The organism is Agrobacterium sp. A3-95, assembly GCF_053521785.1.
On sequence record NZ_JBNWDR010000008.1, the window covers coordinates 1 to 56,124 of the forward strand.

Genomic DNA, 56,124 nt, shown 5'->3' on the forward strand with positions numbered 1-56,124 from the left:
GACGGTGAATTCGAATGCAAACACGGCGATACCGTCTTCATCACACCAGATGATGCCAAAATCCACAGGTTCGATGACAAGGGCATCGCGATATGACGCGAAGACCGGAAGGCAAATCCGCGCTGCGTGCCGGGTATCTGTCATCCGGTCCTGGCACAAACAACGTTTCCCCTTCGAGGATCGTGACATGACATGCAAACTCTCCCTCGCCACGCTTGATGAAGCCAAAAAAACCGCGGCGATTCCGGCCTATTCCCGGGCCGATCTTTCCGCCGGAATCGTGCATTTCGGCGTCGGCAATTTCCACCGCGCCCATCAGGCGGTCTATCTGGACGACCTGTTCAACACCGGCGCGGACCACGACTTCGCCATCATTGGTGCGGGTGTACTGCCATCGGACGCGGTAATGCGCGAAAAACTTGCCGCACAGGATTTCCTGACCACTGTCGTGGAGCAGGACAATAATCGCACCGGTGCGCGCGTCACCGGGCCAATGATCGACATTCTGAAGGTTGGCGATACCCAAGGCATTATCGACACGCTCGCAGATCCGAAAATCCGAATTGTTTCGATGACGATTACCGAAGGCGGTTATTTCATCGATGCTTCCGGCTCCTTCAATCCGCAGCATCCCGCGATTGCCGAGGATGGCAGGAACCCGTCTTTCCCGAAAACCGTGTTCGGCCTTATCGTTGCCGGGCTGAAGGCGCGGCGCGACAAGGGGCTTTCACCCTTCACCGTCATGTCCTGCGACAACATTCCCCATAATGGCAAGGTCACCAAAAACGCGGTGGTCGGTCTCGCCGCCTTGTTCGATCCGGCCTTCGCCAACTGGATCGGCGATAACGTCGCTTTCCCCAATTCGATGGTCGACCGCATCACCCCCGCCACGGGAGAGCGCGAACGCAATATCGCCCGTGACGATTTCGGCATCGAGGACAATTGGCCGGTCTTCTGCGAAGAGTTCAAGCAATGGGTGATGGAGGATAATTTCCCGGCGGGCCGACCGGCGCTCGAAAAGGCGGGCGTTCAGTTCGTCAAGGATGTTGCGCCTTACGAGCACATGAAGATCCGCATCCTCAATGGCGGCCATGCGGCGATCGCCTATCCGGCAGCGCTGCTCGACATTCATTTTGTGCATGAGGCGATGGAGCATCCGCTGATCCGGGCGTTTCTGGCAAAGCTCGAAAAGGAAGAGATCATCCCGGTCATTCCGCCCGTGCCCGATACCGATCTTGGCGAATATTTCGGCCTGATCGAACGGCGTTTCCTCAACCCGAAAATCGGCGATACCATTCCGCGCCTCGCGCAGGATGGCTCCAACCGCCAGCCGAAATTCATCCTGCCCTCCACCGCCGACCGTCTGGCGCGCGGTGAAGATATCGTCGGTCTGTCACTGGTTTCAGCACTGTGGTGCCGTTATTTCTACGGCACCTCCGACAGCGGCAGGCAAATCACCTTCAACGACGCCAGCGCCGAGAGGCTACAGGCGGCAGCCACAAAGGCCAAGGACGACCCGATGGCCTTCCTTTCACTTGACGATATCTTCGGGGAGGTTGCCGAATCGGAGCTTTTCCGTAAACGCTTCTCTCATGCATTGACGACACTGTGGCACGAAGGCACGGCGAAGACCTTGCAGCTTTATCTGGATGACAAGCTGGCTGAAAAGTGACGTGAGATGCGAGACGGAACCGGACCTCTTCTGATTTTCGACTGCGACGGCGTTCTGGTCGACAGCGAGCCGGTCTCCATCTCGGTTCTTCTCGACATGCTCTCCCATCTTGGCGTGGAGATGGGGGAGGAAGAGGCCTACAACCGCTTTCTCGGTCGCAGCGTTGCCAGCATGACGACGACTTTGTTTGAGGAATACGGTATCGAGACCGACATCGATTTTCTCGAGCATATGCGCGCGACGCTGTTTGAGCGTTTCCGCACTGAGTTGCGTCCCATCGACGGCATTGCCGAAACGCTGGACAGGCTGGTGGCCTTCAAACGCTGCGTTGCCTCCTCAAGTCAACCGGAACGCATCCGTTACTCGCTGGGGCTGACCGGCCTCATCGATAAATTTGAGCCGCATGTTTTCAGCGCCACCATGGTGAAGAACGGCAAGCCGGCACCCGACCTTTTCCTGCATGCGGCGAGGCAGATGGGCACTGATCCGCGTCAGTGCATCGTGATCGAGGACAGCCCGGCGGGCATTGCGGCGGCGAAGGCAGCCGGCATGGCGGTTTTTGCCTTCACCGGCGGCTCGCATGCGCGGTTTCCGGCATTTCGCGAAAAGATCGCGGAGCTCGGGGCCAATGCCACGTTTGACGCCATGGAAGATTTGGTTCAACTTGTCGGCGATTATATGGGGAAGGGCGGTTTTGACAGCCAGGTGGAACGTGACGCAGGCTGAAGGAAACCATGCCTGCCACCATCAGGAGGTCGTTACGCAAGGGATGGAACTGAAGTCTTGATGCGTCAAAATCTCGTCGCTGTCGATGTCGGAACGGCGAGCGCCCGCGCCGGGATTTTCGACCCGACCGGCAGGCTTCTCGCCCGCTCAACCCATCCCATCCTGATGCAAAGGCCGCAGGAAAACCACGCCGAACACGATTCCACCGATATATGGAACGCCGTCTGCCTTGCGGTGAGAGCAGCGCTTGCCGACGCGGGTGTGTTAGCGGACAGCATAGCGGCCATTGGTTTTGATGCTACCTGCTCGCTCGTTATCCGTGATGAGCGTGGGGAACCGGTTTCTGTCTCCGTCACGGGCAAAGACCGGTTCGACACCATCGTCTGGCTGGACCATCGGGCAATCGGCGAGGCCGACCGGCTGACGGCATCCGGCCACCGCGTGCTGGATTTCGCCGGCAACAGCGTGTCACCGGAAATGCAGATGCCGAAGCTGATGTGGCTGAAGGCGAATTTGCCGGCAAGCTGGGCGCGCATGTATTTCGCCTTCGATCTGGCGGATTTTCTGACATGGAAGGCAACCGGTTCCACCAAGCGTTCAAATTGCACGCAGACGGCGAAGTGGAATTTTTTGGCGCAGGAAAATCCCGGCTGGCAGGCGGATTATCTCAATCTTGCCGGGCTTGGCGATCTGAAACAGCGGGCAGGCCTGCCCGAAACGACCGTGATGCCGGGCACAGCCATCGGCCCGCTTTCGCCCAAGGCTGCCGCCGAACTCGGCCTCGACACCGGCTGTCAGGTGGCGGCGGGCATGATCGATGCTTACGCCGGCACGCTGGGTGCGCTTGGCGGATGCCTTTCTGATGATGTGGGTAAACATGTGGCGCTGATCGCCGGCACCTCCAGCTGCCTTGTCGCCATGTCCGAGCGGCAGATGCCAGGCCACAGCCTGTGGGGTCCCTATTGGCAGGCGGTGCTGCCCGGCCACTGGCTGGTGGAGGGCGGGCAATCTGCCACCGGCGCGCTGCTTGATCATATCGTACGCATGCACGCGGCGGGCGGAGAGCCGGATACGGCGCTGCACGCCCGCATCGTTGCGCGGGTTACCGAATTGCGCGCGCTCGAGGGCGCGGCCTTTGCCGAACGGCTGCATGTACTGCCGGATTTCCACGGCAACCGCTCACCGCTCGCCGATCCGCATGCGGTGGGCGTCATCAGCGGGCTGACGCTCGATACATCCTTCGACAGTCTCTGCCGGCTCTACTGGCGCACCGCCGTGGCGATTGCGCTTGGCGCGCGCCATGTGCTCGATGCGATGGAGCGTTTCGGTTATGCCATCGAAAGCCTGCACGTTACCGGCGGCCATGTGAAGAACCCGCTGTTGATGGAGCTTTACGCTGATGTGACTGGCAAGCGCATCGTCGTGCCTGCCACAGCCGACGCCGTTCTTCTCGGCACGGCGATGACGGCGGCAGCCGCCGGCGGTGTGCATGCGGGCCTTGCAGCGGCGGGTGCCGCCATGTATCCGGGCAATACGGAAATCCCAGGCAATCCGGCGCTCACACCGCTTTACGAGCGGGATTATCGCCGTTTTCTCGCCATGCACCGCCATCGCCAGGAGCTGGAAAGCCTCTGATCTTTGCCTACAACGGCAGGTAAGGTCGTGGCGGACGGGCGCGATCCGTTTCCTCCCGCCGATGGTCAGATGCCAAGCGAGCGTTTCAGGCCGGTCAGGTTTTTCATGCGTGCCGTGCGCTGCTCGTCGGCTCCGGCAATCAGGCTGCAGAGGGTGAATTCCATCAGCGCAACGAGCTGCAGCAGGCCTTGTCCGCCGGTCTGGGTGTGCGGCATGGCAAGACAGATATCGGCGCTTTCCGGTCCCCATTCATAGAACCGGGTGGTGATCAACAGGGTTCTGTAGCCGCTCTTTCGCGCCGTCGCAGAAAGGCTCTGCAAGGGCGTGATGCTGCCGCCGCAATCCATGAGGATGAGAAGCGCTTCTGCGGGATCGAAGTCCCAAAGGGCGATATAGGCGGCGCTGTCGCTGCCGAGGAAGTGCACGCGTCTGCGATACTCCAGCAACCGCCCGTGAAAGTGCCTTCCTGTGCCAAGGCCTTCCGGTGACGTTGCCAGAAAAACATCTGCCGCCGAAGCGATCTCGCTCATGGCGACGCGCCATATCGGCTGGTCCGTCATTTCGAAAGCAGCCTGAATGGCCTGGATCTGTTGGGAAAGGAGTTGCGAAAACGGATTGGACTTCTGATCGCCGCTTTCAACAATAGCGGGCTGGTCCACGCCCGCGGTCTCTTCGGCGTGGCGCAGATCGATGCGAATATCGCTGAATTGCCTGTATCCGAGAGAGCGCAGAAAACGGCCAACCGTCATCGGACTGAGACTGAGCTTGGCAGCCAGCGTCTGCGCCGTCTCAAACGGCAATTCGTCCAGATGCTCGATCAGATATTTGGCGATCTTGCGCTCTGAAGGCGTACCGGCCTTCATGGCACGGGTCAGATTCAACAGTAGCTGTTCCACCAACGCCTCATTCTTTTATATTTATGAATGATGATGCATCCGCGCGCCCGGGCGAGCGTGCGAACCGCGACTTGTCGGTGGGGGCGAGCTTTTCCGGCCTTGTCCTCCACCGGACCGGAATGCGAATTCTAATAGATAGATTATTATATTTTAGAGACGTCTTTTATTCAAGGGAAATTCCATCAGCGGTTTAATTCCCAACAGCGACGTCTTCATTCCTGTCTTGCGGAGCGGATGGGCGGCGCCTATCTCTCCTGAACGCCAGTTTAAAACGCGAGAGGCGTCACAGGAGTTCCGAATGATTTTTAATGCGGCGAGGCTTGCCTTCAGCAATCTTTTTGCCACCGAGACCCGGTCGGTGTTCTGGAAGGTTCTGGGGCTGACGCTTCTGGTGCTGGCAGCGCTGTGGTTCGCCATCCGCTCTGTCTTCATCTATTTCGCCTTGCCGTGGGTGGATACGCTGATCCCCAGCGTGCCGGACTGGGCGGGATGGCTGACTTTCGTTTTCGCCATTTTCGCCGGAATCGGGCTGGCTTTGGCGTTGGCCTTGCTGATCTCGCCGGTCACTGCCGTTATTGCCGGATTGTTTCTCGACGATGTCGCCGAAGTCGTGGAGAAAAAGACCTATCCCGATGATCCACCGGGCAAGGCGATGCCCATCGGTGAGGCCGTGGTGTCATCGATCAAGTTCTTTGGCGTCGTCATTGCCGGCAACCTGATTGCGCTTTTGTTGCTGCTGGTGCCGGGCGTCAACCTCATCGCCTTTTTTCTGGTGAACGGTTATCTGCTGGGCCGGGAGTTCTTCGAATTTGCAGCCATGCGTTTCCGCTCGCCCGCTGACGCGCGGCTTTTCCGGCTGAAACACCGCACAACCGTGTTCATGGCCGGGCTGGTGATTGCAGCGTTCCTTGCAATCCCCTTCCTCAACCTTCTGACGCCGCTTTTTGCGGCTTCGATGATGGTGCATCTGCACAAGGCCGTCAGCCGGCGCGATCCGTCATTCGCCGCTGGTCACACCGAACAATTGCGCGGGTAGTTCCACCAGCGGAGCTGGAATATCGAAGGTCTTTTCCGGTGACTTGCAGATATCGGCAATCACGCAGCGCTCGCATTCCGGTTTGCGCGCCTTGCAGCAATAACGCCCGTGCAGGATCAGCCAGTGATGGGCATGGAACAGATATTCTTCGGGAATAATGCGGACGAGCCGATCTTCCACTTCATCCGGGGTTTTCCCCGGCGCAAGACAGAGCCGGTTGGCAATACGAAAAACATGGGTGTCCACGGCGAGTGTGGGCACACCGAAGGCCATCGACATCACCACATTGGCCGTCTTGCGGCCCACGCCGGGCAGGGTGACCAGCTCCTCGCGCGTCCTCGGCACCTCACCGCCGAAATTGTCGATCAGCATCTGTGACAAAGCGATAACGTTCTTGGCCTTGTTGCGGTAAAGCCCGATGGTCTTGATATGGCCGATCAGCTCCTCCTCGCCAAGTGCCAGCATTTTTTCCGGCGTATCGGCCACCTTGAACAGCGCCCGCGTCGCCCGGTTTACGCCCACATCGGTCGCCTGCGCCGAAAGCGCCACGGCCACCAGCAGGGTAAAGGGGTTGGTATGTTCCAGCTCGCCTTTCGGCTCCGGCCGCTGAATGGAGAAACGGCGGAAGATCTCGTTCAACTCGTCCTTCGAATAGATCGTCTTCACACGCGCCGGTCTGCGGGCGGATGTCGCATTTGACTTTTTCAATGTTTGGGTGCTGGATCGTTTTTTGGCGACTGTCATGACCTATCTATAGCCAGCCCGCCCTGAGGAAATCAACGTGGATACGCTCAACGATCAGCCGATTTTTGCGGCGGAACTCGTTCCGCACCGTTCGCTCGGAAGAAGGGGTTTCCGGCTGCTTCTCGCCTTGTCCGGGCTTGCCTGCCTCCTCCATGGCGGCTTTTTCCTCACCACTGGCGCATGGCCCGTCGGCCTGTTCCTCGGGCTGGATTTTCTGCTGCTTTATGTCGCATTTCGCGCCAATTACCGGGCAGCGAAGGCGCGGGAAGAGGTGAGCGTCTCGCGCACCAGCCTGTCTATCCGCAAATTCTCCCCGACTGGCCGCGTTGTCGAGCATCGTTTCAACCCCTTCTGGGCCCGCTTCAGGGTTCAGCGGCACGAGGAAATCGGCATCGTCTCCATGCATGTAACGGGTGAAGGCAAGGCAACGGATATCGGCTCGTTTCTCAATCCGGATGACCGGGAAAGCTTCGCCAAGGCTTTCGGCGGTGCGTTGGCGACGGTGCGGCGGATGTGAGCGGATAATTCCGCTTAAAACCCGTCAATAGGCTCGAGGCCGGTATCTCGGCAGAAACTGAGTACGGCGCAAGAAACGGGTGGAGACCGACGCGCTTTGATGGTTTTCTGTGAGGCGTTAGGAGACATGCGATGAACGCCAATATCATGCTGAATGAAGACATCACCCCCATCGGTTCGGATTACGATACGGTGCGCGGGGTTATCGAGCTTTTGACGCTGGATTATCGCGACCAGCCCTCCCTTGAAGCCATTGCCGCAAGGCTCGGCCAGTCGCCGACGCAATTGCAGAAGACCTTCACCCGCTGGGCCGGTCTTTCCCCCAAGGCGTTTTTGCAGGCCGTAACGCTCGATCATGCCAAAAGGCTGTTGCGCGAAGAGGATCTGCCGCTGCTGGAAACCTCGATCGAGGTCGGCATGTCTGGGCCCGGCCGCCTGCACGATCTGTTCGTCACCCACGAGGCCATGTCTCCAGGCGAATGGAAGGCCAAGGGCGGTGGGTTGACGATCCGGCACGGTTTCCATGTTTCACCCTTCGGTCTTGCATTGGTCATGGTGACCGATCGCGGCCTTGCCGGCTGCGCTTTCGCCGATCCCGGCGAGGAAAGAGCCTGTTTCGAGGACATGGCCGGTCGCTGGCCGAATGCGGATTATGTCGAGGATCGTGAAGCCACTGCGCCCTATGCCGCACGTATTTTCGAACCGACGCTGTGGTCGGCGGACCGGCCATTGCGGGTCGTGCTGCTCGGCACGGATTTTCAGGTGCGGGTATGGGAAAGCCTTCTGAAAATTCCCATGGGCCGCGCCGTTACCTATTCGCACATCGCCTGCGATATCGGCCAGCCAACTGCCTCCCGTGCGGTCGGTGCAGCTGTTGGCGCGAACCCGGTCTCCTTCGTCGTTCCTTGCCATCGCGCTGTGGGAAAAAGCGGGGCGCTCACGGGTTATCACTGGGGCCTTACCCGCAAACGGGCGATGTTGGGATGGGAAACGGGGAAGGTGTGAGGCAGCTCTCCCTCATCCCTGTGACAGGCGCAGAAATGAGGAACAGCCTGGGTCGCCTGTCGAGGCCTAAACCAGTTCCATCAACGCTCTTGCCGCCGCCTCGTCTGTAATCAGCGTATTGCACCCGATGCGCTTGATGGTGGCGCGGATGGCGATGGCGCGGTGGGCGCCGCCGGAGGCGAGCACGATGTGTTTGGCCTTGCGCAGCGTGTCTAGATCGATCGCCATGGCGCGCTCGTTGATCGGGTGATCGACGGAGCGGCCTTCCGCGTCGATGAAGTTGAACATGGTGTCGCAGACGCAGCCGGCATCGATGAGTTCCTGAAGCGTTTCCTTCGAAATGAAACCTTCCGAAAGCGAAGTGGAATGCGGGCCGATATCGCCGCAGGATACGATGGCGAGGTCGAGCGTTTCGGCCAGATCATAAAGCGTGGCAAGTCCGCATTTCTCAATCAGCGCCCGTTTGGTCTCGACGGAGTCTACCAGCAGCGGTGCAAGGAACATGTAACATTCCGCCCCAAGCGCGCTTGCCAGCCGCCAGGTGTAATCAAGCGGGTTTGTCTGGTGCACGGCGACGATACCGCCTAGCAGCGAGACGACCTTGCAGTTTTCCCGGCGCGGCGGGCGAAAGCTGGATAGCGAGGCGGTCATGGTGCGCCCCCAGCCGACGCCGATGGTGGCGTCGTTCGGCACCGCTTCGGAGAGGAATTGCCCGAGCGCCAGGCCAACGGCCTTGGCCGTGCCTTCGGCATTCGCCTTGCCGGGGGATGGGCCGGGGGAGGGAATGATCACCGCCTCATCCAGCCCATAAGCTGCCTCCAGCCTGCCGGCCAGTTCGACGAAATCCTCGATGCCCTCGTTGATCCAGATCTGTACTTCGGAGCGCTTCATCGCCTCGTCCAGAAGGCGTATGACGGTGGAGCGGCTGATACCGAGCTTCTCGGCGACATCTTTCTGCGTCAAACCCTGATTATAGTAGAGCCATGCGGCACGCAGCCTCAGCGAAGCCGCTTCCGAATAGGCCGTATGGGTTTCTCTTCTCAGTTTCGCCACGGTTTTTGTCACTCTCTTTATGGGGCGGAGTATCGCAGGCATGAAACTTATGTCAATTGCGATGCGCAAATGTCTTGACTTTCGACCTTGCCGCTTGCGATAGTCGGAGCCGGACAAAACCGTGATTTCGGCCTTGGGCGCACCATGGTGCGGGAACGAAAAGACGGCTGTGCAAGTTTACAAGAGATCATGAAGGATCATTCGCCATGACGTCCAAACTCGAACAACTTCGCGCTATCACCACGGTCGTTGCCGATACCGGCGACATCGAGGCGGTTGCGCGCCTGAAGCCGGTGGATTGCACCACCAACCCCACCATCGTTCTGAAGGCGCTCGGCACCCCTGCTTTCGCGGATGCGGTGAAGGAAGCCGTTGCCTGGGGCAAGAAACAGGGCGGCCAGTCTGACGCTGTCGTTGCGGCCGTTGCCGACCGTCTTGCCATTTCCGTTGGTGCAGCCCTTGCAGGTCTGGTTCCCGGCCGCGTATCGACGGAAGTCGATGCCGACCTGTCCTTCGACACACAGGCCTCCATTACCAAGGCACGCCACATCATCGCCTCCTACAAGGAGCGCGGTATCGAGCGTGAACGCATCCTCATCAAGCTGGCTTCCACATGGGAAGGCATCAAGGCTGCGGAAGTCCTGCAGTCCGAGGGCATCGACTGCAACCTGACTCTGCTGTTCTCGCAGGCACAGGCCATCGCTTGCGCGGAAGCGAAAGCTTTCCTCATCTCGCCCTTCGTCGGCCGCATCCTCGACTGGTACAAGAAGTCGACCGGCGAGACCTACACTGCCGAGACCGATCCGGGCGTCGTTTCGGTGCGCAGCATCTACAATTATTACAAGGCCAATGGCATCGGCACCGTCGTCATGGGCGCATCGTTCCGTAATGTCGGCGAGATCGAAGCGCTTGCCGGTTGCGACCGCCTGACGATCAGCCCGGCGCTGCTGGAAGAGCTGGACAAGGACACCGGCACGCTTGAGCGCAAGCTTTCGCCCGACAATGTGAAGGCCGAGCCGCTGCAGTCGCTTGATGAAAAGGCGTTCCGCTGGGCAATGAACGAAGACGCGATGGCAACCGAGAAGCTCTCGGAAGGGATCCGCCTGTTCGCCAAGGATCTGGTAACGTTGCGCGAAATGGTCCGCAAGGAACTGACGCTGGCTGCCGCCTGATAACAAAAAGGGGAACCATCCCGGTCCCCTTTGCGTTTAAGATACAGAAATCTCCAGTCACTTTAAACGCGATCGGTCCCTGCCGGTCGCGTTTTTTTGTGCGTCTCAGATGGTTCCCTGACCCGTCGCCACTTCGGAAATGCGCCTTGCCGCATCGCGGATCAGTACCTCGCAGGCCTCGCGCGTCGGGGCCTTGCCGCCAAGCGGGGTGATATAGGGGCAGGTGATGACGGCAAGTGCGGTACCATCAAGTGTCAGCACGGGGGCGGAAATATTGCGCACGCCTGCGGTCTGCATGCTGTCCATGGATTCGAAACCATTCCTGCGAACTTCCGCCAGCCGCTCCTCAAGGTCTGAAGGCTCGGTTTCCCCGCCACCGCGCACCTGCTCGGTGATCATGATCTTGCGCTGTACCTCGTTCTGGAAGGCCAGCAGCACATGGCCGGAACCGGTCTGGAAGAGGCTCATCTGCGCGCCCACCCGCATGGACATCGCCCAATAGGTGGAGGACTCCTGTTGGGCGATGACGACAACACTGCCGCGGTCGTAAACGGCCAGATGACAGGCCTGCTCGGCGCTTGCGGAAAAATCGCGCATCACCGGGGCTGCGAAAGAGACCAGCCGGCGCACCGGCGCGTGAAAATGTGCGAGCCCGAACATTTTCAGCGTCAGCGAAAACCGGTCACCCTCCAGCCGCTGTACGTAACCACGGCGCACCAGGCGGTCCAGCATGCGGTAAAGCTCGTTCGGGGTTTTGCCTATGGCCTTGGCAATCTCGATCTGCGTCAGCCCGCCATCCGTACGGGCGAGAAGCTCGAGAATGTCCAGACCCTTGTCGAGGGCGGGGGCGCGATATCTTTCGCTGTCGTCTTCGGTCATCTTGCCTCGGTGGCGTTTTGCAGGATTGCCTGGCGGGAAATGCACTTTTTAAATACCGTTGCCGCACGCTGCCCTTTTGCGCAAGCCTGCTTGACGTTACATGAATACCGCGTTTACATATGAATTGTCGATCCATATTTGAGATCAATGAAATTCACTGGCGAAATTCAGCGGCTCGGCCCCAGCGGGCGGGTGCGCCGTAGCGGGAGGCTATTCATGGTGCAGGATTTTAACGGGCGGACAGTGGTGATCACCGCAGCCGGCCAGGGTATCGGCCGTGCGACGGCGGAGCGATTCATATCGCTCGGTGCGCGCGTCATCGCCACTGATATCAACGAGCAGGCGCTCTCGACCCTGAAAGGTGCGGAAACGCGGGCTCTGAACGTGCTGGATGGCGATGGTGTGAAGGCTTTTGCTGCCGATATCGGCCATGCGGATGTTCTGTTCAACTGTGCGGGTTTCGTTCATTCCGGCACCATTCTCGATTGCGAGGAAAAGGACTGGGATTTCTCCTTCGACCTCAATGCCAAGGCCATGTACCGCACCTGCCGCGCCTTTCTGCCAGGCATGCTGGAAAAGGGTAAGGGCGCAATCGTCAACATGTCCTCCGTCGCATCCAGCGTAAAGGGCGTGCCGAACCGTTTCGCCTACACCGCCTCCAAGGCGGCGGTTGTCGGTCTGACCAAGGCAATTGCTGCTGATTTCGTCACCAAGGGTATTCGCTGCAACGCCATTTGCCCAGGCACAGTGGATAGCCCGTCCTTGCACGACCGCCTGCGCGCCACCGGCAATTACGAACAGGCCCTGGCCGACTTCATTGCCCGCCAGCCTATGGGCCGCATTGCCACGCCGGAAGAAATCGCCGCACTCGTCACCTATCTCGCTTCGGATGAGGCAGGTTTCACCACTGGCCAGATCCATGTGATCGACGGTGGCTGGACAGGCTGATAATTCTATACGGGAGAGAGGAGAAGGCGACCGGCCCAAAAGCCGGTCGCCTTTTTTGTTACGCCACCACGCTTCCAGCGATCAGTGCAAGCACGAGGAAGACCAGGAAGATCACGACGGCGATGAAGAACAGGATACGGGCAATGCCCGACGCCGCTGCCGAAATGCCGGTAAAGCCGAATACGCCCGCGATCAACGAAATAACAAAGAAAATAAGAGCCCATTTCAGCATGGAGCTTCCCCTTTCGCTTAATTTTCATGAGTTTGCCGCTTGAGGGCAAGCTCATGAAAATGACGCGCAAAAGGGGAAAATGTTCCACGCGCCCGCAAAAATCGTTCTTTTACACCACCGTTTCATTGGCGGCGTCGATCCGGCGGGCCTTGAGGCTGGTGCGAATGAATGTCGCGACGAATGCCAGGCTCATGAACAGTACAATGGTCGGGGCTGGCGCGCTGTCGATCAGGAAGCTTAGCCATATTCCTGCAAGCGAAGAGAGAACCGCAACCGAGATGGCGACCAGGAGCATTGCGGAAAAGCGCCGCGCCAGCAGGAAGGCGATGGCGCCGGGGGTGACCAGCATTGCGACGGAGAGGATGATACCCACAGCCTTCAGCGCGCCGACCACGGCAAGCGACAAAACCATCAGCAAACCGTAATGTAGGATGCGAACGGGCAGGCCGATTGCCTTGGCATGCTGCGGATCGAAGGCATTGACCAGCAGGTCTTTGCGCAGCACCCCGAGAAACAGGGTGGCAAAAAGCGCGATCAGCCCGGTCTCCAGCATGTCTGAAGGCGCAATGCCCAGCATGTCGCCGAAGAGGATGTGATCCAGATGCATGTCGCTCTGCACCTTCACGTAAAGCACCAGCCCCAGCCCGAACATGCCGGAAAAGACGATGCCAAGCACCGTGTCTTCCTTGATGCGGCTGTTTTCCTTGATGAAACCGGTTCCGAGAGCGCAGATCATACCGGCGGTGAAGGCGCCGATGGAAAGGGGAATTCCGACAATGTAGGCAATCACCACGCCGGGCAGCACGGCGTGCGAAACCGCGTCCCCCATCAGCGACCAGCCCTTCAGCACCAGAAAACACGAGAGCATGGCCATCGGCACGGCAATCATCAGGGTGATGATGAAGGCATATTGCATGAAGGGCAGCTGAAACGGCAGGATGGCGAGTTCGAGATATTCGCTCATTGCGCTTCTCCCAGTGCCTTGCGCGCTTTGGCGCGCGAAGCGAGCAGCCCGTGTTTGGGTGCAAACACGAAAGCGGAAAGGAAGATCGCTGTTTGCAACACAACGATAACGCCGCCGGTGGCGCCGTCGAGGAAGTAGCTGAGATAAGCGCCGACGAAGCTGGTGGTCGCGCCGATCACAAGGCTCATCAGGATCAACCGCTCGAAACGGTCGGTCAGAAGATAGGCAGTCGCGCCTGGTGTCACCACCATGGCAACGACAAGGAAGGCGCCGACGGTTTGAAGGGCGGCAACCGTGGAGGCGGCAAGCAGGGTGAAGAAGATCACTTTCAGCACTTCCGGTTTCAGCCCCACTGTGCGCGCATGGTTCTCATCGAAGAACACCACCATGAAGTCGCGCCATTTCAGCGCCAGTACGATGAGGCTGATGCCGCCGATCAGGGCAAGCTGTATCGTGTCTTCGGTGGTAATTGCCAGAATATTGCCAAGCACGATGGTCTGGATATTGATCGAGGTGGGCGACAGCGACACCATGAACAGCCCCAGCCCGAAGAACGAGGTGAAGATCAGGCCGATGATTGCGTCTTCCTTGAGCCGGGTTTTCTGATTGAGGAACAGCATCGAGCCAGCCGCAAGCCCGCCGGAAAGAAAGGCGCCGAGCGAAAAGGGCAGCCCCAGCATATAAGCGCCCGCGACGCCGGGAACGATGGCGTGCGAGAGCGCGTCGCCGATCAGCGACCAGCCCTTTAGCATAAGATAAGCGGACAGAAAGCCGCAGACGCCGCCCACAAGTGCGCTGACCCAGATGGCGTTCAGCATGTAGGCATAGGTGAAAGGCTCAAGAAGGCTGTTTATCATCGGCTTTTTCCTTCGGAGCCTGCGGATTTTGTCCATTCTGGCCGTTCTTTCCGTAGATCACGAAAGGCCGCTCATCGTCGGTAATCACCTTCACCCGGCGCGGATCGGCATCATCATGCAGTTCGGCCCCGCCGAGAACGAAGTGGCGCAAGCTGCCGCCAAAGGCTTTTTGCAGGTTCTCTTCGTTAAAGGTGTCCGCTGTTTTGCCCGACGCCAGAACGGTACCCTTGACGAAGACGGCGCGATCGCAGAATTCCGGTACGCTACCGAGATTATGGGTGGAAACCAGCATGACGCGGCCCTCCTCACGCAGTGCCTTCAACAGCGCGACGATCTGTTCTTCCGTCGTCACGTCGACGCCGGTGAAGGGTTCATCCAGCAGGATAACCTGACCTTCCTGCGCCAGCGCGCGGGCCAGAAACACCCGCTTCTTCTGTCCGCCGGAAAGCTCGCCGATCTGCCGCTTGCGATAATCAAGCATATTGACGCGCGTCAGCGCTCTCTCGACCATCTCGTGATCGTGTTTCGACGGAATACGGAAGAAGTTCATGTGGCCGTAACGGCCCATCATCACCACATCCTCAACCAGTACGGGAAAACTCCAGTCCACCTCTTCAGCTTGCGGCACATAGGCGACGAGGTTTTTTCTGAGTGCATCCTTCACGGGTAGGTCGAAAATAGAGACGGAACCGGTGGCCAACGGCACAAAACCCATTATTGCCTTGAAAATCGTGGACTTGCCGGCGCCGTTGACGCCGACAAGTGCAGTGATCGTACCGCGTGGAATGGAAAAGCTGGCATTTCTTAATGCGGTGTGGCCGTTGCGATAGGTCACTGTCGCATTTTGAACCGTCAGGCCGCCGCCGCTTTTTTTGCTGCCCATTCTCATGAAGAGAGTCCTTTGGCGATGGTGCTGCTCGTCACGCGCAGCAGGTCGAGATAGGTCGGAACAGGGCCGTCGGCCTCGCTCAGCGAATCCACGTAGAGTATGCCGCCATAGGCCGCTCCGGTTTCCTTGGCCACCTGCCGGGCGGGATCGGCGGAAACCGTGCTTTCACTGAAGATGACCTGAATATTATGTTCGCGCATGGCGTCGATCACGCCGCGCACCTGTTGCGGCGTACCCTGGCTGTCGGCATTGACCGGCCACAGGAACAGTTCCTTCAGCCCGAAATCCCGGGCGAGATAGGAGAACGCCCCTTCGCTCGTTACCAACCAGCGCTTGTTCTCAGGAAGCGCGGAAAGGTCATCGCGGATGGGCTGCACGGTGGCACGGATCTTGTCGGAATAGGCCTTGGCATTGGCGGCGTAAATCTCGGCGTGGGCGGGATCTATTCCAGCGAGTCCCTTGCGGATATTTTCCACATAGATCAAGGCGTTATCGGGTGACATCCAGGCGTGCGGGTTGGGTTTCCCCTGATACGCCCCGCCATTAATCGCCATCGGTTCGATGCCGTCGCTGACAGTCACATCAGGCACGCCTGAAAGATTGGCCAGAAACTTCTCGAACCACAATTCCAGATTGAGGCCGTTGCGCAGCACCAGATCGGCCTTGCGGGCCTTGAGAATGTCGCGAGGCGTCGGCTGGTAGTTGTGAATTTCAGCGCCTGGCTTGGTGATGCTCTCCACCTCTGCCGCATCGCCCGCCACATTGCGCGCCATATCGGCAATGATCGTGAAGGTGGTCACCACCTTCGGTTTTTCCTGCGCGACAGCTGCAGCAGGCAGGAAAAGCGAAAAAGCAAAAAGGGCATGGCGGATTTTATGGAGATTCACGTCTGTCACCGATTTTTGTTGCGATCAACTCGCAACACCATCCGTCATGGAAACACACTTGTCAACGCTATTGCAAATCATTCGCAATTTAGCGGATTTCAAAAATGTCTGAAAATGGTGCGCTTTTGCCCGCACGGCGCCAGGGGGATTAAACTTTTTTCAATGAGAAAGCGGCACTATCGCAAGGCTCGGACAACGAGGTCCCGAGCTTATCCCGCGTGTGTTCCTCATCCTTCGAGCCACGTTCCGGGGTGAGGGCGATAGGCGGGGTACTGAATGTCAGGATTTTGCGCGTGAAGGCTGTATTCGGACGAATGCGGTTTTCGCGCAAACTCGTTATGATCGGAGGCGGGATCCTGCTTTTGGCGGGTGCGACCGGTTCTGCTGCCGTGTTTATCGGCAGCGAGCGGCTGCTCGGGTCCACCTATGCCTCCGCGAACGGGCTTTCCTGCGACGCAGTCCAGACAGTCAACATCCGCAAGAACGGTTCCCTGTGGGTCCGCAAATTCATTCGTACTGACGGCGGCAACGGCACGGACCGGTTGAAAACGGCGCTGCGTGTCGCCAGGGCAGTTTACGACAAACAGAAGCCCGATCTGGTCCAGGTTTCCGTGCTGGATAAAAACGGCCCGCAATTGCGCTCGGAAATGCGTGGCCGCGCCATCGCGGCCCAAGTGGTCTTCATTGCCGATCCGGCGAAAATTCCCGAAGGCGCCGATGCCCAGCGTTATTCCGCCTTTTATTACGATGGTGCATCAAACGGCAGCGGCCAGTTTTACGGGCTGCGCATCGATCTGCCGCTGGAAGATGCCGAAGCAATGGCCGCAAGCCTGAGCGATGCCACCGACTGCGCAACCCCCGCTTCGGACGCCGCACCCGAAGGGCATGGCGGAAAAGCCGCAAAAGGCGCGGGCGGACACGGCGAAACCAAGGGCGAAGGCGACGGCGGCCACGACGCTGCGCCGGCGCAAACGCATGAGGGCGGACCCGGCGCTGAAGCCCACGGCGAACCCGTAGCCGACGAAGAACTTCTGACCTCGACCCCGGAAGCCGATGGCGGCAGCATCTTCAGCATCAGCTATCTGAAATCACTGATCTTCGGAAAAGGCACTACGACCGCGCAGGCGGCGGAAGAGAAGCTGGCTGAGGGCGAGGCTGCGCCTGCCGAAGCGCCGGGCGCGGCAAAGGCGAAGGCGGGGCATTAGGAGCGTTTGAGCTCTTGCTGACACCTCGGAATTAAAACCATCTGGAAAATTGATACGGCTGTGCCGACGTTTGTAAAATATCGTCGCAGCGCCTTCTTTCGTGATGCCGGACCTGATCCGGCATCCAGCCTTTGCGCGTCTGCGCCATGAGACGATCTAGCAGGAAATTTTGCCACAGGGACCACAATGCTCGGTAGAGGTCGAGCGCATGAGGGCAAGGGCGGCCATGCGGCCGCCTTCGCTTGATAGTCCTTAGTCCGCCTTGTTGCGGCGGGCCGGGAAGAGGATGACGTCGCGGATCGAGGGGGCGTTGGTCAGGAGCATGATCAGACGATCGACGCCGATGCCGAGGCCGCCGGCGGGTGGCATGCCCTGATCGATGGCGTCGAGGAATTCGTCGTCCAGCTGCTTGTCCTTTTCACCGCGGGCATGGGCCTGCTCAAGCTGCTCCACCATGCGGCGGCGCTGCTCTTCGGGATCGTTGAGTTCGGAGAAGGCATTGCCCACTTCCCAGGCATTGCAATAGCTCTCAAAACGCTCAACGAGGCGCGGTTCGCCCGGCACTTCCTTGGCGAAGGGCGAGATATCCTTCGGGAAATGCGTGACGTGGCTCGGCTGGATAAGCGTACCTTCGACCTTCTCTTCGAAGATGAAGGCAAGGCATTCGCCCCAGGTCCAGTCCTTCTCGACGGCAAAACCGGCGGCCTTGGCGGCGGCGCGGGCTTCCTCGTCAGTCTTGATCGCAAGGAAGTCGATGCCGGTCGCTTCCTTCACCGCATCAGGCATGGGCACGCGCTTGAACGGACCCTTGAAGGAAATTGTCTGGCCCTGGAATTCCACCTCGGTCGTGCCGTGCAGGGCAATCGCCAGCGTCTCGAACAGACGCTCTACGAGACCCATGATGTCTTCGTAGTCGGCATAGGCCCAATAGCACTCCATCATGGTGAATTCAGGATTGTGCCTTGTGGAAACGCCTTCGTTGCGGAAGTTGCGGTTGATTTCAAAGACCTTGTCGGAAAGGCCTGATACCAGCGTGCGCTTCAGGAACAGTTCCGGCGCGATGCGCAGATACATGTCCATCTTCAGCGTATTGTGGAAGGTCTTGAACGGATCAGCCGTCGCACCGCCATAAACTGTCTGCAGCATCGGCGTCTCCACTTCGAGGAAGCCTTCGGCCTCCATGAAGCGACGGATGCCGGACAGGATCTTCGAGCGCTGCAGGAAGCGCAGCTTGGAGTCCTCGTTCGCCAGAATATCGAGATGGCGCTTGCGGTAACGCAGCTCAATATCGGAGACACCGTGCCATTTTTCCGGCATCGGCAGCAGCGACTTGGTGAGCATGGTGATTTCTTCGGCGTTGATCGTCAGCTCGCCGCGCTTGGTGCGGCGCACCTTGCCGGTTACGCCGATGATGTCGCCAATGTCGATCATCGGCAGAAGATTGCGCGCCGTTTCCGGCGTCGTATCTTTGTGAGAGAAGATCTGCACCTTGCCCGAGGCGTCATGGATATCCATGAACATGCCGGAATTGCGCGACGAATAAACGCGGCCCGCCACCGTTACCGTGTCGCCGGTTTCCGTGTCCGGTTCGATATCGGCATATTTTTCCGCCAGCTCCGCATTGGTCAGCGTGCGATGGAAATGCGCCGGATAGACATCGCCGATCTGCTCGCGCAGCAGCGCAAGTTTCTGGCGGCGCACTTCGGTGGCGTCGGAGGAAAGGGCGGTGGTTTCGGTTGTCTTGTCGTTCATTGTTCAATCCTGTTGCGGCGTTGCCGCGGCGACAATTGCCTCCCGTATCCCTCATTCCTGTGCTTGTCACAGGAATCCAGTGCGCCCAAGTCCTTGGCGCGGGAGACCTCAATTCATTCTTTCACGGCGCCGACGCGCCGTGGCTGGATTCCTGTGACAAGCGCAGGAATGAGGGGTGGATTTAAAACCCGCCCCGGCAGACATCAAGCACCGCTGCCAACCATCGTGGCCACAACGGCAATAGCGACCTTCAGGCGCTGGCGCACCACGGAGCGGCCGAGCAGCGCCATCGAGTCAAACAGCGGCAGCGAGCGCGAGGAACCGGAGACGGCGACGAAGAGCGGCGGCGTGACGACGCGCAGTTTCTTGCCCGTGCGTTCGGCAATGTCGCGCAGCTCGGCCTCGATGGCTTCAACGTTCCAATCAGGCATTTTTTCCAGATCGGTGGCAACCGTGGTGAGGATTTCGTGGATTTCCTCGGGTTTGCTTTTGAGACCGGCAAAGGAGGCGGGCGTCAGGCCAACGTCGCTCGAAAGCAGGAAGCCGGCAAGGTTTGGCAATTCGCCGAGCTTGGAAATGCGGCTCTGGGCAAGCTTCAGGCCTTCGGTCAGGCGGGAATTTTCCATCGCCCATTCCAGCGTGCGGGCAATGAAGTCCTCAGGCGTGAGCTTTTCGCGCAGCCAGCGGCCGTTCAGCCAGTCCAGCTTCTGGATATCGAAGATGGCGCCGGCCTTGGAAAGTGCTTCCGGATCGAACTTCGCGGCCAGCTCTTCCATGGTCAGCAGCTCTTCGCCTTCGGCGATCTGGATGAAGAACAGGCCGAGGAAGTTCATCAGCGCTTCCGGCAGGTAGCCGAGCGCGGAATAATAGGAGATCGACGTCGGGTTCTTGCGCTTGGAAAGCTTCGATTTGTCGGCGTTGCGCATCAGCGAAAGATGCATGAACGTCGGCTGGTCCCAGCCGAAATAACGGTAAAGCAGGATGTGCTTGGGCACTGAAGCCAGCCACTCTTCGCCGCGCGCCACATGGGTGATCTTCATCAGATGGTCGTCGATGACGTTTGCCATGTGATAGGTCGGCATGCCGTCGGCCTTGATCAACACCTGCATGTCAACCGAATCCCAGGGGATCGAGACATCGCCGTAAACGCCGTCATGGAAATCGCACGAACCTTCGGTCGGGATTTTCATGCGCACGACGTTGGCTTCGCCGGCGGCGACGCGGGTGGTCACTTCTTCAGCCTTCAGGTGGAGGCAGAGACCGTCATATTTTGGCGGCTTGCCAGCGGCGCGCTGCGCTTCGCGCATCTGCTCAAGCCGCTCGGGCGTGCAGAAACAACGGAAGGCATGGCCTTTTTCCAGCAATTCTTCGGCATAGGGCCAGTACATCGGCTTGCGCTCGGACTGGCGGTAGGGACCGTAGGGGCCACCGACGTCAGGGCCTTCCGACCAGGTGAGGCCGGTCCAGCGCAGCGCCTCCAGAACCTTCTGCTCATATTCCAGCGTCGAGCGGGTGGCGTCGGTATCCTCGATGCGCAGGATGAACTCGCCGCCGTGTTTCTTGGCGAAGAGATAGTTGAACAGCGCGATGTAAGCGGTGCCGACATGCGGCTCGCCGGTGGGGGAAGGTGCGATGCGGACGCGAACGCCGGAAGTGGTCATGAAATTCACTCGTCGTGACGGGGTGGTGACATCGGGGCGGCTTCACCCTTCTATCACGAAGTTTTCGTTTGAATGCGGCGGGAAAGGGTGCGGAAAGGCGTGTTGAACGCACTTTTGCATATTTCCGTTCGGCATCGGCTTAGGCCATATTATGCCGCAGGCGTCAAGGAAATATGGCGCTTGCGCTGTCTTCGCCCGGACGTAAACCGCCCCTAATTCACCGGCCAGACATAAAGCAGCATCGGAATGCTGGCAATGACGATCATGATCGACAGCGGCAGTCCAAGGCGCGGATAATCGCTGAACCGATAACCGCCCGGACCCATGACCAGCGTGTTGCACTGGTGGCCGATAGGCGTGAGGAAATCGCAGCCGGCGCCGATCGCCACCGCCATCAGAAAGGCCTCCGGCCGAAAGCCGAGCGTGGTGGCGAAACCGGCGGCGATGGGTGCCATGACCAGCACGGTTGCAGCATTGTTGAGGAAGGGCGTTACCGCCATGGCAGTCAACAGGATCATGCCGAGTGCTGCGAAGGGCGGCAGTCCTTGTGCGGCATGGCCGAGCCAGGCGGCGATCAGCTCGCTGGCGCCGCTGGTGCGCAGACTGTCGCTGACGGGAATGAGGGCGGCGAGCATGACGAGGATCGGCCCGTCGATCGATTTATAGACTTCGGTCAGCGGTATCGCGCCGACGACGATCATCAGGAAGGCAGCGGCGAAAAAGGCGACGGATACCGGCACCAGCCCGCTGCCGGCGGCAATCATGGCCGCGGCAAGCACGATGACGGGCAACAGCGCGCGGCGCTGCACTCCAAGCAGGATTTCCCGCTGCGCCAGGGGCAGCAGCGAAAATTCCTGCAATACCTGTGGCAGGTTCTTGCGGCTGCCCTGCAGGAGAATGACGTCGCCTGCCTGCAAGGTCAGGTCGGAGAGCCGCTGGCTGACGCGCTGGCCGCGACGGCTGACTGCAATCAGATTGACGCCGCGGGTGTAGGATAGCGCCAGTTCGCGCGCGGAAATCCCGTTGAGAACGGATTCGTTGCTGATAACCGCTTCCATGGAAATAAGGTCGGCGGTCTTCTGGCCGTTCTCGGTGAGCGGCTTGCCTGACAGCAGCAGCTTGGCCTGCGAGACGATGCGGTCGAGGCCCTCCGGGTTGCCTTCGAGAAGAATGGTGTCGCCCGGCTTCAGATTGACATCGGGGAAGGGGGAGATACGCCGGGGTCCGCGCAGGATCGTGCTGGCGATTACGTCGCCATCCGCCTGTTTCAACAGCTCCCGCAGCGGCTTGTCGGCGTATGTGCTGTCGGCGGGAAGCGTCGCTTCGGCGGTATAGGCCGACTGGTCCAGAATATCCTCCATCGATGCCTGCTGGCGGTTGCGCACCGGCAGCAACCGGTAACCGAAGGTCAGGAAGATGATGCCGATCACGGTCAGCCCGGCACCGACCGGGGTGAAATCGAACATCGAGAAGCTCTGCCCGGTCATTTCCTCACGCAGCCTGGAAACGACGATGTTGGGCGAGGTGCCGATCTGCGTCATAAGCCCGCCCAGAAGGGCGGCGAAGGCCATGGGCATCAGATAATAGGAAACAGGGCTGCCGGATTTGCGGGCGAACTGGAAAGCAACCGGCATCATGATGGCAAGCGCGCCGATGTTCTTGATGAAGGCCGACATGATGGCGACGACGATCATCAGAAAGGCCAGTTGCAGGGTTTTGGAGTGCATCTCCGGGAAATATTTCTTGATCGTCATATCGACGACCCCTGAACGCGCCACGGCCGAACTGACGATCAGCGCGCTGCCGACGATGATGACGATATCGTCCGAGAAACCGGAGAACGCCTTGTCGAAAGGCACGACCCCAACCGCCACCGCCACCAGCAACGCGCTGCACGCGACCACATCATAGCGGAACCTGTCCCATATGAACGCGACCATCATGCCGGCGATCACGGTAAAGGCGAGGATCTGGTCGGTCGTCATGCTGGCTGTTTGCTTTCGAAGGAGAGGCGGCGGGAATGACTCTATTGATGAGGATGTCGAAGAACGCAAGCCGGGGTGAAGCGGTTCCGGAGTGGGATGGTCATTCATATCTTTCCGTCATACCGACCCCTGAGCCGGTATCCAGCCGACGCGGCTCTCACGCGACGAGGGGAGTCTTTTCAGCCCAAGGACTTGGGCTGGCTGGATGCCGGATCAAGTCCGGCATGACGGAGTGGAGGGATTGTCAGAGAAGAAAATGGGCAATGTCGTCCCAGGCTGGATTGAGATCTTCAATCAACTTGATCTTCCATGCCCGTGGCCAGTTTTTTATCGTCTTTTCTCTCGCAATTGCGTCCGTGACGAGAGCGTATGTTTCGAACCACACAAGCGTCTTAACGCCATAACGGGTTGTGAAGCCGGGCGTCAAATTGTTCTGATGTTCATATAAACGGTGAGAAAGGTCGCTTGTTACGCCAGTATATAGCGTGCCGTTTCTTTTGGATGCAAGAATATAAACGTAACCTTCGCGCATGAGAAAAGCATGCGCAAAGGTCATTGTTTTGGCAAGAGGTGAAATTATTTCCGTCATACCGGACTTGATCCGGTATCCAGCCGACGCGCGTCTGCGCGGCGAGAAGAGTTTTTCAGCCCAAGGGCTTGGGCTGAAGGGATGCCGGATCAAGTCCGGCATGACGGGTCGGGGCAATCAGTGCGGTTTGGCCGCCTGTGCTTTCTTGCGCTGTCTGGCGTTACGCGCCAGCATGTTGAGCAGTTCCACCAGCGCCGAAAACGCCATGGCGGCATAGACGTAGCCCTTGGGAACATGGAAGCCCATGCCTTCGGCGATCAGGGTCGTGCCGATCATCATCAGGAAGGCGAGTGCCAGCATGACGATGGTGGGGTTGCGCTCGATGAAGTTGGCGAGCGGTGTTGCGGCGAGCAGCATCACGGCAACGGCAAAGATCACGGCCACGATCATGATCGGCAGATGCGGTGTCATGCCAACGGCGGTGATGATGCTGTCCACGGAGAACACGAGGTCGAGCAGCAGGATCTGGCCGATGGCGGCGCCGAAATTCATCGCAACCGGGCCGCCCACCATGTCTTCCTTGTGATCTTCAGGATCGACATTGTGGTGGATTTCCTTGGTGGCCTTCCACATCAGGAAGAGACCGCCGGCGATGAGGATCATGTCCTTCCACGAGAAGGCGTGGCCGAAGATTTCGAAGACCGGCGTGGTGAGCTGCACGATCCAGGCCACAGTGCCGAGAAGGCCGAGACGCATGATCAAGGCAAGCCCGATGCCGATCTTGCGGGCTTTTTCGCGCTGTTCAGGCGGAAGCTTGTTGGTGAGGATCGAGATGAAGATCAGGTTGTCGATGCCAAGCACGACCTCCATGACGATCAGGGTGACCAGCGCCACCCAGGCAGCGGGGTCGGACAGAAGAGGGAGAACGGACTCCATCAGGGAATTTTTCCTTTCAGCAACAAGGCCACCCGAAACATTCGGTTCGTGGAATTTATAGCGCAATACGCGAGAAACAAGGAGACCGCGCCTGTGATAGGCAAGATTTCATCGAAATTTCGCGCAAACCGCGTATCAGGCCCCGTGCCGTTGCCGGTCCAGTCGCCCGTTGCTGAATGATTTCAGGCCTTGTCGGTTCCGTAAGCCGCCATGAACACCATGATGGCGCTGTCGATCACCCGGTCCAGCTCCTCTTCGGGAACCGGACCTTCGAGTTCTCCGAACAGGCGCAGCTTGAAGAAAGTGCCCGTGGAAAGCTCGATATATTGCCGGGCGGCAAGTTCGACGTCATCGACCTTGAGATGGCCGAGCGAGACCTGATGCTCGATGAAATCCTGAAGAACGGTGCGCACGTTGTTGGGTGCTGCGATGAAGAAACGCTGCGCCAGCTTCGGCATGCGGTCGATGACGCCGATCACCGAGCGCATGGCCGGTATCATTTCGGAGCAGATCATCTTGTTGGCGAAGGCCTTGCCGAACTGTTTCAGGCCGTCGCGCACCTCTTCGGTGCCGGCCAGAATGTTGCGCATGGAGGTCGCGAATTCCTGGCGGTGATGGTCGACAAGGGCGGCGAACAGGTCTTCCTTGTTGGAGAAATAGACATAGATCGTTCCCTTGGAAACGCCGGCTTCCCGCGTGATGTCGTTCATGCTGGCGGCATCGAAGCCCTTGCGCTTGAACACGCGCCAGGCGCCGGCAACAATCTGCTCACGCTTGGCCGGGTCTTCGCCCGCAGCAAAACGCCCGGCGGGGTTTCCCGGACAGCCCGTTTCGGTTTCCGTCTCCATATCCATGTCTTCACCTGCCATCGTTACCGGTTCCTAGCACTGCAATGGCGTAAAAAAAATTAACCGAACGTCGAACCAATCAGTTCGATTACACTTGATATGTGTCAGGAAAGGGATTATGTCAATCGAACCGAACGGTTCAGTTCGAAAAACTTTCTTCAATTTATCACGGTACAATCTCATGTCGGCCCAGAAGAATAGCGCGGTTCGCGCCGTCAACGATGCGGAAGAGGCGGACGTTTCCGCCAAGGCTGAGACCTCTCCGGCAAAGCCGGTGGAGGCCCCGCCGCAACAGCCGCCACAGACAATTGCCGCACCGAAGAAGAAGAAGCGTTCGCCGCTTCTGCCGATCTTTGCGATCGCCCTTCTCGCCGGCGCCGGCTGGTACGGTTATAACTGGTGGATCGACGGTCGCTTCATGGTTTCGACGGATGACGCCTATATACAGGGTGATATCGCGGTCATCGCGCCCAAGGTTTCGGGTTACATCGCCAAGGTGAACGTTGTCGAAAACCAGGAAGTCAAGGCGGGTGATCCGCTGGTTACTCTGGATGACGGCGACTATCGTATCGCGCTTGAACAGGCCGACGCGCAGATCCGCACCGAGGAACTGTCGCTGAAGCGCATCGATGCGCAGATCATCGGCGGCGAGGCAGCGCAGGAACAGGCCGTTGCCCAGAAGGGCGCTCTGGATGCGGCCCTTCGCGGTGCGGAAATAACCCAGAAGCGCGCCACCGAATTGCAGGCGAAGGATGTCGGCACCGTTGCCGCTTCCGACAGCGCGCAGGTCGCGCTCGATCAGGCCAGGGCGAATGTCGTAGCCGGCGAGGCGGCGATCTCGTCCGCGAAAGCCAATGTCGAGCTTCTTCGCGCCCAGCGCGAGGAAGCCGAAAGCACCATCCGTTCGCTGCAGCTTTCCAAGGACAAGGCGGCTCGCGATCTGGCCTTCACCGTGCTGAAAGCGCCTTATGACGGCGTTATCGGCAATCTGGCGGTGCAGACGGGCGATCTCGTTTCGGTCGGCAAGCGCCTTGCTTCGCTGGTGCCGTTGAACGAGCTTTATATCGACGCCAATTTCAAGGAAACGCAGCTGGCCCGCGTGGTGCCCGGTTCGAAGGTCCGCGTCCATGTGGATGCTTTCGACGACGAGACCATTGAAGGCACGGTCCAGTCGATCTCGCCCGGTTCCGGTTCGGTCTTCTCGATGCTGCCGCCGGAAAACGCCACGGGTAACTTCACCAAGGTCATCCAGCGCGTACCGGTGCGTATCGTCTTCTCAAAGGAAGATCTCGCCAAGCACAATCTGCGTGCGGGCCTGAGCGTCGTCGTCGATGTGGATACCCGCACGGCGCCGGAAAACACGAAAACGGCGCACGTTAACCCATAGGCCAACCAGGGCGTCGTTGAGGGCAAGATCATGGCGGCTACGGTTGTCGGCACAGGCGGGGTATCTGTCCCCGTCGATCCACCCATGGACAAGCGCAGGCTCATCGCGTTCTTCGCGATGGTCTTCGGCATGTTCATGTCCATTCTCGATATTCAGATCGTCTCCGCCTCGCTTGCGGAAATCCAGGCAGGTCTCGGGGCGGGCTCCGACGAGATCGCCTGGGTGCAGACATCCTATCTGATTGCAGAAGTCATCATGATCCCTCTGTCGGGCACGCTGGCGCGCATCCTGTCCACGCGCGTGCTGTTTGCCACCTGCGCCGCCGGCTTCACCCTGTCGAGCGCGCTCTGCGCCACCGCGACCAATATCGACCAGATGATCGTCTACCGGGCGATTCAGGGCTTTATCGGCGGCGGCATGATCCCGTCGGTCTTTGCGGCCGCCTTCACCATTTTCCCGCCCTCCAAGCGTTCGGTCGTCTCGCCGATCATCGGTCTCGTCGCCACGCTTGCGCCCACCATCGGTCCCACGGTCGGCGGTTATCTTTCCAACGCCTTCTCCTGGCACTGGCTGTTCCTCGTCAACATCATTCCCGGCATCATCGTCACCATCCTGACATGGAGCCTGATCGATTTCGACAAGCCTGAAACCTCGCTCTGGAAGAAGTTCGACTGGTGGGGGCTGATCTCCATGGCCGTCTTCCTCGGCTCTCTGGAATACGTGCTGGAAGAGGGCAACAACAAGGACTGGTTCAACGACGAGCATATCGTCATCGGTTCGGTGGCCATGGTCATCGGTGCGGTGGTGTTCTTCTGGCGTGCCTTCAAGGTGGACTTCCCCGTTGTGGACATCCGCGCCTTTGCGGACCGAAATTTCTCCATCGGCTCGCTGTTTTCCTTCGTGATGGGCATAGGGCTTTACGGGCTGACCTATCTCTACCCGCTCTATCTCGGTCGCGTGCGCGGTTACGATGCGCTGATGATCGGCGAGACCATGTTCGTTTCCGGTCTTGCGATGTTCTTCACCGCGCCGATTGCCGGCAAGGTGTCCACCAAGCTCGATCCGCGCATCATGATGGCCATTGGCTTCATCAGCTTCGGTTGCGGCACGTGGATCATGACGCATGTGACCACCGACTGGGATTTCTACGAGCTGCTGATTCCGCAGGTCCTGCGCGGTTTCGGACTGATGATGTGCATGGTGCCGATCAACAACATCGCGCTCGGCACGCTTCCGCCCGCGCGCATCCGCAATGCCTCGGGCCTGTTCAACCTCACCCGCAACCTCGGCGGCGCGGTTGGCCTTGCCGTCATCAATACGCTGCTGTCGCAACGCACCGACGATCATTATGTGCGGCTGGCGGAACATGTCAGCTATTCCAATCCACAGGCGCTGGAGTGGCTGAACAATGTCGGCGCGAACTATGATTCCTACGGGCTGGACGGTGCTTCCGTCGCGATCAAGAAGCTGGTCGGCATGGTCTCGCAGCAGGCGTGGATACTCGCCTTTGCGGATGTGTTCTTCGCGCTGACGCTGCTGTTCGGCAGCCTGATCTTCATGACCGTGCTGATCCAGAAACCCAAGGCAGCGCCGCCACCAGACGCGGCGCACTGAACAAAATCCCCTCCCATCCACCGCAGAGCTGGGGCCGTCGGAAATGACGGCCCCTTTTTTTGTCTGGTTGCGATACTTTTCCGTCACGCCGGTCTTGAGCCGATATCCAGTAAGCCCAAGTCCTTGGTCCAGGGCTAAAATGACGGAAGTTGTTGGTCAGCCCCGATAGTCTGCAGCCTGTTGATTTTATTGATGTGTCTAAATCCTTGGGAAAAGCCGAGGGATGACGCCGGGCAAAGGCGCACACCCGCAGTTTAGAGATGGAAATAAAGCGAAATCATCATCTTGCTGAAAATGTGAGGTACGTACATCATTTTTCGGTTTACGACGGCGGCAAAGCTGGATATTCAAATGGCACGGGAGGAAACATGAAGCCGACAGTTCACGATATCGCCGAGCGGGCGGGTGTCAGCCTTGCCACCATCGACCGGGTGCTGAACATGCGCCCCGGCGTTCACGCCGCTACTCGAGCGCGGGTGGAGGCGGCGATTGCCGAGCTTGGTTATGTGCGCGATATCGCCGCCGCCAATTTGGCTAAGGGTCGCAATTATTCACTGGTCTTCATCCTTCCCGGCAACGACAATTCCTTCATGGCGACGCTGCGAGCCGAAGTTCGTGCCGCAGCCGCCCGTGCCCATCTGGAGCGCACGGCGATCCGCGTTATCGAGGTGCCGCCTTTCAATGCCGCGGCACTGACGGAGGCGCTGGAAGTCGCGCGGCGGGAAAAGCCGTCGGGCGTCGCCTTCGTCGCCACCGATTCTGAGGATGTTGCCGAAGCCGCAGACCGGCTGGCCGAAGATGGCATCGCCACCGTCACGCTGGTTTCCGATCTCTCCGGTTCGCGCCGCGACCATTATGCTGGCGTCGACAACGTTGCGGCCGGGCGCACGGCGGCTAGCCTCATGGGGCGCTTCCTGTCCGGGCGCGGCGGCGATATTGCGGTCGTTGCCGGCTCCATGCTGGTGCGCGACCATCGCGAACGCCTAGACGGCTTCCGCTCCGTCATCGAAAGCGAATTTCCGGACCTGCGACTATTGCCGGTCCTCGAGGGCCGGGACGATCCCGTCACCGTCGAGGCGCTGGTCACCAAGGCGCTTGCGAGCGACGCGCTATCCGGCATCTACAGTCTCGGCGCCGGTAATCGCGGCCTCATCCGGGCGCTCAGGGCGTCATCGGGCGAAAGGTCGCCATCCGTTATCGCCCATGAGCTCACCGAAAACACGGCCAATGCGCTGCGGGAAGGCGTGCTCGATGCCGTGCTCAACCAGGATGCAGGTCATGAGGTGCGCAGCGCCATTCGCGTGTTGAAAGCGCGCGCGGATGGTCTCGCTGTCATCGCCGCGCAGGAGCGTATCCGTATCGACATATTCCTCAGGGACAATCTGCCCTGAGGAGAGCATTTCCAGGAAAAGTGGCCGCCGGTTTTCCGTCCGGAAATGCGGTGACCCTTAAAACCGCTGAAGTGGCGCAAGGAGCGCCGGAATGGAGAATTACATGTATCTCGGTCTCGATCTTGGAACATCCGGTGTCAAAGCCCTGCTGATGGACGGCGATCAGGAGATCGTCGGCTCGGCCAACGGCTCGCTGGAGGTCTCGCGTCCGCATCACGGCTGGTCGGAACAGGACCCGGCGGACTGGATTGCCGCCACGAAAACCGCAGTCGAAGGTCTGAAGCAGAAGTTTGCGAAGGAACTCGCTGCCGTGAAAGGTATCGGCCTTTCCGGCCAGATGCATGGCGCGACGCTGATAGACGCGAGCGGCAATGTGCTGCGGCCGTGCATTCTGTGGAACGACACGCGCTCCTATGCCGAGGCTGCCGAACTCGATGCCGATCCGCGCTTCCGCAAGATCACCGGCAACATCGTATTCCCAGGCTTTACCGCACCGAAACTGGCTTGGGTGGCGAAGAACGAACCTGAAATCTTCGCGAAGGTGGCCAAGGTACTGCTGCCGAAGGATTACCTGCGACTGTGGCTGACCGGTGAATATATCTCGGAAATGTCGGATTCCGCCGGCACATCGTGGCTGGATACCGGTGCGCGCAAATGGTCTGCCGATCTTCTGGCGGCGACCGGCCTTGAAGAAAAACACATGCCGTCGCTGGTCGAAGGCACCGAGGAGGCAGGTGTGCTGCGTGCCGAGCTCGCCTCGCAATGGGGCATTGCGGGTAAGGCCGTGGTGGCCGGCGGCGCGGGTGACAATGCCGCTTCCGCCTGCGGCATGGGCACGGTGAAAGCGGGCCACGCGTTCGTTTCGCTCGGCACTTCCGGCGTGTTGTTTGCCGCCAACGCCTCCTATCTGCCGAAGCCGGAAAGCGCCGTACACGCGTTCTGCCACGCGCTTCCCAACACATGGCACCAGATGGGCGTCATCCTGTCCGCTACCGATGCACTCAACTGGTATTCGCGCCTCACCGGCAAGTCCGCAGCCGAACTGACGGGTGAACTGGGCGACGAGCTTCTGGCGCCGAGCGGCGTCACTTTCGCACCCTATCTTTCCGGCGAGCGCACGCCGCATAACGATGCCGCCATTCGCGGCTCTTTCATTGGCCTTTCGCATGAAAGTGACCGCAGGGCGCTGACGCAGGCTGTGCTGGAAGGCGTGACTTTCGCCATCCGTGACAATCTCGAAGCGCTGAAGTCGGCCGGCACCTCCATTTCCCGCGTCACCGCCATCGGCGGCGGTTCGCGCTCGGCCTATTGGCTGGCCTCGATCGCGACTTCGCTCGGTGTGCCCGTGGATATTCCGGCCGAGGGCGATTTCGGCGCCGCTTTCGGCGCCGCCCGACTCGGTCTCATCGCTGCAACAGGTGCAGATCCGGTTGCAGTCTGCACGCAGCCGGAAACGGCGCGGACGATCGAGCCGGTGGTGGCGCTTGGCGATGCTTATGAGGAGGCTTACCAGCGGTATCACGCGCTTTATCCCGCCATTCGGTCGCTTTCGCATTGAGGTTTTGCGTGCGCCGTTCACCCCTCTCTGCCCTGCCGTGCATCTCCCCCACAATGGGGGAGATCGACAAGCGGCTAGGTCACGTCCTCCTGTGAGGTCGCGATCGAAGCGGTTGAGCGCAACTTGCTGCTCCCTCCTTGTGGGGGAGATGTCCGGCACGACAGAGGGGGGTAAGCGGCCCGCGCAGACCTCGAATTTTTGAACACCACCTAAACCCACCCCAGAGGAGGAACCATCCAATGAGCACAGGCTTCTTCGGCGATATCGCCAAGATCAAATATGAAGGCCCCGACAGCACCAACCCGCTCGCCTTCCGCCACTACAATCCCGACGAGATCGTTGCCGGAAAGCGTATGGAAGATCACCTGCGCTTTGCCGTGGCTTACTGGCACACCTTCACCTGGCCGGGCGGCGACCCATTCGGTGGGCAGACGTTCCAGCGTCCGTGGTTTGAAGACACCATGCAGGCCGCCAAGCTGAAGGCCGATGTCGCCTTTGAATTCTTCTCGCTGCTCGGTTCGCCGTTCTATTGCTTCCACGACGCCGATGTGCGCCCGGAAGGCAGGAACTTTGCCGGAAACACCAGGAACCTCAACGAGATCGTCGACTACTTCGCGCAGAAGCAGGCTGATACTGGCGTAAAGCTCCTGTGGGGCACGGCGAACCTGTTCTCCAACCGCCGCTTCATGTCGGGTGCCGCGACCAATCCGGACCCGGATGTCTTCGCATTCTCGGCTGCGACGGTGAAGACCTGCATGGATGCCACCAAGAAGCTCGGCGGCGCCAATTACGTGCTATGGGGCGGTCGTGAAGGTTACGAAACGCTGCTCAACACTGATCTTTCGCGCGAGCTGGACCAGCTCGGCCGCTTCCTCAATCTGGTTGTGGAATACAAATACAAGATCGGTTTCGAAGGCACGATCCTGATCGAGCCAAAGCCGCAGGAGCCGACCAAGCACCAGTACGACTACGACGTCGCAACCGTTTATGCGTTCCTGCAGAAGAACGGTCTCGAAAAGGAAGTGAAGGTCAATATCGAGCAGGGTCACGCCATCCTCGCCGGCCATTCCTTCGAACACGAACTGGCCATGGCCAATGCCTTCGGCATTTTCGGCTCCATCGACATGAACCGCAACGACTACCAGTCTGGCTGGGATACCGACCAGTTCCCCAACAACGTTCCTGAAATGGCGCTGGCCTATTACCACGTACTGGCCGGCGGCGGCTTCACCAATGGCGGCACCAACTTCGATTCCAAGCTGCGTCGCCAGTCGCTCGATCCGCAGGACCTGCTGATCGGCCATATCGGCGGCATGGATTGCTGCGCCCGCGGCCTTAAGGCGGCGGCGAAGATGATCGAGGACGGCGCGCTGTCGAAGCCGCTTTCGGAGCGTTACGCGAAGTGGGACGCACCTGAAGCCCAGAAGATGTTGCGCGGCGAGCTGAAGCTCGAAGAAATCGCAGCGCTGGTCGAGCGCCAGGATATCAACCCCGAGCCGAAGTCCGGTCGTCAGGAATATCTGGAGAACGTCGTCAATCGTTACGTTTGACGGGCTGGTACGTTCATAAACAAAGGACGGGGGAGCATCCCCCGTCTAGAGGCTGGTTAAAGCCGCAAAACCTCTCCTCCGTCATCCTCGCGACACGCCCGAGGATGACGTTGTATCTGCGGTGTACTGCACCGCTCGGTCTCCGGGCCCGATGCTGCATATAACATTCCATAAAATGAGACTAAGAAGGTTGCGATAGCCGGATTAGGGGGCATGTTCGCCGTCTGTTGCCAAAGGCGAGAACAATTCCGCGCCACCCCTCCTTTCTTTCCAGTCACTTACCGCAAAACTTTTCCCCGCATGTCCCCACCCGTCCATTTTGCTGCATCATTCCCCTGCAACCGGAACGGAAGGGCGATACGCGCGGCGCCTTTCGCGGACCGGCTGCCGGCATCGACAAGCGTGGTTCTGGCAAACCGCGTTCCGGAAAGGCGTCCCGCAATTGCCAGCAGCGGGAAGGGCCGATCCGGTAGGTGTCGTGAAAAGTCTGTCACCGATGGACCGGCATTCCGGTCAAACAAGGCGCGGCCCGGCAGATGCAAGACTTTCCACCACACTCAACTCCCATCCGCATTTGCCGGGCTGTCGTTTCTCCCGCCGCCGGGAAACCGTTGCGGCGACTTTCGTGTACCTAAAGCGCTTTGGATATCTTAACCGCGCTGCTGAAACGTTGCAGATTTTGCGTGCCTGCGGCTGTACCTCATTGCTGACTTGGTCTAAACCGCTCTCCATCTTTTGACGCTCGATGGATGACGAAAGGGCCTATCCGATGACCGATCACAAAGCGCTTGCAGCCCGTTTCCCCGGCGATTTCCTGTTCGGCGTGGCGACTGCCTCGTTCCAGATCGAGGGTGCCACCAAGGTTGACGGTCGCAAGCCATCCATCTGGGATGCCTTCTGCAACATGCCGGGACATGTCTTCGGGCGCCACAATGGCGACGTTGCCTGCGATCACTATAATCGCTGGGAGGATGATCTCGATCTCATCAAGGAAATGGGTGTCGAGGCCTATCGTTTCTCCATTGCCTGGCCGCGCATCATTCCCGATGGCTTCGGTCCGATCAACGAGAAGGGGCTGGATTTCTACGACCGCCTCGTCGATGGCTGCAAGGCGCGCGGCATAAAGACCTATGCGACGCTTTACCATTGGGACCTGCCGCTGACACTGATGGGCGACGGCGGCTGGGCCTCGCGTTCCACCGCCCATGCCTTCCAGCGTTACGCCAAGACCGTCATGGCACGGCTGGGCGACCGGCTGGATGCGGTGGCGACCTTCAATGAACCCTGGTGTGCGGTTTGGCTCAGCCATCTCTATGGCATTCATGCGCCGGGCGAGCGCAACATGGATGCAGCCCTTGCGGCCATGCACCACATCAACCTTGCCCATGGTTTCGGCGTCGAGGCGTCCCGCCATGTTGCGCCCAAGGTGCCGGTCGGACTGGTGCTGAACGCCCATTCCGTCATCCCGGCCTCCAATAGCGACGCCGACATGAAGGCAGCTGAACGGGCATTCCAGTTCCACAACGGCGCGTTTTTCGATCCGGTCTTCAAGGGCGAATATCCGGCCGAAATGATGGAGGCCCTGGGCAGCCGCATGCCGGTGGTGGAGGCGGAAGACCTGTCCATCATCAGCCAGAAGCTCGACTGGTGGGGCCTGAATTATTATACACCGATGCGCGTTGCCGACGACGCCACCGAAGGTGCGGAATTCCCTGCCACCAAACCAGCCCCGGCCGTCAGCGATGTCAAAACCGATATCGGCTGGGAAGTCTATGCGCCGGCGCTGCATTCCCTGGTGGAGACGCTTTACGAGCGCTACGAGCTGCCCGATTGCTACATCACCGAAAATGGCGCCTGCTACAATATGGGCGTCGAAAACGGCGAGGTGGATGATCAACCCCGTCTTGACTATTACGCCGAACATCTTGGTATCGTTGCTGATCTGGTGAAGGACGGTTACCCCATGCGGGGTTACTTCGCCTGGAGCCTGATGGACAATTTCGAATGGGCGGAAGGGTACCGCATGCGCTTTGGCCTCGTTCACGTGGATTACGAAACGCAGGTTCGTACGTTGAAGAACAGCGGCAAATGGTACAGCGCGCTGGCATCGGGTTTTCCGAAGGGGAACCACGGTGTGATGAAGGGGTGAGGCTTTCTCCCTCATCCCTGTGCTTGTCACAGGGATCCAGCCGCCCCAAGTCCTCGGGCTGGGATGAGTATTTGCGCCACGCAGACGCTTGTCGGCTTGATTCCTGTGACAAGTACAGGAATGAGGGTGGAGAGGCTGGCTCGTGTGTGAACTTTACCTGCCGTATTCCTCACCAGGAAAGCACACGATCGCTCTCCCCAATAAAGTTCTTCCACCTTACTATCAGTTTTCCAAACTTTTTTGCCAGTTACCCGGCGGTGCCTGCTTGCGCCTGCCATCCTGTCTCCTATGTCAGGCAGGCTACGCAGACGTAGCGCCCGCTGCTGCCTCATCCGGAGCGGTGCGGGCTGGTCCTCCCAGGGAAAACGAACATGCTTATCGAAAAACTCAACTGGCGTTATGCCACCAAGAAAATGGATCCTTCCAAGACTGTTGCGGAAGACAAGGTCGAGCGCATCGTCGAAGCCGCCCGGCTGGCGCCCACTTCCAGCGGGTTGCAGCCGTTCGAAGTCATCGTCGTTACCGATCCGGAAGTGCGCGCAAAGATCCGCGAGATCGCCTGGAACCAGGCGCAGGTGACTGAAGGTTCGCATCTTCTGGTGTTTGCGGCGTGGGATAACTACACGCAAGAGCGGATCAACCATATGTTCGACTTGGTCAACGAAGAGCGTGGCGTCAAGAACGAGGGCTGGGAAGCGTATCGTCAGAAGCTTCTCTCCTCCTATCCGCAGCGTGATGAGCAGGTGAATTTCGAACACGCAGCCCGTCAGGCCTATATTGGTTTCGGCATGGCGGTGGCGCAGGCTGCTTTCGAGGGTGTGGATTCCACACCGATGGAAGGTTTCGATCCGGCCAAGCTGGATGAAATCCTCGGCCTGCGTGAAAAGGGCCTGCGCTCCGTCACCATCCTGCCGCTCGGATACCGCGAGCCGGAAGGCGACTGGCTGGTGAACCTGAAGAAGGTCCGCCGCCCGCTTGAGGAATTCGTCAGCCGCGTCTGATTTTCACGCACTCGCGAAGTCTTGACTGCCGCAGGGCCGCACAGACGGCTTTGCGGTAGATTTTTTCTCTGATTTCAGATAATTGAAAAATCATCCCTGTTAAAAGATGGCGCCTGCGGGCAAGTATGCGCCATCGAATTGCCGATCCCCGGCATTTCTGAGTGAAAGCCTGACGAAATGACCCGGAAAATCAGCTGTCATCGAATGTGCCGGAAGGCTGCATGAAGAGAGCGGTTCAGCACCGCAACAGGATTTTTTGAGACCCGATCCGTCAAGAGTTTTCGCAGAGTTCCCAATGAGTTTTTCATCCAACGCGACATCGCTCGCGCGCGCACCGCAGACTGCCAAGGACGCGATGGTCACGTTTGAAGGCGTGACCAAGACCTTTGGCGGCAGCGATGGCAAGCCGGGCTTCGCAGCCCTCGCCGGCATTGATTATGTCGTGCCGAAGGGTTCCATCACCGGCATCATCGGCCGCTCTGGTGCCGGCAAATCCACCCTCATCCGCCTCGCCAACGGCCTTGAAAAACCGTCGTCCGGCCGGGTGGTCGTCGACGGCGTCGATGTTGCCGCCCTTGATGAGAAGAGTCTGAGGACCCTTCGCCGTTCCGTCGGCATGATCTTCCAGCACTTCAATCTCCTGTCGTCGCGCACCGCTTTCGACAACGTGGCGCTGCCGCTAGAAATTGCCGGTCTCGGTAAAAAAGAGATCGAAACGCGGGTAACGCCGCTGCTCGAACTCGTTGGCCTTTCCGACAAGGCGAAGCGTTATCCGGCGGAACTGTCGGGTGGGCAGAAGCAGCGTGTCGGCATCGCCCGCGCGCTTGCGACGCAACCCAAGCTGCTGTTGTCGGACGAGGCGACGTCCGCGCTCGATCCGGAGACGACCCAGTCCATCCTTGAACTCCTGAAGCGGATCAATGCCGAACTTGGGCTGACAGTGCTGCTCATCACCCACGAGATGGAGGTGGTGAAGACCATCGCCTCGCAGGTCGCCGTCATCGACAGGGGCCTGATCGTGGAGGAGGGGCGCACCTTCGATATTTTCACCGCGCCGAAACACGAGACGACCCGCAGCCTGCTGTCGTCCTCGGTTGGGGTTAAGCTGCCGCACTGGGTTACATCAGGGTTGAAGCCGGAAGCCGAGGAGGGTGACCGCGTTCTCGTGCGGCTGGTGTTCTTCGGCGAAACGGCATTCCAGCCGCTGACCGCGCGTCTTGTTGCGGAAATCGGTCCTGACGTGAACATCCTTGCCGGCACCATCGAGGAAATTTCCGGCGAACCATTCGGCTCGTTGGTTGTGTCCTATCCGGCCACGGCGGAAACCACCGCCCGCGCCGGCCGCTTTTATACTGAGACCGGTCTTCACACGGAGGTGCTCGGTTATGTCGCCTGATATGCTTTTCAACCTTCTGTCGAAGGGTCTTCTGCAGACGCTGCACATGGTCGCGGTCGCCGGCATCGTCGGCTCCATCATCGGCGTGCCGATGGGCGTTTTCCTTGCCACCAGCGGCAAAGGCGAACTCTTCCCCGCGCCGATGACGAACCGCATCCTCGGCCTTGTCGTCAATGCGGCGCGCTCCACGCCCTTCATCATTCTGGTGGTGGCGATCATTCCCTTCACGCGGCTGGTCGCCGGCACTTCCATCGGCACCAGTGCGGCCATCGTGCCGCTGACGGTTGCCACCGTGCCTTTCATCGCGCGGCTGGTGGAAGCGGCGATCCGCGAGGTCGACAAGGGCCTGATCGAAGCGGCCCGCGCCATGGGCGCAACACCGTTGCAGATCGTCACCAAGGTCCTGCTTGCGGAAGCAAAGCCGGGCATCACGCTGGCGCTTACCCTCACGCTCGTCAGCCTCATCGGTTATTCGGCCATGGTCGGTGCTGTCGGCGGCGGCGGGCTGGGTGATCTCGGCATTCGCTACGGCTACCAGCGCTTCATGCCTGACGTGATGCTGGTCGTGGTGCTGGTGCTGATCGTGCTCGTGCAACTCGTGCAGAGCGCCGGCGACCGGCTTGCCCGCAGCTTCGACAAGCGCACCCGCAAGAACTGATAAAACCGTTCAAGAACAACAAACCCAAGAACAACAAACCCAAGGAGACATCCATGAAGAAAATCATCCTCGCGGCTTCGCTCGCCGCTCTCTTTACCGCCGGTCAGGCGCTGGCCGAAACCATCAAGATTGGTGTTACACCTGCCGAGCACGCGCAGATCATGGAACAGGTCAAAAAGATCGCCGCCGCCAAGGGACTGGACATCGATATCGTCGAGTTCTCCGACTACGTCGTGCCGAACCAGGCACTGGCAGACGGTGAGCTTCAGGCCAACTCCTTCCAGCACCAGCCTTACCTCGACAACCAGATCGCTGACCGCAAGTTCGATCTCGTCAGCGTCGGCACCACCATCACCACGCCGATGGGCGTTTATTCGAAGAAGGTGAAGAGCCTTGACGAGCTGAAGGACGGCGCGACGGTCGGTATTCCGAACGACCCGACCAATGGCGGCCGTGCGCTTCTCGTTCTCGCTTCCAAGGGTGTGCTCAAGGTCAAGGAAGAAGCCGGTCTGAAGGTAACGCCTGCCGACATCACCGAAAACCCGAAGAACATCCAGATCGTTGAACTTGACGCTGCGCAGTTGCCGCGCTCGCTGGATGACACCGACGCGTCGGTCATCAACACCAATTATGCCACGGCAGCAGGCCTGAACCCCAAGAAGGACGCCATCGCCATCGAAAGCGAAAAGTCCCCTTACGCAAACGTCATCGCCGTTCGTGCGCAGGACAAGGACAAGCCGTGGGTGAAGACGCTGGTGGAATCCTACCACAGCCCGGAAGTGAAGGCCTTCATTCTGGAGAAGTTCAACGGCACGGTCATTCCGTCCTGGTAATCAGGCCTGACACGATTGAAGTTGCAGCCTCTCCCGTTCGCGGGGGAGGTTTTTTGTTTGCGGGGCGAACGCATCCGCGGTTTTTATGAAAATCCCCCACCATTGTGGGGAGAATTTTTCTCTATTTCACCCCTACTGTCGTTTTATACCCGTTGTTTTTTGTGGCGTCGCCACAATCCAACTTAACGGCTTTTGAATGTTTCCTTCGCAAGATGATGCTTTCGAAGGGGATTTTATGCGGATTGCGCCGCGAAACATTGGGGAATATTTGCCGGTCGGGCGTAGAACCGCCGTCGGCGTCGTGTTGTCCACATTTGCGCTGGTGCTTCTCATTGTCACCGCGCTGGTCTTGTCTGCTCTGAGCCAGGTCAGGGAAAGAGCGAACTCGCTCGACAATGCCCGCTCGCGAGAGACAACGGCGGGCGCCCTTGTCACCTTCCGCGACCAGCTTGGCGCGACGCTGAACGACTACGCCGCCTGGGACGATGCTGCCGACTATGTCTACGCCCCCGACAGGTTCGACTGGGTGGCGAGCAATTACGGCGAGATGACGGTCAACAGCGATCTTTTCGATACCGCCGTCGTCCTCGACGAAGACGGCAAGGTCCGCATGGCCTACCAGAACGGCAAGCCGGTTGCCTGGAAGCCCCATGACTATTTCGCAGAAGGCCTCAAGGAGATGATCGAACGGGTGCGCTCCATGCGTCCCGGCATCGCGTCGCAGGTCACCGGTTTCGTGAAAACCCGCGACGGCGTCGCGGCTACGGGTGTCGCGCTGGTGCGGCTCAAATCCGGGGTCTTGCCGCCGGTCGGGTCCGAGCGGCGATATCTGATTTTCGCGCGTCATCTCAAACAGGCGACGGTAGACAAGCTGGCCCGCAACTACGTCATCGATGGTCTGCAACTGCAATATGGCGACGGACCGGCGACCAACCATGTGGATGTCGTCAATCCGCTTGGCGATGTGCTGGCGCGGCTCGTCTGGCGCTCGCAGCTGCCGGGGGACGTGAGCTTCCATGAGGCCCGGCCGGTCGTCTTCACGGCACTCGGCATTGCCGGAACGTTCTTTCTCGTACTTCTCATCATCGGTTCGGCGACGCTCGACCGGCTGAAGGCTGACGAGGCGGCGGCGAGGGAAGAGGCGCTGCGCGATCGTCTGAGCGGGCTCAGCAACCGCGCCGGGCTGTTTTCCAAGCTGAACCGCATGGTGGGCAAGGCCCGCCACGACAAGACCGATATCAAGCTGCTTTACCTCGATCTTGATGGTTTCAAGGAGATCAACGATTCCTACGGTCACGCTGCCGGCGATCGGCTGATCAAGGGCGTTGCGGCGGCGCTCAGGGTGCTTGTGCCGGAAGATGCCGTGCTCGCGCGGCTCGGCGGCGATGAATTCGCCATCGCCATTCAGGGCAACGACGTGTGGTCGGAAGGCCGCAAGCTCTGCCAGGCGCTGCTCGAACTGTTCACCGAGCCGTTCAGCATCGGCGAGCGGGTGGCGAGCATCGGTTGCAGCATCGGCACTTCCGTCTCCAGAGCCGGTGATATCAACGGTGAGGAACTGCTGCGCCGCGCCGACATGGCCATGTATCAGGCGAAGGAAAACGGGCGTGGGCGTTACGTCGCCTACGAGCTGAAAATGGATGCGCTGCGCGAGGAGAAGCTGCAGCTTGAGGCCGATCTGCGTTATGCCATCCTGAATGACGAGATATCGGTGGTCTACCAGCCGGTCGTCAATGCCGCCACGCGCAGCATAACCGGGGTGGAGGCGCTTGCCCGCTGGCAAAGGCCGGGATACGGCTTCGTGCCGCCGGATATCTTCATCGCCGCTGCCGAAACCAGTGGCCTTATCGAGCGGCTCGGCCTGCTGGTGCTGCGCAAGGCCTGCGAGACGGCGGGTCAATGGCCCTCCATCAAGCTCTCGGTGAATATTTCACCCGTTCAGTTCCGCAATCCGGCCTTTTCCGGCAACGTGGCGGATATTCTCGCCGCCACGCAGACGCCAACCGCAAGGCTGCGGCTGGAAATGACCGAGGGCTATTTCATCCAGAATCCGGAGCGGGCAAGTGCGGCAATCGACAAGCTGAAACAGCTTGGCCTGCATATAGCGCTCGACGATTTCGGAGCCGGTTTCGCCAGCGTCGGATATCTGCGCCGCTTCGGTTTCGACCGCATGAAGATCGACCGGTCGCTGGTCATGGCGCTGGAGCAGGGCGGGCGGTCGCTGGAAATGTTGCAGGCAACCGTGGCGCTTGCGAAATCTCTTGATATTCCGGTCACGGCGGAGGGCGTCGAGACAGAAGAACAGGCGGCTATCCTGCATCTGTGTGGCTGTGACGAATTGCAGGGCTACCTGTTCTCAAAACCCGTCGCCGCTGAAGAGATTACCGCCATGCTGGAGGAGCAGACGGCGCCGCTGTTTGCGCTTCGGGCAGGGGCAAAAGGGTGATCCACACTCCGTCACCCCGGACCTCATCCGGGGGCCAGAGCGATCAAGTCGTTAATCGCGTAAGAGCCTTCTCACCGTGAAGACGTGCCGTGACTGGATGCCGATCCGCTTTAGCGCCCCAGATGGCGCTCGCCGCGCTTCTTTGCCAGTTCGATCTGCTGCTGCCGGTCGCGGAACCTCTGGCGATCCTCTTCTGTCCGGTCGTCGTAACAGCTCGGGCAGGACACACCTTCCTCGAACAACGGGGATTGGCGCACCTGCGATGTGATCGGGTTGCGGCAGGCGTGGCAGAGCTTGTGATCGCCTTCGGCAAGACCGTGGACGACGGAGACGCGCTCGTCAAACACGAAGCAGGCGCCTTCCCACAGGCTTTCTTCTTCCGGCACCTCTTCCAGATATTTCAGGATGCCGCCCTTGAGGTGATAGACCTCATCGAACCCCTGTTCCTTCATGAAGGCGGTCGCCTTTTCGCAGCGGATGCCGCCGGTGCAATACATGGCGATCTTCGGCTTGTTGTGCAGGCCGGGATTGTTCTTTACCCAGTCGGGAAACTCGCGGAAGGTCTTGGTCTTCGGGTCCACCGCGCCCTTGAAGAGACCGATCGCGGTCTCGTAGTCGTTGCGGGTGTCGATGACGATGGTGTCCGGGTCGGAGATCAGCGAGTTCCAGTCGCGCGGATCGACATAGGTGCCGACGATGCGGTTGGGATCGATATCCGGCACGCCCATGGTGACGATCTCTTTCTTGAGCTTCACCTTCATGCGCACGAAGGGCATGTTCGATGCCCGGCTTTCCTTATGTTCCAGCGCCGTAAATTCCGGCTGCGCACGCAGGAAGGCAAGTATGGCGCGCACACCCGCATCCGGCCCGGCAATGGTGCCATTGATGCCTTCCGCCGCCAGAAGCAGCGTGCCCTTGACGCCGTTTTCCCGGCAAAGCTGAAACAGCTCGTCGCGCAGGCTTTCAAACCGCGGCAGGCGGGCGAAATGATAAAGCGCAGCCACGAGAAAATCGCCAGTGGGGTGAGGGGCGGCTTCCGGGCGGGGGAGAATGGTGGTGTCGGTCATGGCCGCTGAAATACAGCGGCGGCGGCCGCAAATCAATATTTATCCGCCGCTGCCGGTATTTTGAAAATCGTCAAATTCTCAGTCTCTTCGGGCTTTCCGGTCTACTTCGCCGCCTGCCGCCATAAAAGGCCGACGATGCGGCTTTCGGTTCTGGCGGATTCGGAGAAGACTTCGTTTGCCAGCTCAAGGCCATCTCCGCGCAGCGCCTGCTGCCTCTGAATGATTGCATCGAGAAGCAGAGCCAGTCGCTCGCCATTGCCGAAACGCTCCGGTTCCCGGTCCGCAAAGGCTGCAAGGACCGAAAGATCGTGCTCGTGGCCGAGGATGTCGACCAGCCGCTTGGTGTCGGCCCGCTTGGCGCGCATGGCCGATGGCCAGAGGCGGCGCAGAAGGCCGAGATGCATCCAGTAGGCCTGGCCCGCCTTGCGCAATTCGTGGAAATGTTCGACGTCGGCCTGCTCATGGCAGTCGGCAAGTGCTTTACGCGCCCTCTTCCTCTGCTTCGCCCACCCGGTTTTCACCAGCCTTGTCACATCTTTAAGCTCGTCCGGCAGCGACACTGCCTTCAGCCTCTTGCGTGCTTCCTCGCAGCCGGCGATGGCGGCCGCAATGGCCTCGTCGAGACCTGCCTCATGTTCGATGGCGTGGTCACGGCGCTTGCGCAGGACTGTCGCGATCGATCGCAGCGCCTTTCCTTGCGTCGTGGAGGCCGCGAAAGTCTCGAGATACTCCACCGTCTCCACCAGCGCCGTCGCTTCCCGCGCAAAAGCGAGCGAGCGGGCGATGTCGCGAAAGCGGGCGTTTTCCTCTTTGCTGAAATCGGGTGCTGCCCTGGCGATGAGGCGGTAGAGGGCGCGCAGCCGCTTGAACCGCTTGCGGGCATCGTGCACCGCCTCATGGCGCCCGGAAGGCTGGTCGCGAAGGCTGGTTATCGCCTCTTCAATCAGCTCCAGTCCCGCGCGGCGGATTTCATCGTCGAACGGTTTGTTCGGGTCAATCCTGAAGGGCATCCGCCAAGTCTCCGTGGGGACAGTCCATGGCGAGCGACTGGTTGGAGAAGCGACGGTCGCCCGTTACCTCCTTGCCAAGCCAGGAGGGCAGATCGGGGTTGGCGTTCTCGTCGTCCATCTCTACCTCCGCCACGATCAGCCCCTTGTATTTACCCTCGAAAACATCGACTTCCCAAGTGAATCCACCGTGATCAACCGTGTGGCGCATCTTCTCGATCACCACGCCGGGGGCGCTGGCCATCAATTCTTCCGCGTCATTCAGTGGAATGGAATATTCATATTCATCGCGGACGAGCGAACTCGCGCCGATCTTGATGGTCAGTGTCGCGTCAAGCCCGTTGACGATCCTGACCCGGACCGAACGATTTTCCAGCGAGGCAACATATGCCTGCCGGAAAGCCATGCTATGCGTCACTTCATTACGCCATTCATCGCCTGCAACCAGAAACTTCCGCTCGATTTCCTTGGCCATGCTGTCTCCGTAAACCGGTGCGCCAGATTATCGCATGAAGACGTCATAAAGAAGCGAATAGATTGAAGTATCTGGATAAAAATGGTCTTGCCATGCCTCGACATCAAGGCCGGGGCAGGCTAATCGATAAACCGGATTTCAATCGTTTCAATCGCGCAAGGGAGGCTTATCTTGGCCCAGGACTCCGAAAAACTGCTCTCCATCCTCAAGCTGCAGCCGGTCGTGCCGGTGCTGATCGTGGATGATGCCGCTTCCGCCGTGCCGCTCGCGCGCGCTCTGGTCGCAGGTGGCCTGAAGGCAATCGAGATCACCATGCGCACGCCGGCGGCACTCGATGCCATCCGTGCGGTTGCGGCGGAAGTGGAGGGCGCCCATGTCGGCGCTGGCACCATCCTCAACGCCAAAGATTTCGAGGCGGCCGCTGAAGCCGGTTCAACCTTCATCGTCAGCCCAGGCATCAACAAAAGCGTGCTGGAAGCTGCGCGCGCCTCCAACGTGCCGCTGCTTCCAGGGGCCGCCACGGCAAGCGAAGTCATGGCGCTGCGCGACGAAGGCTACAAGGTGCTGAAGTTCTTCCCGGCGGAACAGGCCGGTGGCGCGCCATACCTCAAGGCACTGTCCTCGCCGCTCGCCGGCACGGTGTTCTGCCCGACCGGCAGCGTCTCGCTGAAGAATGCCAATGATTATCTTTCCCTGCCGAACGTCGTCTGTGTTGGCGGTTCCTGGGTTGCTCCGCGCGAACTGGTGGCAACGGCTGACTGGGCCGGCATCACCAGGCTCGCTGCCGAAGCCGCGGCGCTGCGCGGCTGATCTGCCACTTCTTCAAGCCCGTTCACGAAGGCGTGAGCGGGTTTGTCATTTGTATTCGTGCCATGGCTCCCTATCTTCCCGTGTAGACTTTACCCTCACAGGAGATTTTGATGTTCGACGCCAAGAAGCTTCTTGAACAATTCCTCGGCTCACAGGTGCCGGGCCTTTCGGGAAGCGTCCGTGACAGAGCCGGGCAGGCCGCCGATATCGCCAAGAACAATCCGATGAAGGCCGGTGCGCTCGCCGCCGCCATTCTGGGCACCAAGACCGGCCGCAAGCTCGCCGGCAATGTCGCCACCATCGGCGGCGTCGCGGCCATCGCCGGTCTCGGTTATCTCGCCTACAAGAATTACAAATCCGGGCAGGCGCCTGAAGTAGCTCCAAAACCCGAGCCGGAGCTTCTCGCCCCGCCCGCCGATTCCGCCTTCCATCCGCAGTCTCCCGCCCTTTCCAACGATTTTGCGCTGAAACTCATCCAGGCAATGATTGCCGCTGCCAAGGCAGACGGCCATATCGACGAAAAAGAGCGCGCCAACATCATGGATAAGGTGCAGGTGTCCGGCCTCGACACTGAAGCCGAGCGGTTCCTCGAAAAGGAACTGGCCGATCCGCTGGATATCGACGCACTGGTGGCTGCTGCCCGCACAGAGGAGCAGAAGGTGGAAATCTACACCGCCTCGCGTCTTGCCATAGAGGCCGATACGCGGGCTGAGCGCGGTTATCTCGATCTGCTTGCCGGGCGGTTGGGGTTGCCCGATGCGCTGGTCGATCATATCGAGTCGACGGTGGTGGCGGCGAAGGTTTGAGTTTTTTTACATGACGGCTTGAGGGTTTGGTTCACCGCGTTGGTGCGTGTGGTTCACCCCCCTCTGTCCTGCCGGACATCTCCCCCACAAGGAGGGAGATCAGCAAGGCGTTCTTCCGCCACTTCATTCTCGAGCGTTGATATGGGCTAAACCTTACCTCGGATCGATCTCCCCCCTTGTGGGGGAGATGTCCGGCAGGACAGAGGGGGGTGAGCCACACCCACCCACGCGGTACGCCCGACCCACGACTGCCACCGCACTCCACCCCACTTCCCGGTTGTCATCCAGCCCCGCTTGGCCTAATCCTTCTCTCAGACAATGGGGAAGAGAATGCGCGATCTGAGTGATTTTAAGGGATGTCCGGCGCCGCAGCCGGTGACGCTGAAGGGCCGTTATGTGACGGCGGAAACGTTTGATCGCGACAGGCATCTTGCAAGGCTCTGGACTGCGCTTGGTGGTGAGGGGGTCAATGCGCTTCTCAAATATTTCCCGCAAAGCGGCTTTGCCGATGCTGCAGCCTTTGGTGACTGGCTTGTCAACGCGGGTGATAAACTCAACTGGGTGACATTGGTTTTTGTTGAAAATGCCACCGGTGACGTCGTCGGAATGGCAAGCTACATGCGGCCCGATCCCGCCAATGGCGTGGTCGAGGTCGGTTCGGTTGCCCATGGCGCCAGGATGAAGCGCTCGCCGCTTTCGACCGAAGCGCATTATCTGATGGCGAAACACGTTTTCGAGGATCTGGGTTACCGCCGCTACGAGTGGAAATGCCACAATCAAAACGAACCCTCCAAGATCACTGCGAAGCGTTACGGCTTCACCTTCGAGGGTGTGTTCCGCCAGCACATGATCTCCAAGGGTGCCAACCGCGATACGGCGTGGTTTTCCATGATCGACGGCGAATGGCCGTTGATTGGCAAGGCGTTTGAAATCTGGCTTTCGCCGGAGAATTTTACGGCCGATGGCGCGCAGAAGCGCAAGCTTGAGGATATCCGCGCGGAGCTCGCCCATGACCACGCCTGACAAGAAGGCTGGCTCTGGCCGTAAAGACTGGTCGCCGGGCCTTGCCGCCGCTGGCATCATCCTCGGTTTTGGGCTGGTGTTTTACGTGATGCCGAAAATCATGCTGTGGCTGGGGGATTATTCGCCCTTTCTTGCGGCGGCGTTTGGCTCGGTGGTGGTGCTGTGCTTTTTCCTGCTGTTCTGGCTGCGCGCCCGCTACCAGCGCCGCCGCGACAGTCAGAACTGAAGCGACGCGCCAAGCAGAATAAGGCCCATCAAAAGCACGAACAGCGCACCGGCAATCTCGATCGCGTGGCTGATGCCTGCTGCCCTGCGGCTTCCGGGGCCAGCGAAGCGCACGGCAAGCCCCTTGGCCGAGACGGCCATGATGGCAAGCAGCGATACGGTGATGGCGGTACCCAGCGACATGGCAAGCACGGAAAGCACGCCGCCGAGAAAAATCCCGTTCAAGAGCGCAAAGCTCATGACGATGATGGCGCCGGAGCATGGCCGCAGGCCAACTGCGATGATGGCCGACCACGCTTCATGCAGGCTGAAATTCTTGCCTTTGAGAAGCAGCGGATCGGGCGCGTGCGATTTTCCGCAGGAGACGCAAAGATCACCTGTGCCGCTATGGGCGTGGTCCGCGAAAACCGGCTTGCCCTGAAACCTGAGGCCCGTGCCCATGCCCGTGGTTCTGACTGCTGTTGCTTCCCCCGCAACGGCGAAGGTGGCAACAGGTACGCGCCGGATGCGCAGCGACCAGAGCTTGCGTAGCAGAAGCCAGGCGCCGAACAGCGCCACCATGGCAAAGCTGGCGATCTCCATTGCCTGCGTGGCTTTCGTCATGGTGATGGACGTGCCGCGCAGCACGAGCCAGGCTGCGACAACGAGGCCGATGGCCATTGCGCCCTGAATGAGTGCTGAAATGAAGGAAATGAGAATGCCGCGTTTCAGCTGCGTTTCATTGGCGATCATATAGGAAGAGATGACAGCCTTGCCGTGGCCAGGACCGGCGGCATGAAAGACCCCGTATGCAAAGGAGAGGCCAACCAGCGATGCCATGGCCCAATTGTCTTCGCGCATGGCTTTCAGGGCACCGGTCAGCGCCCGGTAGAACATCTGCTGGTGCACGTTGATCCATTGCATCAGCGGCGCGAACGGCCCGCCAGGGGCAAAGGACGGCTCGGCCGAGCCTATGCCGAGCGGCGATTGCGCATGGGCAGCACCTGCCACAGCCAGCACGCAGAGTGCGGCGATGGTCAGGTGTCCGCAAAGGCGCCCGCTTCGGCTCAGCATGTCACCTCCAGCCGGGTGGCGAAGAGTTTGGTCATGTCGGTGCCGGTCGGGTCGTTGAAGAAAGCGTCGGTGAGCGAACTCTGGTTTTGTGAGATCACCTCGTCCGGGTCGGGGCGCACGACATGGTGTTTGCAGGCGGCGAGATCCTTGCCGACGGTCGCCAGATCGCCGTCTTTCGCAAAATCGATCGCCGTATACATGGTCGGGTCCCACGCGCCGAAGCTAAGCTTGCCCTTGATGGAAAGCGGCGTGTTTGGCTTGACGGAAAAGAACATCAGGATCTGCTTGTCCTTGTAGTCCACATGAATGGTGTCGGGCTTTGCGAAATCCACCTGTTTTCCGTTGGCGGTAATGAAGGTGTAGTAGGAATATTCGCCGAGCGATTCACGCACGGTGTTGCCGATTTCGGCCAGCTCGTTCTTGTCCAGCTTCAGGTCGCCGTTCTTGTCGTAATCCATCACCACGCTTGCCGAGAACATCTCGTCGAAACGCCAGATGTTGCGCACCTCCTGGATGGTACCGTTCGGCCCCTCGACGATTTCCATGCGCGCTTCGGCGAAAATATGCGGATGTGCCGCGGCGGCAACGGGAATGGAGGTCAGGCCAGCCGCAAGGAGCAAAAGTCGTCTGTTCATTATCCGGTCTGTCCTGCCTTCGAATCTCGGAGCTGGATTCTAGCAGAAATTGGGACCGAATTTCGACCTGATATGCGCTTTGGTGATGTGGCTGCCCAATGTTTCAGAAGGTGCCGGTGAAACGCGAGGTGACGCTCGATCCGCTATAGGACAGGTCGGTGTCGCGCTCGCCATGCAGAAGGCGGTTGAATTCCACCTCCAGCTTGCTGTTCTTGCCGGTGTCGAAGGACAGTGTGGCCACCAGCCTGCGTTCGCTGGTGTCGTAATTGTAATAGATCCAGTCCTTGTGGACACGCTGCAGCGCCAGGTCCAGCCCCACCTTGTCGGTGAGCTTGCTTTTAACCACGAACTGCCAACGGCGGTGGAACTCGGCAATGGGATCATCAGGGTCGAAAAGCGCGTAATCCTGGGAGAAGCCAGCACCGAAGGCGATGCGGTCGGTAGCCTTTACCTCGGCTTCGGCCCTGAGATAGGGCCGGGTGCGCTTCACCTTGTCGCTGATATCGTCGCCGGAAATCGTCGTCAGGCCCCCTTCGGCCAGAACGGCGAAGCGTTCGGAGAACTTGTAACCGTAGGCAAGTGATCCCCGCAATGTGCTGGCCGGAAAACGCTCGTATTTCTCCTGCTGGCTTTCCGGCACGACAATGCGGTCATAAGCAATTGTCAGTCCGGCCTCGCCGCCGGCCAGCGGGCGCACATGTTCGGCCTTGAGCGACAAGAGCGCTTCATTGGCCTCCAGGCGGGTGGGCTCGAAATAGGCCGGACGAAAACGCGCCCTGCCTTTCATCAAACTGGCAAAACCCGCCGTCAGCGTGTTCTTTCCGCCAAGAGCAAGGATGGCGAGCTGTGTCGATGCCTCCAGCTTGTGGTCCAGTCGCCGGTAACCGATGTCTTCTTCCGGCAGATGCAGGAAGATATCGCCGGCATCGCTGCGTGTGCCACGCAGTTCCACGGCCCATTCCAGCCGCTCCGACAGACGCCTGGTCAGCCCCAGGCTGGCAATGGTGTTGTGTTCATTGGCAAAACGGTAACGGGGGAGGCGAACCTCCTCATGCTCGAGCGAATAACGCAGTTCCGTGCCATCAAGCACGAACTTTCCGTTAAGCCCGAAGCCCGCGCGCAGCGAAATAGCCTTCAGCCGGTTGGTATCGCCGAAGTAATTGGTGTCGTAGCCGATGCCGGTTTTATAGTTGATATTGTGTTCATCGGCGTTTTCCCCCGCCTGCGCACCGCAGGTGCAGGCAAGCCCAAGAACAAGCGCGATGTATCCTCCCAGCCGCATTTGCATCTCCGGTCTCTAATTAAGCAATATCTTATATTTGGATGGTTAATAAAGTTTCAGGGGCGATATATTGTCGAGGCCGGAAGTCATGGTGTATTCCACGGAAATTCGAGAAGAATATACCGGCGCCAGTCGCGTAAAACTTGATTAAAATCACCAGTATTAAAGTTAATTATTTATTGTAATATTAGACTTTGCTTGAATTAGAATCCTCTAAATATACAGTTCGACTACGCCATGGGGCGTGATCAAACATAAGAGGAGAGAGAAATGATTGCCAAATTTGCTTGCATAGCCGCTGTTCTTACTGTCGCTTCCGTTGGTCAAGCCAATGCCGGTGGTCTGCTGGGCGGTATCCTGTCCGGAAACAGCAACAAGGGCGGCGCACTCGTCGTCGTGTCGCCAAGCATCGATCTGGGTGTCAGCGGTATCCTGTCCAATAACGGGATTCTGAACGGCAACAAGACCGGTATCCTGAATGGCCTTCTCAACGGCAACAAGACTTCCGTCGATGTCATCGACAACAAGAACGATGGCGGCAAAAAGCGTCGCCACTAATGGTGCAGATCGAAAATCGACAGGGATTTTCAGCGTAAACGATGCGCGCAGGATATAAGCCGGAAGCAGTCCTCCAGCTACGTGTGTAAGACACACGGTGCTTCCGGAAATAACAAACGGCGCATCGCATGACTGCAAGGGGGCCTTCGGGCTCCCTTCTTTTTGTTCCTCTTTTCCGGTTTGTACCGTCTTTATCGGTGCGCGCTACCCTGAGTATCTATTAAGTGTAGAAAGGCGATGACCTAGGAGATTTTTGATTAAATAATACTACGAATGTATATATTTTTTTGAAATTTAGTATACATTTATATTTTTATATATCGAAGTAATCGTATTGAATTATATTTAGATTTATTATTACTGCTGTGACATTTCGACACTTGTTTTTAAACTTTATATGTTTAAATCAGCGAGTACGTGAACTTGGCGATTTTGTTTTTCGACCAGGTAATATTTCGTCCGCGCATCGCGGCGGGTGAGAAAATTTTGAAGGAGCTATTGCATGTTGAAACAATCATTTCTGGCGCTGGTCGCTCTCGGTATGCTTTCCGGTGTGGCCGTTGGCGCCGACGCCGTCAGTGACGTTCCGGTAGCGCCTGTCGCCACTGACGCCGCACCGGCCTTCTCATGGGGCGGTTTTTACGCCGGTGCTTCAGCAGGCTACGGTTGGGATCGTGTGAAGGTGAGTGCGTTTGGCGAATCCGTAACGCAAAAGTTTGATGGCGCCCGTTTTTCGGGTTTTGCAGGCTACAATTTCGAAGTGGCACCCTCCGTCATTCTCGGCGTTGAGGGCGACCTCGGTTACGACTGGGCCAAGAAAACCATTGACGGAGACAAGATCTCCACAGGTCTGAACGGTTCCGCACGCTTGCGCGCCGGCTACGCCTTCGACCGGGCCTTGATCTACACTGCTGGCGGATACACCGCGACGGATAGCCAGGTTGATGCCGGTTCTTCCCATAAGAGCAGCAAGTTGGTTCATGGCTGGACCATCGGCGCCGGTGTTGACTATGCCTTCAGCGACAACGTTTTTGGCCGCGTTGAATACCGCTACAACGATTTCGCTAGAGGCTCATACAGCATTGCGGGCGATTCGTTCCGTGGCGATCTCAACAACCACGTTGTCAATGTCGGCCTCGGCGTGAAGTTCTGATCAGCACCTCTTCCGCTTCCGGTCAGAGTCGATGCGTCTCCTCGACGCTCACAGCACTGGTGACGGTTGACAGCATATTGATCCATTCCTGCCCGGCTGAAAGCTCCGCCGGGCAGTCACCTGTGGCGGCGCGCGGTAGGCTAGTTGTCGCTATGGCGAGGCGGGGGAAAGAGACTAGCTCTCTTCCCGAAATCACAACAATGCTTAGACTATCCATGCGGGCTTGAACGGCGCGCCGTTTTGGTGTGAACGTGGGCTTCGCGTTCTCCCAGCCGTCAGTCGATTCCCCCATGCTACAGAAAAACACCTTGCCGGGCGTTTTTGATCGTCAGGCCTATATGATCGCTGTGCTGGTCTTCATCGCCGGCGGCACCAATGCGGCTGTTGTGCCATTTATCGGTTTTTACATCATCCAGGTCCTTGGTCACCCGCCGGCCACGCTTGGTCTCTACAGCGTGACGGCAATGGTTGCTTCGATCATCGCCAGTCGCACTTATGGCGAACGTGTCGATGCCGGTGTGCGCGTGCGGCCATTGCTGCTGCTCTCTGTGTTTGGTGCTTTTATCGCAGCGGCGGCGGCGACCTCCGGGCATCTGGCATTGCTCGTGGCGGTGACGGCAACGGGAATGGGGCTTTCCAACGCCGCCAGTACCCTGATTTTCAGTTATGGTCGCTACTATGGCCGGGTAAAAGCACTGGATGCACCTGCCTATAACGCCTTTCTGCGGACAATGGTGTCGCTGGCATGGATGCTGCTTCCGGCCGCCGCCTATCTGATCCTCGATCTTGCCGGCGCGCAGGCCGTGTTCATGAATGCCATGCTGATGGCGGCCATCTGGGGCGGGCTTGCCCTTGCCTTCGTGCCGCGCGGCCAGACATGTCCGATGGAACGACGGAAAGAGGGCGACAACGATACGCGGCGCAACCTGCCACTGTTGATGGCGGCGGCGGCTAGCTTCTGTATGTCTTTCGCCCACGCCCTGTGCGCCTCGGCCCTGCCGGTATTTCTGGTACGCGAGGTGGGTCTGCCGGATTACGTGCCGGGCCTGTCGCTCAGCGTCAAATGCGCGATGGAGGTTCTGCTGATCCTGCTTGCGCCAAGGATCATGCGCCGGGTCAGCGCCCGCATCCTTCTTTGTATCTCTGCGGTGATGGCAATCGTCGCCTTCAACGTCATAGCCTCGGTCCAGACCCTTCCGGCCATGTTGTTCGGAGCAGCACTTGAAGGGGCCTATTACGGGCTTTGCGCCGGCACGTGCCTTACCTTCGTGCAGGGCTTTGCGCGCGGCCGCACCGCGCGGGCGACCGCGCTCTACATGAATTCCATTTTCCTTGCCGGGTTGTTTGCGGTGCCGCTTATGGGGTTTGTGTCGCAATATGCAAGCTTCGGTACGTCGATCAGACTTGCTTCGGTTGGTGCAGGGGCAGCCCTGCTGCTGCTGTTCCTGACGCGGCGTCAGGTCAGCGAATAGCGAGACAATGCCGAGGTTTTCTGGCGCTGACACCTGCCAGCTCTCATGCCTGTGCTTGTCGCAGGAATCCAGTCGATGCGCGTCTGCGTGGCGAAAACAGTCCCTTGCAGCCCAAGGACTTGGGCTGGCTAGATTCCTGTGACGAGCACAGGAATGAGGGCGGAGACTGAGCCGTATCGAGCCATCCGTCGAAACCGGACGTGCGCCTGTTGCTGTCCTTACGCCGAAATATCGACAATGCCGCAGTCGCCTGCCTCGGAGGCAAATGCGAGCAGTTTGCCGGTGGCGCTCCAGTCCATGCCGGTAATGGCGCCCTTGCCGGGGCGGCGAAGCAGGGCTTCCTTGCCATCCGCAAGCCGCACGCCGAGGATCATGCCGTCAATGAAGCCAATGGCCAGCACATCTTCCAGCGGGTGAAAGGCGACATTGGTAGCCATGATGTTGGCGCGGCTGCCGAGTTCTTCGGGTGCCTTGCCCATCGGGCCGTCCTTGCCGGAAAACGGCCAGACGATCGCGGCCGGGGCACCTGATGAGGCGAGCCACTTGCCCTTTGCCGACCACGAAACGGATTTCACCTTGGCGGGATAACCGGTCATGCGCATATGGCGGGCTTCCATGCCGCCCTTGGTGGCCTCCATCTTCCACCCATGCAGGGCGTTTTCCTGCATGGTGGTGACGAGGAACTTACCGTCAGGCGAGAAGGTGACGCCGGTATGGGCACCTTTCCATTCCAGATCGACCGGATCGCCTGCACTCGCCACCCAATGCAGCGTCACGCCGTTATAGCGTGCAACGGCAATGCGCAGGCCCTTGGGCGCGAAGGCTATTGCCTCCACCGTGCGTTCTTCCTTGAATTCCTTGACCGTGCCGTCCGAGAGGCGCACGAAGCTGGACTTGCCGACACCATAAGCGACCGCCTTCTGCGGACCGCCCGCAACGACGCCCACCCATTTGCGCGGCACATTGGCGATCTCGCTGAGGCTGCCATCATGGCCAATGCGCAGCACGCGCCCGTCCTCGCCGCCGGAAAGCAGCGTGGCGCTATAGGGGTCGCGGATGCAGGTCAGCAGACCCTCATGCGCCTCAGTGACCTTCTCGCCGCCATCCAGCCGGTGAATGGTGCCGGCGGCGGTGGCAAACAGCGGAATGTCGCCGAGAAAATGGGTCGAGACCACGTGGCCTTCGATATCAAGCGGGGCAACAGTCGGCATGGGGCATCGGTCTTTCGTCTATGTGTTTGTCATTGATGGATTTCGGTCGCAGACCAGGTCGGGAAGACCCGTTGGTGCGGTTTCAACCCGTGGCGTCAAGGTCGATCCTCGGGTCATACCCGGGGATCACTCGACCATCCATATGCTGGCCGCAATGGCTCCTCGGGTCAAGCCCGAGGATGACGTCGAAAGTGAGGAAGGGCACCGAAAACGCCAAGGGTGGCACGGTGCCCCGTCAAGGATGTCAAGCCGTGGCAAGGCAGGCGTTGAAGCTCTTTTCCAGCTTTTCGCGGTCGAGTTCGCGGCCGATGAAGACAAGGCGGCTTTCGCGCTTTTCACCTTCCTTCCACGGGCGCTGGTGATCGCCCTCGATGATCATGTGCACGCCCTGCACCACGTAACGTTCCGCATCGCCCTTGAATGCGATGATACCCTTGAGGCGCAGGATGTTCGGGCCGTCCGTCTGGGTGACCTTCTGGATCCACGGGAAGAAGCGCTCAGGGTTCATTTCGCCGCCGCGCAGCGACACCGACTGCACCGTCACGTCATGGATCGGGGAGGCCGCGCCATGGTGGTGGTGATCGTGGCCGTGGTCATGGTCGTGGTGCGCGTGATCATGGTCGTGATGATGGTGGTCATGGCCGTGATCGTGCCCATGATCATGGTGGTGGTGGTCGCAATCAGGACCACACGCGTGATCCTCGTGGCCGTGCTCGAGGAAGTGCGGATCGTTTTCCAGCGCACGTTCCAGATTGAAGGCGCCCTGGTCGAGAACGCGGGCAAGATCGACGCCGGAACGGGTGGTCTTGTAGATGCGCGCAGAAGGGTTGATGGCGCGCACGATATCCTCGATGCGCGCGACCTCTTCCGGCGAAACGAGATCGGTCTTGTTGACGATAACGACATCGGCAAAAGCGATCTGGTCTTCGGCTTCGCGGCTGTCCTTCAGGCGCAGCGGCAGGTGCTTGGCATCGACAAGTGCGACCACCGCGTCAAGCTCCGTCTTGGCGCGCACGTCGTCATCCATGAAGAAGGTCTGGGCGACCGGAACGGGATCGGCAAGGCCAGTGGTCTCGACAATGATGCCGTCGAAGCGGCCGGGCCGGCGCATCAGGCCTTCGACCACGCGGATGAGGTCGCCGCGCACCGTGCAGCAGACGCAGCCATTGTTCATTTCGTAGATTTCTTCGTCGGATTCGACGATCAGATCGTTGTCGATGCCGATCTCGCCGAATTCGTTGACGATGACAGCGTATTTCTTGCCGTGGTTCTCGGACAGGATACGGTTGAGAAGCGTCGTCTTGCCGGCGCCTAGATATCCCGTCAGGACGGTGACTGGGATGGGCTTGGCTGGTGCTGTTTCGGTCATGGAAACCTCGCGTGGAGAAAGGCCGGTTGAGGCCTCAAGGAATAAGTGTCGACGTCCATATAGGCGCGACGTTCGGGCAGTTCAAAGGGATTCTGGCCGGTTTCGGCGCAGTTTTTCAAATTTTGTTATGAAATAACGTTATGTCAAAAGCGTGGACGTCTTCAAGCAGTTCGACAAGGCCCGAAACGGCATGGGAAATGATCCTTTCGCCCTTCTCGGCTGAGGCGGCGGCGGCGTTTCCGGCAACGCCATCCGGGTTCAGGTCGCTCATCAACCAACCGAAAGCGTGTGGACCATAGGCACGCAGATGCCTGAAACGGCTGGCGAAATCGCTCTGGCGGGAGGGGAAGTTGGCGGCTTTTTCCATCGCCACCCGCTCCGGGCAAAGCGCCAGCATGACCGACGTCTCGATATCTCCACCATGGATATCGATCGCCTTGTCTTCAGGCTTCACGATATCCGCCGGTACGCCGAAACGAGTCCAGCTGGTGGCGACCGCCAGCATACCGAAGCGGGCGCGCGCCTCGGTGGCGACGATGGTCATCAATGGCGAATTGCCGCCATGGGCGTTCAACATCACGAATTTGCGCACGCCTTTTTCATATTCGGCCTTAGCAATGCCGAGCCAGCGCTCAACGGCCTCATCGTAACGCAACGACTTCGTGCCCGGCACATTCTTGTGCTCGATGGAATATCCAACGGGCTCCACCGGCAGGAAGGACACCGGCAGACCGGCGGGCAAAACAGCAGCCAAACGGGAGACAATGCCCGCCGCAATCAGCGTGTCTGTCTCGAAGGGCAGGTGCGGCCCGTGCTGTTCGTGCGCACCGAGCGGCAGCACTGAAATTGCACCTGTTGCGCGAAGATGAGGGTCTGTTACGTTTTCGTCGTGATAATGCGTGTATGAGTTTGGCATCTGGCAGTCCGCGCGTGCATTCGGTAAGGATTTCCAGCAACATATATCGGTT

At 59.4% G+C, this 56,124-nt stretch carries 51 protein-coding genes; 27 read left to right on the plus strand and 24 right to left on the minus strand.

Annotated elements, in window-relative coordinates:
• Positions 1-187 precede the first annotated feature (187 nt).
• The 3 genes from ACQZ5Y_RS19540 to ACQZ5Y_RS19550 are packed head-to-tail and all read left to right on the plus strand — an operon-like array spanning position 188 to position 4,033.
• Positions 188-1,672, plus strand: coding sequence for a mannitol dehydrogenase family protein (locus tag ACQZ5Y_RS19540; RefSeq protein WP_174051031.1), 1,485 nt, complete (start codon positions 188-190; stop codon positions 1,670-1,672).
• 6 nt (positions 1,673-1,678) lie between these two features.
• Complete coding sequence (locus ACQZ5Y_RS19545; RefSeq protein ID WP_003516170.1) at positions 1,679-2,398, plus strand: HAD family hydrolase; 720 nt, start codon at positions 1,679-1,681, stop codon at positions 2,396-2,398.
• Between the two features lie 60 nt (positions 2,399-2,458).
• The gene (locus ACQZ5Y_RS19550) at positions 2,459-4,033 is read left to right on the plus strand and encodes an FGGY-family carbohydrate kinase (RefSeq protein ID WP_174051033.1); all 1,575 of its coding nucleotides are present in this window, start codon (positions 2,459-2,461) and stop codon (positions 4,031-4,033) included.
• A 65-nt stretch (positions 4,034-4,098) separates the two neighbouring features.
• Here the strand turns inward: ACQZ5Y_RS19550 and ACQZ5Y_RS19555 are convergent, their stop codons facing one another.
• Positions 4,099-4,932: a MurR/RpiR family transcriptional regulator gene (locus tag ACQZ5Y_RS19555; protein ID WP_025595058.1), complete on the minus strand. Its 834-nt coding sequence runs from the start codon at positions 4,930-4,932 to the stop codon at positions 4,099-4,101.
• A gap of 295 nt (positions 4,933-5,227) precedes the next feature.
• On the opposite strand from ACQZ5Y_RS19555, the gene ACQZ5Y_RS19560 reads away from it, so the two are divergent.
• Positions 5,228-5,965 carry a sulfate transporter family protein gene (locus tag ACQZ5Y_RS19560; RefSeq protein WP_174051035.1) on the plus strand — a complete coding sequence of 246 codons (738 nt, stop codon included), beginning with the start codon at positions 5,228-5,230 and terminating at the stop codon, positions 5,963-5,965.
• On the opposite strand, the gene nth is transcribed toward ACQZ5Y_RS19560, so the two are convergent.
• Positions 5,927-6,709, minus strand: coding sequence for an endonuclease III (nth, locus tag ACQZ5Y_RS19565; RefSeq protein WP_174051037.1), 783 nt, complete (start codon positions 6,707-6,709; stop codon positions 5,927-5,929). The genes ACQZ5Y_RS19560 and nth overlap by 39 nt on opposite strands.
• Positions 6,710-6,746: 37 nt before the next feature.
• Between nth and ACQZ5Y_RS19570 the strand changes: the two genes are divergently transcribed.
• Both ACQZ5Y_RS19570 and ACQZ5Y_RS19575 read left to right on the plus strand, forming a co-directional pair.
• Positions 6,747-7,226 (plus strand): DUF2244 domain-containing protein, encoded by a 480-nt coding sequence (locus tag ACQZ5Y_RS19570; protein WP_003516181.1) that lies wholly within the window; start codon positions 6,747-6,749, stop codon positions 7,224-7,226.
• Between the two features lie 131 nt (positions 7,227-7,357).
• On the plus strand, positions 7,358-8,230 hold the full coding sequence (locus ACQZ5Y_RS19575) for a methylated-DNA--[protein]-cysteine S-methyltransferase (RefSeq protein ID WP_174051039.1): 873 nt from the start codon (positions 7,358-7,360) through the stop codon (positions 8,228-8,230).
• Between the two features lie 66 nt (positions 8,231-8,296).
• Here the strand turns inward: ACQZ5Y_RS19575 and ACQZ5Y_RS19580 are convergent, their stop codons facing one another.
• Positions 8,297-9,283 carry a sugar-binding transcriptional regulator gene (locus ACQZ5Y_RS19580; protein WP_003516185.1) on the minus strand — a complete coding sequence of 329 codons (987 nt, stop codon included), beginning with the start codon at positions 9,281-9,283 and terminating at the stop codon, positions 8,297-8,299.
• Positions 9,284-9,489: 206 nt separating this feature from the next.
• Here ACQZ5Y_RS19580 and tal point away from each other — a divergent pair, with 206 nt between their 5' ends.
• Positions 9,490-10,455 carry a transaldolase gene (gene tal, locus ACQZ5Y_RS19585; protein ID WP_013762313.1) on the plus strand — a complete coding sequence of 322 codons (966 nt, stop codon included), beginning with the start codon at positions 9,490-9,492 and terminating at the stop codon, positions 10,453-10,455.
• Positions 10,456-10,560: 105 nt separating this feature from the next.
• Here the strand turns inward: tal and ACQZ5Y_RS19590 are convergent, their stop codons facing one another.
• Positions 10,561-11,334, minus strand: a complete 774-nt coding sequence (locus ACQZ5Y_RS19590; protein WP_003516189.1) for an IclR family transcriptional regulator — start codon at positions 11,332-11,334, stop codon at positions 10,561-10,563.
• 216 nt (positions 11,335-11,550) lie between these two features.
• Between ACQZ5Y_RS19590 and ACQZ5Y_RS19595 the strand changes: the two genes are divergently transcribed.
• Positions 11,551-12,282 (plus strand): SDR family oxidoreductase, encoded by a 732-nt coding sequence (locus tag ACQZ5Y_RS19595; RefSeq protein ID WP_111801985.1) that lies wholly within the window; start codon positions 11,551-11,553, stop codon positions 12,280-12,282.
• 58 nt (positions 12,283-12,340) lie between these two features.
• On the opposite strand, the gene ACQZ5Y_RS19600 is transcribed toward ACQZ5Y_RS19595, so the two are convergent.
• The 5 genes from ACQZ5Y_RS19600 to ACQZ5Y_RS19620 all read right to left on the minus strand — a co-directional run bounded on the left by ACQZ5Y_RS19600 (position 12,341) and on the right by ACQZ5Y_RS19620 (position 16,111).
• Positions 12,341-12,514 carry a DUF1328 domain-containing protein gene (locus tag ACQZ5Y_RS19600; RefSeq protein WP_003516193.1) on the minus strand — a complete coding sequence of 58 codons (174 nt, stop codon included), beginning with the start codon at positions 12,512-12,514 and terminating at the stop codon, positions 12,341-12,343.
• A 109-nt stretch (positions 12,515-12,623) separates the two neighbouring features.
• Positions 12,624-13,478, minus strand: a complete 855-nt coding sequence (locus tag ACQZ5Y_RS19605) for a metal ABC transporter permease (protein ID WP_065688481.1) — start codon at positions 13,476-13,478, stop codon at positions 12,624-12,626.
• On the minus strand, positions 13,475-14,335 hold the full coding sequence (locus tag ACQZ5Y_RS19610) for a metal ABC transporter permease (protein ID WP_111789861.1): 861 nt from the start codon (positions 14,333-14,335) through the stop codon (positions 13,475-13,477). Before ACQZ5Y_RS19610 ends, ACQZ5Y_RS19605 begins: the two co-directional genes overlap by 4 nt.
• Positions 14,316-15,224, minus strand: coding sequence for a manganese/iron ABC transporter ATP-binding protein (locus ACQZ5Y_RS19615; protein WP_003516199.1), 909 nt, complete (start codon positions 15,222-15,224; stop codon positions 14,316-14,318). Before ACQZ5Y_RS19615 ends, ACQZ5Y_RS19610 begins: the two co-directional genes overlap by 20 nt.
• Entirely contained in the window at positions 15,221-16,111 is an 891-nt protein-coding gene (locus ACQZ5Y_RS19620; RefSeq protein WP_174051041.1) for a metal ABC transporter solute-binding protein, Zn/Mn family, read from the minus strand. Before ACQZ5Y_RS19620 ends, ACQZ5Y_RS19615 begins: the two co-directional genes overlap by 4 nt.
• Positions 16,112-16,425: 314 nt before the next feature.
• On the opposite strand from ACQZ5Y_RS19620, the gene ACQZ5Y_RS19625 reads away from it, so the two are divergent.
• Complete coding sequence (locus ACQZ5Y_RS19625) at positions 16,426-17,316, plus strand: hypothetical protein (protein ID WP_174051192.1); 891 nt, start codon at positions 16,426-16,428, stop codon at positions 17,314-17,316.
• Positions 17,317-17,568: 252 nt separating this feature from the next.
• On the opposite strand, the gene lysS is transcribed toward ACQZ5Y_RS19625, so the two are convergent.
• The 6 genes from lysS to ACQZ5Y_RS19655 form a co-directional block, all read right to left on the minus strand.
• A complete protein-coding gene (gene lysS, locus ACQZ5Y_RS19630) occupies positions 17,569-19,068 on the minus strand; it encodes a lysine--tRNA ligase (protein ID WP_013762320.1) in 1,500 nt (499 codons plus the stop codon).
• Between the two features lie 203 nt (positions 19,069-19,271).
• Complete coding sequence (gltX, locus tag ACQZ5Y_RS19635) at positions 19,272-20,729, minus strand: glutamate--tRNA ligase (RefSeq protein ID WP_013762321.1); 1,458 nt, start codon at positions 20,727-20,729, stop codon at positions 19,272-19,274.
• Between the two features lie 212 nt (positions 20,730-20,941).
• Positions 20,942-22,714, minus strand: a complete 1,773-nt coding sequence (locus ACQZ5Y_RS19640; RefSeq protein WP_003516208.1) for an SLC13 family permease — start codon at positions 22,712-22,714, stop codon at positions 20,942-20,944.
• 244 nt (positions 22,715-22,958) lie between these two features.
• On the minus strand, positions 22,959-23,270 hold the full coding sequence (locus ACQZ5Y_RS19645; RefSeq protein ID WP_081308959.1) for a GIY-YIG nuclease family protein: 312 nt from the start codon (positions 23,268-23,270) through the stop codon (positions 22,959-22,961).
• Positions 23,271-23,420: 150 nt separating this feature from the next.
• Entirely contained in the window at positions 23,421-24,179 is a 759-nt protein-coding gene (locus tag ACQZ5Y_RS19650; protein WP_003516210.1) for a TerC family protein, read from the minus strand.
• Positions 24,180-24,361: 182 nt separating this feature from the next.
• A complete protein-coding gene (locus ACQZ5Y_RS19655) occupies positions 24,362-25,048 on the minus strand; it encodes a TetR/AcrR family transcriptional regulator (protein WP_003516212.1) in 687 nt (228 codons plus the stop codon).
• A 160-nt stretch (positions 25,049-25,208) separates the two neighbouring features.
• On the opposite strand from ACQZ5Y_RS19655, the gene ACQZ5Y_RS19660 reads away from it, so the two are divergent.
• From ACQZ5Y_RS19660 to ACQZ5Y_RS19710, 11 genes are all read left to right on the plus strand, one after another.
• Complete coding sequence (locus tag ACQZ5Y_RS19660) at positions 25,209-26,414, plus strand: HlyD family secretion protein (RefSeq protein WP_019566960.1); 1,206 nt, start codon at positions 25,209-25,211, stop codon at positions 26,412-26,414.
• Positions 26,415-26,444: 30 nt separating this feature from the next.
• Complete coding sequence (locus tag ACQZ5Y_RS19665) at positions 26,445-28,028, plus strand: DHA2 family efflux MFS transporter permease subunit (protein ID WP_013762324.1); 1,584 nt, start codon at positions 26,445-26,447, stop codon at positions 28,026-28,028.
• Positions 28,029-28,396: 368 nt separating this feature from the next.
• Positions 28,397-29,419: a LacI family DNA-binding transcriptional regulator gene (locus ACQZ5Y_RS19670; RefSeq protein WP_013762325.1), complete on the plus strand. Its 1,023-nt coding sequence runs from the start codon at positions 28,397-28,399 to the stop codon at positions 29,417-29,419.
• A gap of 103 nt (positions 29,420-29,522) precedes the next feature.
• Positions 29,523-30,977 (plus strand): xylulokinase, encoded by a 1,455-nt coding sequence (gene xylB / locus ACQZ5Y_RS19675; protein WP_174051194.1) that lies wholly within the window; start codon positions 29,523-29,525, stop codon positions 30,975-30,977.
• 239 nt (positions 30,978-31,216) lie between these two features.
• On the plus strand, positions 31,217-32,527 hold the full coding sequence (gene xylA, locus ACQZ5Y_RS19680) for a xylose isomerase (RefSeq protein WP_174051043.1): 1,311 nt from the start codon (positions 31,217-31,219) through the stop codon (positions 32,525-32,527).
• Positions 32,528-33,296: 769 nt separating this feature from the next.
• Positions 33,297-34,676 carry a GH1 family beta-glucosidase gene (locus ACQZ5Y_RS19685; protein ID WP_174051045.1) on the plus strand — a complete coding sequence of 460 codons (1,380 nt, stop codon included), beginning with the start codon at positions 33,297-33,299 and terminating at the stop codon, positions 34,674-34,676.
• Positions 34,677-35,047: 371 nt separating this feature from the next.
• Positions 35,048-35,677, plus strand: coding sequence for an NAD(P)H-dependent oxidoreductase (locus ACQZ5Y_RS19690; RefSeq protein ID WP_003516226.1), 630 nt, complete (start codon positions 35,048-35,050; stop codon positions 35,675-35,677).
• A 295-nt stretch (positions 35,678-35,972) separates the two neighbouring features.
• Positions 35,973-37,073 carry a methionine ABC transporter ATP-binding protein gene (locus ACQZ5Y_RS19695; RefSeq protein WP_162692105.1) on the plus strand — a complete coding sequence of 367 codons (1,101 nt, stop codon included), beginning with the start codon at positions 35,973-35,975 and terminating at the stop codon, positions 37,071-37,073.
• Positions 37,063-37,731, plus strand: a complete 669-nt coding sequence (locus ACQZ5Y_RS19700; RefSeq protein ID WP_003516230.1) for a methionine ABC transporter permease — start codon at positions 37,063-37,065, stop codon at positions 37,729-37,731. Before ACQZ5Y_RS19695 ends, ACQZ5Y_RS19700 begins: the two co-directional genes overlap by 11 nt.
• Before the next feature lie 53 nt (positions 37,732-37,784).
• Positions 37,785-38,564, plus strand: coding sequence for a MetQ/NlpA family ABC transporter substrate-binding protein (locus tag ACQZ5Y_RS19705; RefSeq protein WP_003516232.1), 780 nt, complete (start codon positions 37,785-37,787; stop codon positions 38,562-38,564).
• 196 nt (positions 38,565-38,760) lie between these two features.
• On the plus strand, positions 38,761-41,010 hold the full coding sequence (locus ACQZ5Y_RS19710; protein WP_003516234.1) for a bifunctional diguanylate cyclase/phosphodiesterase: 2,250 nt from the start codon (positions 38,761-38,763) through the stop codon (positions 41,008-41,010).
• 110 nt (positions 41,011-41,120) lie between these two features.
• Here the strand turns inward: ACQZ5Y_RS19710 and trhO are convergent, their stop codons facing one another.
• From trhO to ACQZ5Y_RS19725, 3 genes are all read right to left on the minus strand, one after another.
• A complete protein-coding gene (gene trhO, locus ACQZ5Y_RS19715) occupies positions 41,121-42,077 on the minus strand; it encodes an oxygen-dependent tRNA uridine(34) hydroxylase TrhO (RefSeq protein WP_026331042.1) in 957 nt (318 codons plus the stop codon).
• Between the two features lie 101 nt (positions 42,078-42,178).
• Positions 42,179-43,087 carry a CHAD domain-containing protein gene (locus ACQZ5Y_RS19720; protein ID WP_035200190.1) on the minus strand — a complete coding sequence of 303 codons (909 nt, stop codon included), beginning with the start codon at positions 43,085-43,087 and terminating at the stop codon, positions 42,179-42,181.
• Positions 43,071-43,559 carry a CYTH domain-containing protein gene (locus tag ACQZ5Y_RS19725; RefSeq protein ID WP_025595043.1) on the minus strand — a complete coding sequence of 163 codons (489 nt, stop codon included), beginning with the start codon at positions 43,557-43,559 and terminating at the stop codon, positions 43,071-43,073. The genes ACQZ5Y_RS19720 and ACQZ5Y_RS19725 overlap by 17 nt, the downstream gene beginning before the upstream one ends.
• Before the next feature lie 171 nt (positions 43,560-43,730).
• Between ACQZ5Y_RS19725 and ACQZ5Y_RS19730 the strand changes: the two genes are divergently transcribed.
• The 4 genes from ACQZ5Y_RS19730 (at position 43,731) to ACQZ5Y_RS19745 (ending at position 46,424) form a co-directional block, all read left to right on the plus strand.
• Positions 43,731-44,369 carry a 2-dehydro-3-deoxy-phosphogluconate aldolase gene (locus ACQZ5Y_RS19730; RefSeq protein ID WP_003516242.1) on the plus strand — a complete coding sequence of 213 codons (639 nt, stop codon included), beginning with the start codon at positions 43,731-43,733 and terminating at the stop codon, positions 44,367-44,369.
• 110 nt (positions 44,370-44,479) lie between these two features.
• On the plus strand, positions 44,480-45,175 hold the full coding sequence (locus ACQZ5Y_RS19735; RefSeq protein WP_003516244.1) for a tellurite resistance TerB family protein: 696 nt from the start codon (positions 44,480-44,482) through the stop codon (positions 45,173-45,175).
• Positions 45,176-45,505: 330 nt separating this feature from the next.
• Positions 45,506-46,198 carry a GNAT family N-acetyltransferase gene (locus ACQZ5Y_RS19740; protein WP_019566970.1) on the plus strand — a complete coding sequence of 231 codons (693 nt, stop codon included), beginning with the start codon at positions 45,506-45,508 and terminating at the stop codon, positions 46,196-46,198.
• Positions 46,185-46,424, plus strand: a complete 240-nt coding sequence (locus ACQZ5Y_RS19745) for a hypothetical protein (RefSeq protein ID WP_112291474.1) — start codon at positions 46,185-46,187, stop codon at positions 46,422-46,424. The genes ACQZ5Y_RS19740 and ACQZ5Y_RS19745 overlap by 14 nt, the downstream gene beginning before the upstream one ends.
• On the opposite strand, the gene ACQZ5Y_RS19750 is transcribed toward ACQZ5Y_RS19745, so the two are convergent.
• From ACQZ5Y_RS19750 to ACQZ5Y_RS19760, 3 genes are all read right to left on the minus strand, one after another.
• On the minus strand, positions 46,415-47,476 hold the full coding sequence (locus tag ACQZ5Y_RS19750) for a nickel/cobalt transporter (protein WP_174051047.1): 1,062 nt from the start codon (positions 47,474-47,476) through the stop codon (positions 46,415-46,417). The genes ACQZ5Y_RS19745 and ACQZ5Y_RS19750 overlap by 10 nt on opposite strands.
• The gene (locus ACQZ5Y_RS19755) at positions 47,470-48,111 is read right to left on the minus strand and encodes a DUF1007 family protein (protein ID WP_004430943.1); all 642 of its coding nucleotides are present in this window, start codon (positions 48,109-48,111) and stop codon (positions 47,470-47,472) included. The genes ACQZ5Y_RS19750 and ACQZ5Y_RS19755 overlap by 7 nt, the downstream gene beginning before the upstream one ends.
• 103 nt (positions 48,112-48,214) lie before the next feature.
• Complete coding sequence (locus tag ACQZ5Y_RS19760; RefSeq protein ID WP_174051049.1) at positions 48,215-49,393, minus strand: hypothetical protein; 1,179 nt, start codon at positions 49,391-49,393, stop codon at positions 48,215-48,217.
• Between the two features lie 270 nt (positions 49,394-49,663).
• Between ACQZ5Y_RS19760 and ACQZ5Y_RS19765 the strand changes: the two genes are divergently transcribed.
• From ACQZ5Y_RS19765 to ACQZ5Y_RS19775, 3 genes are all read left to right on the plus strand, one after another.
• Complete coding sequence (locus ACQZ5Y_RS19765) at positions 49,664-49,951, plus strand: hypothetical protein (protein ID WP_004430950.1); 288 nt, start codon at positions 49,664-49,666, stop codon at positions 49,949-49,951.
• A 502-nt stretch (positions 49,952-50,453) separates the two neighbouring features.
• Positions 50,454-51,104 carry an outer membrane protein gene (locus tag ACQZ5Y_RS19770; protein WP_174051050.1) on the plus strand — a complete coding sequence of 217 codons (651 nt, stop codon included), beginning with the start codon at positions 50,454-50,456 and terminating at the stop codon, positions 51,102-51,104.
• Between the two features lie 290 nt (positions 51,105-51,394).
• Positions 51,395-52,576 (plus strand): MFS transporter, encoded by a 1,182-nt coding sequence (locus ACQZ5Y_RS19775; protein ID WP_174051053.1) that lies wholly within the window; start codon positions 51,395-51,397, stop codon positions 52,574-52,576.
• A 218-nt stretch (positions 52,577-52,794) separates the two neighbouring features.
• On the opposite strand, the gene ACQZ5Y_RS19780 is transcribed toward ACQZ5Y_RS19775, so the two are convergent.
• From ACQZ5Y_RS19780 to ACQZ5Y_RS19790, 3 genes are all read right to left on the minus strand, one after another.
• The gene (locus ACQZ5Y_RS19780) at positions 52,795-53,787 is read right to left on the minus strand and encodes a WD40 repeat domain-containing protein (RefSeq protein ID WP_013762340.1); all 993 of its coding nucleotides are present in this window, start codon (positions 53,785-53,787) and stop codon (positions 52,795-52,797) included.
• A gap of 244 nt (positions 53,788-54,031) precedes the next feature.
• On the minus strand, positions 54,032-55,156 hold the full coding sequence (locus ACQZ5Y_RS19785) for a CobW family GTP-binding protein (RefSeq protein ID WP_004430957.1): 1,125 nt from the start codon (positions 55,154-55,156) through the stop codon (positions 54,032-54,034).
• A 115-nt stretch (positions 55,157-55,271) separates the two neighbouring features.
• Complete coding sequence (locus tag ACQZ5Y_RS19790) at positions 55,272-56,072, minus strand: creatininase family protein (protein WP_174051055.1); 801 nt, start codon at positions 56,070-56,072, stop codon at positions 55,272-55,274.
• Between the last annotated feature and the right edge of the window lie 52 nt (positions 56,073-56,124).

What these genes read in the sequence shown, in the direction of transcription:
- ACQZ5Y_RS19575 (WP_174051039.1), top strand. Translation starts at nt 7,358, where the DNA reads ATGAACGCCAATATCATGCTGAATGAAGACATCACCCCCATCGGTTCG.
- xylB (WP_174051194.1), top strand. Translation starts at nt 29,523, where the DNA reads ATGTATCTCGGTCTCGATCTTGGAACATCCGGTGTCAAAGCCCTGCTG.
- ACQZ5Y_RS19760 (WP_174051049.1), bottom strand. Translation starts at nt 49,393, where the DNA reads ATGCGGCTGGGAGGATACATCGCGCTTGTTCTTGGGCTTGCCTGCACC.
- ACQZ5Y_RS19725 (WP_025595043.1), bottom strand. Translation starts at nt 43,559, where the DNA reads ATGGCCAAGGAAATCGAGCGGAAGTTTCTGGTTGCAGGCGATGAATGG.
- ACQZ5Y_RS19655 (WP_003516212.1), bottom strand. Translation starts at nt 25,048, where the DNA reads ATGGCAGGTGAAGACATGGATATGGAGACGGAAACCGAAACGGGCTGT.
- ACQZ5Y_RS19550 (WP_174051033.1), top strand. Translation starts at nt 2,459, where the DNA reads ATGCGTCAAAATCTCGTCGCTGTCGATGTCGGAACGGCGAGCGCCCGC.
- ACQZ5Y_RS19560 (WP_174051035.1), top strand. Translation starts at nt 5,228, where the DNA reads ATGATTTTTAATGCGGCGAGGCTTGCCTTCAGCAATCTTTTTGCCACC.
- ACQZ5Y_RS19610 (WP_111789861.1), bottom strand. Translation starts at nt 14,335, where the DNA reads ATGATAAACAGCCTTCTTGAGCCTTTCACCTATGCCTACATGCTGAAC.
- ACQZ5Y_RS19770 (WP_174051050.1), top strand. Translation starts at nt 50,454, where the DNA reads ATGTTGAAACAATCATTTCTGGCGCTGGTCGCTCTCGGTATGCTTTCC.
- ACQZ5Y_RS19750 (WP_174051047.1), bottom strand. Translation starts at nt 47,476, where the DNA reads ATGCTGAGCCGAAGCGGGCGCCTTTGCGGACACCTGACCATCGCCGCA.
- ACQZ5Y_RS19775 (WP_174051053.1), top strand. Translation starts at nt 51,395, where the DNA reads ATGCTACAGAAAAACACCTTGCCGGGCGTTTTTGATCGTCAGGCCTAT.
- ACQZ5Y_RS19615 (WP_003516199.1), bottom strand. Translation starts at nt 15,224, where the DNA reads ATGAGAATGGGCAGCAAAAAAAGCGGCGGCGGCCTGACGGTTCAAAAT.
- ACQZ5Y_RS19735 (WP_003516244.1), top strand. Translation starts at nt 44,480, where the DNA reads ATGTTCGACGCCAAGAAGCTTCTTGAACAATTCCTCGGCTCACAGGTG.
- ACQZ5Y_RS19595 (WP_111801985.1), top strand. Translation starts at nt 11,551, where the DNA reads ATGGTGCAGGATTTTAACGGGCGGACAGTGGTGATCACCGCAGCCGGC.
- ACQZ5Y_RS19605 (WP_065688481.1), bottom strand. Translation starts at nt 13,478, where the DNA reads ATGAGCGAATATCTCGAACTCGCCATCCTGCCGTTTCAGCTGCCCTTC.
- ACQZ5Y_RS19695 (WP_162692105.1), top strand. Translation starts at nt 35,973, where the DNA reads ATGAGTTTTTCATCCAACGCGACATCGCTCGCGCGCGCACCGCAGACT.
- ACQZ5Y_RS19740 (WP_019566970.1), top strand. Translation starts at nt 45,506, where the DNA reads ATGCGCGATCTGAGTGATTTTAAGGGATGTCCGGCGCCGCAGCCGGTG.
- ACQZ5Y_RS19745 (WP_112291474.1), top strand. Translation starts at nt 46,185, where the DNA reads ATGACCACGCCTGACAAGAAGGCTGGCTCTGGCCGTAAAGACTGGTCG.
- ACQZ5Y_RS19640 (WP_003516208.1), bottom strand. Translation starts at nt 22,714, where the DNA reads ATGACGACCGACCAGATCCTCGCCTTTACCGTGATCGCCGGCATGATG.
- ACQZ5Y_RS19545 (WP_003516170.1), top strand. Translation starts at nt 1,679, where the DNA reads ATGCGAGACGGAACCGGACCTCTTCTGATTTTCGACTGCGACGGCGTT.
- ACQZ5Y_RS19685 (WP_174051045.1), top strand. Translation starts at nt 33,297, where the DNA reads ATGACCGATCACAAAGCGCTTGCAGCCCGTTTCCCCGGCGATTTCCTG.
- ACQZ5Y_RS19540 (WP_174051031.1), top strand. Translation starts at nt 188, where the DNA reads ATGACATGCAAACTCTCCCTCGCCACGCTTGATGAAGCCAAAAAAACC.
- ACQZ5Y_RS19790 (WP_174051055.1), bottom strand. Translation starts at nt 56,072, where the DNA reads ATGCCAAACTCATACACGCATTATCACGACGAAAACGTAACAGACCCT.
- xylA (WP_174051043.1), top strand. Translation starts at nt 31,217, where the DNA reads ATGAGCACAGGCTTCTTCGGCGATATCGCCAAGATCAAATATGAAGGC.
- ACQZ5Y_RS19780 (WP_013762340.1), bottom strand. Translation starts at nt 53,787, where the DNA reads ATGCCGACTGTTGCCCCGCTTGATATCGAAGGCCACGTGGTCTCGACC.
- ACQZ5Y_RS19700 (WP_003516230.1), top strand. Translation starts at nt 37,063, where the DNA reads ATGTCGCCTGATATGCTTTTCAACCTTCTGTCGAAGGGTCTTCTGCAG.
- tal (WP_013762313.1), top strand. Translation starts at nt 9,490, where the DNA reads ATGACGTCCAAACTCGAACAACTTCGCGCTATCACCACGGTCGTTGCC.
- ACQZ5Y_RS19785 (WP_004430957.1), bottom strand. Translation starts at nt 55,156, where the DNA reads ATGACCGAAACAGCACCAGCCAAGCCCATCCCAGTCACCGTCCTGACG.
- ACQZ5Y_RS19625 (WP_174051192.1), top strand. Translation starts at nt 16,426, where the DNA reads ATGCGGTTTTCGCGCAAACTCGTTATGATCGGAGGCGGGATCCTGCTT.
- ACQZ5Y_RS19705 (WP_003516232.1), top strand. Translation starts at nt 37,785, where the DNA reads ATGAAGAAAATCATCCTCGCGGCTTCGCTCGCCGCTCTCTTTACCGCC.
- ACQZ5Y_RS19590 (WP_003516189.1), bottom strand. Translation starts at nt 11,334, where the DNA reads ATGACCGAAGACGACAGCGAAAGATATCGCGCCCCCGCCCTCGACAAG.
- nth (WP_174051037.1), bottom strand. Translation starts at nt 6,709, where the DNA reads ATGACAGTCGCCAAAAAACGATCCAGCACCCAAACATTGAAAAAGTCA.
- ACQZ5Y_RS19670 (WP_013762325.1), top strand. Translation starts at nt 28,397, where the DNA reads ATGAAGCCGACAGTTCACGATATCGCCGAGCGGGCGGGTGTCAGCCTT.
- trhO (WP_026331042.1), bottom strand. Translation starts at nt 42,077, where the DNA reads ATGACCGACACCACCATTCTCCCCCGCCCGGAAGCCGCCCCTCACCCC.
- ACQZ5Y_RS19650 (WP_003516210.1), bottom strand. Translation starts at nt 24,179, where the DNA reads ATGGAGTCCGTTCTCCCTCTTCTGTCCGACCCCGCTGCCTGGGTGGCG.
- lysS (WP_013762320.1), bottom strand. Translation starts at nt 19,068, where the DNA reads ATGAACGACAAGACAACCGAAACCACCGCCCTTTCCTCCGACGCCACC.
- ACQZ5Y_RS19720 (WP_035200190.1), bottom strand. Translation starts at nt 43,087, where the DNA reads ATGCCCTTCAGGATTGACCCGAACAAACCGTTCGACGATGAAATCCGC.
- ACQZ5Y_RS19665 (WP_013762324.1), top strand. Translation starts at nt 26,445, where the DNA reads ATGGCGGCTACGGTTGTCGGCACAGGCGGGGTATCTGTCCCCGTCGAT.
- ACQZ5Y_RS19600 (WP_003516193.1), bottom strand. Translation starts at nt 12,514, where the DNA reads ATGCTGAAATGGGCTCTTATTTTCTTTGTTATTTCGTTGATCGCGGGC.
- ACQZ5Y_RS19660 (WP_019566960.1), top strand. Translation starts at nt 25,209, where the DNA reads ATGTCGGCCCAGAAGAATAGCGCGGTTCGCGCCGTCAACGATGCGGAA.
- gltX (WP_013762321.1), bottom strand. Translation starts at nt 20,729, where the DNA reads ATGACCACTTCCGGCGTTCGCGTCCGCATCGCACCTTCCCCCACCGGC.
- ACQZ5Y_RS19765 (WP_004430950.1), top strand. Translation starts at nt 49,664, where the DNA reads ATGATTGCCAAATTTGCTTGCATAGCCGCTGTTCTTACTGTCGCTTCC.
- ACQZ5Y_RS19645 (WP_081308959.1), bottom strand. Translation starts at nt 23,270, where the DNA reads ATGACCTTTGCGCATGCTTTTCTCATGCGCGAAGGTTACGTTTATATT.
- ACQZ5Y_RS19710 (WP_003516234.1), top strand. Translation starts at nt 38,761, where the DNA reads ATGTTTCCTTCGCAAGATGATGCTTTCGAAGGGGATTTTATGCGGATT.
- ACQZ5Y_RS19690 (WP_003516226.1), top strand. Translation starts at nt 35,048, where the DNA reads ATGCTTATCGAAAAACTCAACTGGCGTTATGCCACCAAGAAAATGGAT.
- ACQZ5Y_RS19755 (WP_004430943.1), bottom strand. Translation starts at nt 48,111, where the DNA reads ATGAACAGACGACTTTTGCTCCTTGCGGCTGGCCTGACCTCCATTCCC.